The organism is Corynebacterium pollutisoli (assembly GCF_900177745.1).
GTDB classification, from domain to species: domain Bacteria; phylum Actinomycetota; class Actinomycetes; order Mycobacteriales; family Mycobacteriaceae; genus Corynebacterium; species Corynebacterium pollutisoli.
This window is the reverse complement of the sequence record NZ_FXAR01000011.1, coordinates 1-55,663: the sequence shown is the minus strand read 5'-3', so window position 1 is coordinate 55,663 and position 55,663 is coordinate 1. Positions and strand designations below refer to the sequence as shown.

Here is a 55,663-nt window from a genome sequence, read left to right as displayed (position 1 = left end):
TGCGGCCGAGGGACATCTCACCGTTGTGGGTGCCCGGACCGTCGGCGATGACCTGGCCGGCCTCGACGCGGTCGCCGATGTTGACCAGCGGGGTCTGGTTGTAGCAGGTGCCCTGGTTGGTGCGCTCGAACTTACGCAGCAGGAAGGTGTCGCGGATGCCCTCGTCGTCCATGATGGTGATGAGGTCGGCGGAGACGTTCTCGACGACGCCGGCCTTCGGCGCGATGACCATGTCACCGGCGTCGTAGGCGGCACGCTTCTCCATGCCGGTGCCCACGAAGGGGGCCTCGGCGCGGACCAGCGGCACGGCCTGACGCTGCATGTTCGCACCCATGAGGGCACGGTTGGCGTCGTCGTGCTCGAGGAACGGAATCATGGCCGTCGCCACGGAGACCATCTGACGTGCGGAGACGTCGATGAAGTCGACGCCCTTGGCGTCACGGACACCGATGTCGCCGTCCTTGAGGCGGACCTCGACGCGGTCGGTGGTGATGTTGCCGTCGGCGTCGCGCTCGGTGGAGGCCTGGCCGATGGCGTAGCGGTCCTCCTCGTCGGCGGTGAGGTAGTGGACCTCGTCGGTGACCTGGCCGTCGACGACGCGCAGGTACGGGGTCTCGATGAAACCGAACGCGTTGACGCGGGCGTAGGAGGAGAGGGAGCCGATCAGACCGATGTTCGGGCCCTCAGGGGTCTCGATCGGGCACATGCGTCCGTAGTGGGACGGGTGCACGTCGCGGACCTCGATGCCGGCGCGCTCACGGGACAGACCACCCGGGCCGAGGGCGGACAGACGACGCTTGTGTGTCAGGCCCGACAGCGAGTTGTTCTGGTCCATGAACTGGGACAGCTGGGAGGTGCCGAAGAACTCGCGGATCGCGGCCGAGACCGGGCGGACGTTGATCAGCGAGGTCGGGGTGATCGACTCGGCGTCCTGGGTGGTCATGCGCTCACGCACGACGCGCTCCATGCGGGACAGGCCGACGCGGACCTGGTTCTGGATGAGCTCGCCGACGGTGCGCAGACGACGGTTGCCGAAGTGGTCGATGTCGTCGGTGTTGACCGGGATGACCTCGCCGGTCGGGGAGGTCATGGTGCGCTCGCCGGTGTGCAGGCGGACCAGGTACTCGAGGGTGGTGGCGATGTCCTCTTCGGTAAGGGTCATGAGACCCTCGTGGTCGCCGCCGAGGCCGAGCTTGCGGTTGACCTTGTAGCGGCCGACCTTGGCCAGGTCGTAGCGCTTCGGGCGGAAGAAGGCGTTGTCGAGCAGGGAACGCGCAAGGTCGCGGGTCGGCTGCTCGCCGGGGCGCTGCTTGCGGTAGATCTCCAGCAGAGCCTCGTCGACGTTGGCCACGCCGTCGGACTCGAGGGTGGACATCATGATCTCGGAGAAGCCGAAGCGCTCCTGGATCTGCTCGGTGGTCCAGCCGAGGGCCTTGAGCAGGACGGTGACCGGCTGGCGGCGCTTACGGTCGATGCGGACGCCGACGGTGTCGCGCTTGTCGACGTCGAACTCCAGCCACGCACCGCGGGACGGGATGACCTTGACGGAGTGCAGCGGGCGCTCCGTGGACTTGTCGATGGTCTGGTCGAAGTAGACGCCCGGGGAGCGGACCAGCTGGGAGACCACGACACGCTCGGTGCCGTTGACGATGAACGTGCCCTTGTCGGTCATCATCGGGAAGTCGCCGATGAAGACGGTCTGGGACTTGATCTCCTGGGTTTCGTTGTTGATGAACTCCGCCGTCACGTAGAGCGGGGCGGAGTAGTTGATGTCCTTGTCCTTGCACTCATCGACGGTGTACTTGACATCCTCGAATCGGGGGGCGGACAGGGACAGCGACATGTTCTCGGAGTAGTCCTGAATCGGGCTGAGCTCGTCGAGAATGTCCTCAAGACCACTGGTGACGCGGGCCTCCGGCCCACGCTCCTCCTGCTGGCGGGCGCGCCACTCGGGCGTACCGATCAGCCATGCAAAGGATTCACGCTGCAGGTCAAGGAGACCCGGGACCTCGATCGGCTCCTCGTTCTTGGAGAACGAGTAGCGCTTCGGGGTTCCAGGGATATCGGCCACTGACTTGGTCTGGCGGGAGACTGCCAAGATGGGTCCTTCCAGCACCTCACGCGGTACGGTGGCACCTGAGCCACCGAATCCGCTGGTAGATTTAGCATTCGGTCTGCTGTGGAATGGCCGTCTCCAGATAGCGCAAAATCACCTTGTCAAGTCGACTTTTCCGAGTCGTTTAAACAAGGTTTCATGGCAGACCAGAGACGAATTCCAGCGCAACGAAGTAGCCTATATCAAGATCGTCCCTTTGGCAACCCCGGTGCTGGATGGGGTGAGCGCTGGATTCAGGCCGGGACTCTACCACGACTTCGCTTATCGACGCCGCCCGAACGCGCCGAACGCACCCGCCAGACCGAGGACGGCCAGCAGCCCGCCCAGGCCGACGACGACCCAGCGGATGGTGTCGGCCGTGCCGGGGTCGCGGATGTCGGCGGCGTCGGCGAGGTGGGCGTCGATCTGGTCCTGGGACATGCGTCCCTCGAAGAGAAGGATCTGCTCCCGCTTCTCCCCCTCCGGGGTGGCGTAGTATGAGTCGACGTCCTCGCGGATCTCCACGACGAGGCCGGAGAGCTCGTCGACGAGCAGGTCGCGGGTGGCGGAGTAGAACCAGTGGCCCGGCTCCCCCTCGGCGAACTCGATGGTGTGGAAGGGGGAGTCGTAGAGCTCGGCGAGGTTGGTGGGCTCGATCTCCTGACGGTAGCGGTGGACGGTACGGCCGTTCATCTCGAGTTCCTCGGCGAACTCGGCCGGCCGTGTCTCCCGCAGCTTCGGGTCGAACACCTCGTAGGTGCCCTGCTCCGCCCCGGTGGGGAACTTCAGCCAGTGCCCGTCGATCTCGACGGTGCTCACCGGGCTGGCCAGCTGGTCGGTGAGGGTGGCCGGGGTGGTGAACTCGCCGGTGCGGCGGTCGACGCCGAAGCTCCACACCTCCGCGGCGATGAGGCGGTCGAGGTCCTCCTGCTGACTGTCGCGCATGAGGGTCTCGCCGACGCGGAGGGTGGCGGTGTCCTCGTCCGCCGGGTTCTGGATCTCCATGTGCAGCTGGTGCGTCACGGGGGACGTGAGGATCCGGCCGCCCGGGTCGGTCATGAGGCGGGTCTCCGCCTCGGCGTCGACGAGCGAATAGGTGGTGGCCCCCAGATCGAGCGGGAGCCGGGCGTCCTCGGGGAGGAAACGGGGTGCGACCAGTCCCGCCACCAGCAGGGCGACCCCGACGCCGAGCAGGAGGAAGGAGAGCAGGCGGGACGTAGGCAGCATGAGGCAGAGTTTACCCGCCGCCCCCGGAAACGGGACAACCCCGCCCAGGTCCACACGGGACCCGGGCGGGGTTGTGAGCGTGAAGGCTCCTCTTACTTGAGGGAGACCTTGGCGCCGGCCTCCTCGAGCTTGGTCTTGGCAGCCTCGGCGTCCTCCTTGTTGGCACCCTCGAGGATGGCCTTCGGGGCACCCTCGACGAGCTCCTTGGCCTCCTTGAGGCCCAGGCCGGAGACGAGCTCGCGGACAGCCTTGATCACGCCGATCTTCTTGGCGCCGGCATCCTCGAGGACGACGTCGAACTCGTCCTTCTCCTCGGCAGCGGCAGCGCCGGCGTCGCCGGCGGCACCTGCAGCGGCAACGGCGACCGGAGCAGCAGCAGTGACCTCGAAGACCTCCTCGAACTCCTTGACGAACTCGGAGAGCTCGATCAGGGTCATCTCCTTGAAGGCCTCAATGAGCTCGTCCTTGGTGAGCTTAGCCATGGTGGCTTCCTTTCTTTGTGAGCCCGCAGGCTCGTAAGTGTTTGGGGGTGTGTGGTTGCGCCGTACGGCGACTTACGCGTCCTTCTTCTCCTGGAGCGCAGCAGCGAGGCGTGCGACCTGGGAAGCGGGGGCGTTGAACAGGCCTGCGGCCTTTGCCAGATTGCCCTTCATGGCACCGGCCAGCTTCGCGAGAGTGGTCTCGCGGTTGTCCAGCTCGGCGATGGCCTTGACCTGGTCGGCAGACAGAGCGTTGCCGTCCATGTAGCCACCCTTGACGATGAACGCCTTGTTGTCCTCGGCGAACTTCTTCATCGCCTTGGCGGCGTCGACTGCCTCGCCCTTGATGAAGGCGACGGCGGTCGGGCCGGTGAGGTGCTCGTCAAGACCCTCGATACCCTGTTCCTGGGCAGCGATCTTGATAAGGGTGTTCTTGGCGACGGAGTACTGGACATCGAAGCCGAGAGCGGTACGCAGCTCAGAGATCTGCGCAACGGTCAGGCCGCGGTACTCGGTGAGAACGACGGAGGATGCCTCCTTGAACTTTGCCTTGAGCTCTGCGAGCTCGGCGGTGTTCTTCGCGTTTGCCATTACTTCGCCTCCTTCCAATTACGTGTCGTGTTGATCCGCCGGAGCTCTGATCTGAAACGAAAAGAGCCCCGTGCAAGAGCACAGGGCGCACAACTCCTCGGAAGGAGTGGCTCGAAAGTGTCTCCTGCGTGGGCCGCCCCATTCATGGGGACCTTCGATCCTCGGGGGAGGATGACCGACGGTCTTCGGTGAAACTTGAGCACGGTTCCCCCAACAGGGAGCCGATTCAAACTTCGGTGGATGATGTTAGCGCGCACCCTCCCGCAACTCCAAATCCCGTGGGAGACTGGGCGCATGATGCGTGATGACCTCGCCTCGCTTGTCGACGATCTGCGCCGGCACGACGGCCCCTGGGAGGAACCGGCCGCCCGCGCCCGGGTCTTCCTGGAGGAGCACGGTCCCGGCCCCACCGACTGGCCCACCTGGGAGACCGGCGCAGAGCTCTACGCCGCGCTCACTCCCGAGCGGGTGTCCACCCTCGACCGGGAGACGACGCTCCTGCTGTTGTCGGGCCTGGCCCGCGAGGAGGAGCACCGGACGGGCGCCTGGGTGGCGATGTTCGAGTCCGGCCGGGGCACCTGGCTCTTCGAACGGTGGCTGGAACTGAGCCGCTAGGCGATCCCGAACTCGACGGTCACCGACTCACTCAGTTCCAGGAGCTGGGGTTCCATGGTCATGTCCAGGGAACGGGGCGGGCGTTGACCGTCGGCGGCCATCATGCGCGGCTCGTGCACTCCCCTGTGGTCCTGCCCGCTGTGGATCGCCCGGACCGGCCCGAGCGTGCCGCCCAGTGCGCCGATCATCACCTCCGCTTCCCGACGTGCGACGCGCACCGCCTCCGCCAGCAGACCCTCACGGGCGGCCTGCCGCGCGACCGCCGACAGGCGCCAGTCGGGGCCGGTGACCTCGACGGACGGGACGGCCGCGAGGCGGGACAGGATCTCCTGCAGCCCCGCGTAGGTACCGGTGGCCACGAGTTCGCACTCCCAGATGGCGTGGGTGACATCGTCCCACGTGTTCTCCCGGACGTGCTCCGCCCGAACCTCGACGGTGGTGTCCGCGATGACCCCGAGGGCCACGTCGCGGGCCTCCCGCCGGGTCCGGTAGGCCCGTCCGGGGTCGGCGTCGCGCCCGGAGGCCTGCACCCGCAGGACCGCGGTGTCGGCGGGGAACTCCCCGGCGGCGGTGCCGGTGCAGCGGATGCTCACGGGACCATCAGCCCCCGGGCCATGCGCTGCAGCATGCCGAGTACGCGGCCTCGGTCGACGCCGTCGCGGGTGATCATCTCGGCACCGCGGTGGACGGCGGCGTCGAGAAGCGGGACCGCATCCGAGGGCAGGTCGGCGATGGCGGCGCGCAGGGCGCCGGCCATCAGTTCGTGCGACTCCACGACGCGTTCGTCGGTGAAGGCCTCCGGGTGCTGCTGGGCGGCGGCCATGAGCGGGCCGTGGGTGCCGTCGACGAAGAAGTCGAGGGTGTGCTCGAGGTACGTGTCGACGCGGGCCCCCGGATCGGCGCCGGCGGCGTCGATCGCCTCAGAGACGCGGGCGGTCCACGCGGGGATGGTCTCCAGCAGCAGCTGGATGACCAGGTCGACGCGCGAGGAGGCGTAGGCGTAGACGCTGGAGCGGGCGAGGCCGACCTGTGCGGCGACCTCCCCGAGGGAGGGGACCTGGCCGCCGGACTCCTCGATGAGGCGGCCGGCGGCGTCGAGGACCGCGCGGTGCTGGGCGGCGCGGTGCTCCTCGACGGTGTCCCGGGTGATCTTCGGCATGCCTCTAGCCTAGGCGTCCGTCCACCATGTCCAGCACACGGTCGCAGTGTTCGAGAACCCCGAGTCCATGGGTGACCATGACGCCGGCAACGCCGTACTCGTGGCATACGCGGGCCAACAGGCTGACGATCTCCTGCGCGCGCTGCCGGTCGAGGGCGGCGGTCGGCTCGTCGACGAGCAGCAGCTGCGGGTCGCCGACCAGGGCGCGGGCGATGCCGATGCGCTGGCGCTCGCCACCGGACAGCGACGCGGGGCGGTGCCCGGCGCGGTGGGACATGCCGACGGCGTCGAGAAGCTGGGCGTTGGTGCGGCGGCCCTGGCGGCAGGTGATGCGGGCGGCGAACTCGAGCTGGTCGCGGGCCTTGAGGGCAGGAGTGTGGGTGACAGGCGTCGACACTTGCCGACACCATGTCAGGATGTTGCCGACACAGTGTCGGCCACACCCAATCCGCAGGCCTACCTGTCGTCGAAATCACTCAACGGGCCGCGCACCACCGCCACGCGCGCCGCGTTGAGCACCGCCAGGACGTCGATGACCTCCTGCGCGATGGCACCCATGAGCGGGGTGAGCAGACCGAACACCGCCAGGACCATGCCGAGGATGCTCAGCGTCATGCCGCCGATGACCGACTGCAGCGCGATCCGTCGCATGCGGGCGCCGATGTGGAGCAGGTCGTCGAGACGCTCGAGGGAGGAGTCAAGGATGACGGCGTCGGCCGCCTCGGAGGTGACGTCGGAGTCCGCGCCCATGGCGACACCCACGGTCGCCACCGCCATCGCGGGGGCGTCGTTGATGCCGTCGCCGAGGAACATGGTCGGGCCCCGCTGGTTGTGCTTCTCGACGATCGCCAGCTTCCCCTCCGGACTGACCCCCGCGTGCACCTCCTCGATGCCGACCTTGTCCGCCAGGTAGCGGACCTCGGACTCACGGTCACCGGAGATGATCATGAGCTTGTCGACGTCGTGGTGGTGCGGCAGGTGCGCGATGAACTCGTTCGCGGAGGCACGCGGCTCGTCACGCAGGCGGATCATGGCTGCGTAGGCGTCGTCGACGAGCACGATGGACTCCATGCCGGAACTGGTGAGCGGGATGAGCTCGCGGCTGGCGGGGTCGATCTCGTGGGCGGTGCGACGGTTGGTGATGCGGATGTGCCGGCCGCCGACCATGCCGGTCAGGCCCTGGCCGGGGCGTTCGGAGACCTCGGTGACGTCGGGAAGCTCCAGTCCGCGCTGCTCGGCGCCGGTGCGGATGGCCTCGGCGAGCGGGTGGCGCGAGTAGCGCTCGACGGAGGCCGCCAGGGCGAGGACCTCGTCCTCGGTGAAGCCGGGGCCGGTGTCGATGTCGGTGATGACGGGGCGGCCGTAGGTGAGCGTGCCGGTCTTGTCGAACATGACCGTCTTCACCTTCGACGCGTTCTCGAGCATGCCCGGGTTCTTCACGATGATGCCGCGGCGCGCCGCCAGCGAGATCGCGCCGATGATGGCCACCGGCACGCCGATGAGCAGCGGGCACGGGGTGGCCACGACGACGACGGCGAGGAAACGCACCGGGTCGCCCGAGATCGCCCAGCCCAGCGCGCCGAGGGTGAGCGCGATGACCGTGTACCAGGCACCGAGCCGGTCGGCGAGACGCCGGATGGCGGGCCGATTCTCCTCGGCTTCCCGCAGCACGCCGACGATCTGCGCGTAGCGCGAGTCCTGCGCCGGGCGGGTGGCGACGATAGTGAGTGGGTTGTCGCCGTTGACCGCACCCGACATGACCTGGGAGCCCTTCGACTTGCTCACCACGTAGGGCTCGCCGGTGAGGTAGGACTCGTCCATCGCGCCGTGCCCGTCGACCACCTCGCCGTCGACCGGACACAGCTCGTGCGGGAGCACCGCGATGAGATCCCCGGCCACGATGTCGGCGACGGCGACCTCGTCGGTGCCGTCGAGAATGTGTCCGCCCCGCAGGCGGTGCGCCGTGGTCGGCGCGCGACGGGCGAGGGCGTCGAGGGTGCCGGACGCGCGTTTCGACGCCGCCTCCTCCAGCGCCTCACCGCCGGAGAGCATGAGCACGATGATCGCGGCGACCAGCCACTCCCCCAGCAGCACGGCGGTGATGATGGACACGGCGGCGAGGGTGTCCGCACCACCGCGCGTCTTGATCGCCGACTTGAGCACCTCCCACATGAGCGGGATACCGCCGCCGACGACGATGGCCACCAACGGCCAGTCCCGCGCCCAGCCCTCCAGCCCGAATCCGAACCAGAGGATGAGATGGAGAACGATCGCCGCGACGGTGGCGACGGTGATGAGCCCGTCCCGGGAGCGGATGAACAGCGCCCAGGGTTTCGGTGTGACTGATGGCGCGACTGCGGTTGTCATAACATCATTATGACTGAAGAAAATGCCGCTGACCAGCAAGTACAGGCTACCCTCAACTCATCAAGGATGTGTCTGAAATCACAGTGGGCCTCTTTTGGCTACGTTGGGAGGCATGGACGGACGCACCGTGATCTATCAGATCTACCCCAAGTCGTTCCAGGACTCGACCGGGGACGGCGTCGGCGACATCCGCGGCATCATCAACCGCATCCCGTACCTCGCCGAACTCGGCCCCGACATGATCTGGTTCAGCCCCTTCTTCGTCTCACCCCAACGCGACAACGGTTACGACGTCGCCGACTACCGCGCCATCGACCCCGTCATGGGCACCATGGCGGAGGTCGAGGAGATGATCGCCGGCCTCGCCGAGCACGACATCGGCGTGATGTTCGACATGGTCTTCAACCACACCTCCACCGAACACGAGTGGTTCCGGCGGGCCCTCGCCGGTGACCCCAGCTACCGCGACTACTACATCATCCGCCCCTCCGCCCCCGACGGCGGACCGCCGACCAACTGGGAGTCGAAGTTCGGCGGCAGCGCCTGGGCGCCCTTCGGCGACACCGGCGACTGGTACCTCCACCTCTTCGACATCACCCAGGCCGACCTCAACTGGCGCAACCCCGCGGTGCGCCGGGAGATGGCCGACATCGTCAACTTCTGGCTGGACAAGGGCGTGCGGGGCTTCCGCTTCGACGTCATCAACCTCATCGGCAAGAAGGAGGAGCTGCTCAGCTCCGAGGAGGGTGTCGACCCCCGCGTCATGTACACCGACGGCGAGGACGTCCACCCCTACCTGCAGGAACTGCGCCGCGAGTCCTTCGGCCGGGTCCCCGGGACCGTGACCGTGGGCGAGATGTCCTCGACGAGCATCGAACGCTGCGTCGCCTACTCCAACCCCGCCAACGGCGAGCTCGACATGGTGTTCAACTTCCACCACCTCAAGGTCGACTACCCCACCGCCGGCGAGAAGTGGGCGCTGAAACCCTACGACTCCGCCGACCTCAAGCGCGTGCTCAACGACTGGGCCGAGGGCATGCAGGAGGGCGGCGGCTGGAACGCCCTGTTCCTCAACAACCACGACCAGCCGCGCGCCGTCGGCCGCTTCGGCGACGCCGGGGACCTCCGCGTCGAGGCCGCGACCATGCTCGCCACCCTCACCCACGGCCAACGCGGCACGCCGTTCATCTACCAGGGCGAGGAGATCGGCATGACCGATCCCGAGTACACCTCCATCGACGACTACGTCGATGTCGAGGCGCACAACGCCTACCACTCGCTTCTCGACGCCGGCCTCGCCCCCGCCGAGGCCTTCGACATCGTCCATGCCCGCGCCCGCGACAACGGGCGCACCCCCGTCCAGTGGGACGACTCCCCCACCGCCGGTTTCACCACCGGCGTGCCCTGGCTCGCACCGACGAACCAGGACCGCATCAACGTCGCCGACGAGCTGGCCACCGGACGCATCTTCCGCCACTACCAGGACCTCATCGCCCTGCGCCGCACCCATCCGGCGATCGCCGAGGGCACCTACGAGGCGTGGGAGCGGGAACACCCCGCGGTCCACGCCTTCCTGCGGACCCACGACGACGAGGAGCTGCTGGTGGTGTGCAACCTCACCGCCAACCCGCAGGAGATCCCCCTGCCGGAAGGTGTCGCCGACGGCACGATCCTCAGCGACAACTACCCCGGGACATCCCTCACCCCTGACCTTCCCCTCCAGCCCTACCAGGCGCTGGTCATAGCTAAAGGAGCGCAGTCATGACAGCTGACAGCCCCGACACGGTCGTCGCCCCGGTGGCCGGCCGGATCATCGACATCACCGAGATCCCCGATCCGGTCTTCGCCGGCAAGTCCATGGGCGAGGGTTTCGGCATCCTCGACACCCCCGGCGGCGACGTCGTCGCCCCGGTGAGCGGCAAGGTCATGATGGTCGCGAAAACCGGTCACGCCGTCGGCATCACCACCGCATCCGGGCTGCAGTACCTCGTCCACCTCGGCATCGACACCGTCGAACTCGAGGGACGACCCTTCACCATCACGGTGTCCAAGGGCGACGAGGTCACCGCCGGCGAGAAGATCGGCACGATGGACAACGCCGTCATCGAGGAGGCCGGCAAGTCCACCGCCACCGTCGTCATCGTCACCAACACCAAGAAGAAACTCGACAGCCTCGACGTCGACTACGGCGACGCCGACCTCGGCCAGGAGGTGGCGCGGGCACACCCGAAGGTGGCCGCCGCGCCGAAGCCGGCCGCGGAGAACGCGCCGGATGCGGTCGTCGCCCCGGTGGCCGGCCGGATCATCGACATCACCGAGATCCCCGATCCGGTCTTCGCCGGCAAGTCCATGGGCGAGGGCTTCGGCATCCTCGACACCCCCGGCGGCGACGTCGTCGCCCCGGTGAGCGGCAAGGTCATGATGGTCGCGAAAACCGGTCACGCCGTCGGCATCACCACCGCATCCGGGCTGCAGTACCTCGTCCACCTCGGCATCGACACCGTCGAACTCGAGGGACGACCCTTCACCATCACGGTGTCCAAGGGCGACGAGGTCACCGCCGGCGAGAAGATCGGCACGATGGACAACGCCGTCATCGAGGAGGCCGGCAAGTCCACCGCCACCGTCGTCATCGTCACCAACACCAAGAAGAAACTCGACAGCCTCGACGTCGACTACGGCGACGCCGACCTCGGCCAGGAGGTGGCCCGCGGCACCGCCAAAGTGAAGGACCCGGCCCCGGCCGCCGCGGAAGCGGAGCCGTCGTCTGAGCCGTCGTCTGAGGTGGCGACGGTGGGCGACGGGGGCGTCGCCAAGCAACGCCCGGCGGAGCTGACCGGATTCGACGCCCTGGCCTGGGACATCATCGACAACATCGGCGGGGCGGAGAACGTCCGCTCCGTCACCCACTGCATCACCCGCGTGCGCTTCTACCTCAAGGACGAGGGCAAGGCCGACGACGCCGTGGTCGCTGACCTCGACGGCGTCATTGACGTGGTCAAGGCCGGCGGCCAGTACCAGGTGGTCATCGGGCCCGAGGTGGAGAACGTCTACAACGCCATCGAGGCGCAGCTCGGACCCACCGACGACGCCCCCGAGGACGTCCGCGAGAAGCCCACCACCGCAGTCGGCTGGGTGAAGTACGGGTTCTCGGAGCTCATCGGCGTCATCACCGGCTCGATGATCCCCATCATCGGCCTGCTGGCGGCCTCGGGCATCATCAAGGGAATCCTGTCCCTGCTGCTCACGTTCGACGTCATCACCGACGACTCCAACACCTTCCAGATCATCAACGCGATGTCCGACGCGGTGTTCTTCTTTCTGCCGATCTTCGTCGGCTTCACCGCCGCGAGACGTCTCGGCGCGGATCCCATCATCGTCGCCATCATCGGTGGTGTGCTCACCTATCCGACGCTGGTGGAGATGTCGAACAGCGGCGCCGACAGCAACATCCTCGGCATGCCGCTCAACTCCGACTTCTTCGGCATCCCCTTCCACATGGCCAGCTACAGCTACTCGATCTTCCCGATCATCGTCGCCGCCTGGGTGGCCTCCATCGTGGAACCGTGGCTGAAGAAGGTCATCCCCGCCATCCTCCGCATGATCTTCGTGCCGCTGCTCGAGGTCATCATCGTCTCCGTGGTCATCCTCATGGTGCTCGGCCCGGTGGTCATGTTCATCTCCACCGGCATCGCCACCACCATCCAGGCGCTCTACGACCTCTCCCCGACCATCTCCGGTGCGGTCATCGGTGCCTTCTACCAGTCGCTCGTCATCTTCGGCCTCCACTGGGCGGTCATCCCGCTGGTGGCGCAGGACATCGCCGCGTCCGGCAACTCCTACCTCAACGCGATCATCTCCTCGACCATGGTCGCCCAGGGTGGCGCGGTGCTCGCGGTGTTCATCAAGACGAAGCTGGAGAAGATCAAGTCCCTCTCCGGCCCGGCCGCCATCTCCGCCTTCTGCGGCATCACCGAGCCCGCCATGTACGGTGTCAACCTCAAGTACGGCCGCGTGTTCATCATGGCCTCCATCGGCGGTTTCGTCGGCGGCCTGCTCACCGGCCTGTTCAACGTCAACATGTGGGGCTTCACCGGCTCGCTCATCGGCTTCACGTCCTTCGTCAACCCGGATGGCCTGGACTTCAGCTTCTGGGGCTTCCTCATCGCCTCTGCCGCAGCCCTGGGTACCGCCTTCGTGCTCACCTGGTTCTTCGGCTTCAAGGACTCCGACGTCGAGGCCGAGCGCACCGTGAAGAAGGTCCGCCTCGGCCGCCGCGACCCGGTGGCGAAGTAGGCGACCGGGAGGACTCTGCAGAATCTGACCCGGACGTCGCGACGGCCGCCGCGTCGTCGCAGGTCACAGCTTTAATCACATCATTGGGGTGTCAGATTCTGCATCCCGCTCCGGACAGACGAACGCCCCGGCGCTCCACGAGGGAGCAACGGGGCGTCGATAAGCGACGGGGTTTAGGCCTCGCCGTAGTTCTTCTGAACGTGGGAGTCGACGGGGACGCCCGGGCCGTTCGTGGAAGAGAGGGTGATCTTCTTCAGGTAGATACCCTTGGAGGAGGCCGGCTTGATGCGCAGCAGCTCGTCCAGGAGAGCGCCGTAGTTCTCGGCCAGGGCCTTCTCGTCGAAGGAGGCCTTGCCGATGGCGGCGTGGAGGTTGGAGGCCTTGTCCACGCGGAAGGAGATCTTGCCGCCCTTGACGTCGGTGACAGCCTTGGCGACGTCGGTGGTGACGGTACCGGTCTTCGGGTTCGGCATGAGACCACGCGGGCCCAGGACGCGGGCGACGCGGCCGACCTTGGCCATCTGATCCGGGGTGGCGATGGCGACGTCGAAGTCGATGGTGCCGGCGTTGATCTGCTCGATCAGCTCGTCGGTACCGACGATGTCGGCGCCAGCCTGCTCAGCCTCGGTGGCCTTCTCGCCGGCGGCGAAGACGGCGACGCGGACGGTCTTACCGGTGCCGTGCGGCAGGGAGACGGTGCCACGAACCAGCTGGTCGGCCTTACGCGGGTCGACGCCCAGGCGCAGGGCGACGTCCACGGTGGCGTCGTAGTTCTTGGAGGAGGTCTCCTTGACGAGCTTGGCGGCCTCGAGCGGGGAGTAGACGCGGGACTTGTCGATCTTCTCGGCGCCGGCCTTGTAGGCCTTGGAGTTCTTGCTCATTGATGCAATTCCTTACGGGATTGTGTGGTCAGCGGGCCGGAGCTGGCCCTGCCACGGAAGTGATGTGTGGAAGGTGAGGGATTAACCCTCGACCTCGATGCCCATGGAGCGGGCGGTACCGGCGATGATCTTGGCGGCGGCCTCGATGTCGCGGGCGTTGAGGTCCTTCTGCTTGGTCTCGGCGATCTCCTTGACCTGGGCCATGGTGACCTTGCCCACCTTCTGGGTGTGCGGGACGCCGGAGCCCTTCTGCAGACCAGCGGCCTTGAGCAGCAGCTTGGCGGCCGGCGGGGTCTTCAGGATGAAGTCGAAGCTGCGGTCCTCGTAGACGGTGATCTCAACCGGGATCACGTTGCCACGCTGGGACTCGGTGGCGGCGTTGTAGGCCTTGCAGAACTCCATGATGTTGACACCATGGGCACCGAGGGCCGGGCCGACCGGGGGAGCCGGGTTAGCGGCGCCAGCCTCGATCTGCAGCTTGATCAGACCGGTGACCTTCTTCTTCTTCTTGGGAGCCATCGAATTACCTCGTTCCTGGGTACCGGTGGGCCGCCACGATGATGACGGCCACCGTCCGGATGCCGGGCCCCGCTACCAGCCGCAACTGGGTCTCCGCGTATCCCGGCCACCGGGGATGAATGCTTGAATGCGCACGTGGGTACACGCGCGAGGGTCAAGCCTACGGCACGAGGTGGGCCGTACCCAAATCCCGGGTGACTAGCTGATCTTCTCGATCTGATCGGCGGTCAGCTCCACCGGGGTCTCGCGGCCGAAGATGGACACGAGCGCCTGGATCTTGCCGGTGACCGGGTCGATCTCGGAGATGGTCGCGGACACGGACGCCAGCGCACCGGTGAGGATGGTGACGGCCTCGCCGACCTCGAAGTCGATCGCGACGGTCGGCTTCGCCTGCTCCTCCGGCATGGCGACGACCTTCTCGCCATCCGGGGTCACTGCGGCGGCCTCGCCCTCGACGGAGGCCTCCTTCGGCATGAGGAACTTCGCGACGTCGCGGTGCTTGACCACCGTGGCATTGCCCTCGTTGCCGACGAAGCTGGTGACACCCGGGGTGTCACGGACCACGGACCACGCCTTGTCGTTCATCTCCATGCGGACCAGGACGTAACCCGGCAGCAGCTTGCGCTTGACCAGCTTGCGCTTGCCGTCCTTGATCTCGATGACCTGCTCGATCGGCACCACGACGTCGTAGATGTACTCCTCGACCTCGAGGGTCTGGGCACGCATGTCGAGGTTGGTCTTCACCTTGTTCTCGTAACCCGAGTAGCACTGGATGATGTACCAGTCGCCCGGCAGCTTCTTCAGCTCCGAGACGTAACGACGCAGGCGGCGACGGTACTCCGCCTCCGAGTCCTCCTCCGAGGTGTCACCGAGAGCGGCGGCCGCGGCAGCCAGCTCGTCGCGCTCCTCCGGCTCCTCGGCCGGCTCGTCGTCGACCTGCGCCTCGGACTCCTCTGCCGGCTCAACGATGTCCTCGTCGGTGGTCGGGGCGACGGCCGGCTCGGTGGCGAGGGTCTCGTCGACGTTGGAGGCGTCGTCGCCGAGGATCTGCTCGGCGGCGCTGACGTCGGTGTCCTCGTTCTCGAAGGTCTCGAGGTTGGTGTTCTCGTCGTTCATGGTGATGCTCCAGACGTGTGGGTTACGTGGTGGGCCTTTCCGGCCAGCTTACCGTCCGGTGCCCAATGAATAATCCCGCCGACCCTGGGCGGGTCCGGCGGGAAAAGAAGCTGATGGGAAAGACTGTACCTAAGGAGTGAGAACCTTCTCAACTCCGAGGCCCACGATGAAGTCCACTCCCGACACCAGAGCGGTGACGATGATGAGGAACGCGAAGACCACCAGCGTGTAGATGACCATCTGGCGGGCGGTCGGCCAGATGACCTTGCGCATCTCGGACACGACCTCCGGGATGAAGCTGGCGACGCCGCCGCCCGGCTTCTCATCCTCCGGGGCGGTCTTGGCGACGCGCTTCGCCTCGTACGAGGAGGTCGACGTGGTGCCGACACCGGTCAGCTGACGCTTACCCGTCGGACGGGCCACACCGGGCTGGTTGGGCTGTTGATCGGTCACAGCTCTCCTCGCGAAAAGATCAGTCGTGGATGGAACTTCGATGAGCCTACCAGAGCCCCACCCCGACAAGCAGAACGGGCCGGACCCGAGGAGATTTCCTCAGGCACCGGCCCGCATTGGCAGGGGCGACAGGACTCGAACCTGCAACCTACGGTTTTGGAGACCGTTGCTCTACCAATTGAACTACGCCCCTTGGTGTGCTGATCCAACAGCACGGTTCACCCTACCAGACCGGAAACCTCATCTGAAACTTCCCGCCGGCCGGATAACCGGTAGCGATGGCGGGAATTGAACCCGCGACACAGCGATTATGAGTCGCTTGCTCTACCACTGAGCTACACCGCCTGGTGGCTGTTTCACACTCTCCCAGCCACCGACGGTGAAACCGAGGGAGAAAAGAAACAGAGCCCCCTATCAGAATCGAACTGATGACCTTTTCCTTACCATGGAAACGCTCTGCCGACTGAGCTAAGGGGGCACAGCCTCTAGTAGCTTTGGCCTTGATTTCTCTTGGCCGCTCCGTTGAAGCCTTGTAAAGATTAACCCGATGCATTGCACTTACACAAATCGCCAGGTCATCATGCATTTTCGACGTGTTTATGGCGCGCTTTAAAGCCCGTGTGGAACGCGTTTTAAGTGGGATTGGGGAAGCATGCTTGAGGGGTTCGGCGGGCACCTGCCGACAGGTAGATCATCGTGCAGTAGTGACATTCTGCAGGCCCGGAAACGGCACTGCTGCACGATGATCTACCCGTCCCCCGCCCGGACCCGGAAACGACGAAACCCACCCGGGGATCCGGGTGGGTTTCTCTGTGGTGCCAGGTAGAAGATTCGAACTTCTGAAGGCTATGCCGGCGGATTTACAGTCCGCTCCCTTTGGCCGCTCGGGCAACCTGGCGAGCACCGTGGTGCGCTACACACTTTACTATGACGTACCGACCAACTGGCAAATCGGCTGGTCAAGACATAAAAACTAGCCGACGCGACGGATGGTGTACCCGGCGAGCAGACGCAGCGCATCGGTCGCGGGAGACGCCGGGAGGCGGTCGATCTGGGTCTCCACCTCCGCGAGGTAGCGGTGGACGTCGGCCAGCGCCTTCTCCCGGCCCTGGGAGCGTCCCAGAAGCTCGAGGGCACGCTCGACGTCCTCGTCCTCGGTGAGGGGGCCGGTGAGCAACCCACGGAGCTCCTCGCCGACCTCGGTGTCCTCCCGCATGGCGTGGAGCACGGGGAGGGTGAACACGCCTTCCCGGAGGTCGGTGCCCGGGGTCTTGCCGGACTGTTCGTGGGCGGAGAAGATGTCGATGATGTCGTCGACGATCTGGAAGATCATGCCTACGGCCATGCCGATCTTGTGCAGCGCATCGGCGTGCTCCTCGGACGCGCCGGCGTGGTAGGCACCGAGGTATCCGGAGGAGGCGATGAGCACGCCGGTCTTCTCGGCGATGACGTCGAGGTAGTGCTCGATGGGGTCGCGGTCACCGGCGCCGATTGTCTCGCGCATCTGCCCGGTCACCAGGTCCTGGAAGGTGGTGGCGAAGTGGGCGACGGTGTGGGTGTCCAGCTCGCTCATGAGCCGGGAGGCGTGGGCGAAGAGGATGTCGCCGGCGAGGATGGCCACCGCGTTGTCCCAGCGGGCGTTGGCGGAGTCGACGCCGCGGCGCAGCTCGGCCTCGTCCATGACGTCGTCGTGGTAGAGGGTGGCCAGGTGGACGGTCTCCAGCGCGGCGGCCACCTTGACCACCTCGCGGGAGCCGGAACGGGGGCCGTACTCGGAGGCCAGCAGCCCCATCATGGGACGGAATCGCTTGCCGCCGGCGGTGAGCAGGTGGGTCACCTTGTCGACGAGGAAGTCCTCGCCCTTCGCCAGTTCCTCGCGCAGCAGGACCTCGACCTCGGCCATTCCGGTCGCGATGCGCTCATTGAGCTCGGCGTCTCCCAGGTCCACGTGCCCTGCCGGGCTGGGCTGGTAGGTAGTGCCGTGGGTCATGTCGGAATGTCCTTGCAACGGAGTATGAGGATGATGGTGATCGGGTTCAACCGTAGTCCACAATTGCCGCTCACCGTAGTCAGGGTGCCACAATAGGGCGCATGAGTGTGGTGGATGTCCTTGTTGTCGGTGCCGGTCCCGCGGGCGCGGCCGCCGCGATTCATGCGGCGGATACGGGCCTCGAGGTCCTGCTTGTCGACGCCGCCACCTTCCCCCGCGACAAGACCTGCGGCGACGGCCTCACCCCGCGCGCCATCCACAGCCTGGCGCGCCTGGGCCTCGCCGATGAGGTGACCAGGGATTACCGCAACAAGGGCCTGAAGCTGCGGGGCTTCGGCGGCTCGGTGACCGCCCCCTGGCCGGAGGGCCACTACGGCACGGTGGGCTCCGCGATGCCGCGCACCGAGTTCGACCACCTGGTGGTGCGCGCCGCCGTCGCCCGCGGGGCCACCCTGTGGGAGGACGCCACGGCGACCGCGGTGACCCGTGAGGGTCGCTCCATCGGGGAGGTGACGGTGCGTCACGGGGGCGTCGATAAGCAGGTCCGGGCGCGGTGGATCCTCGTCGCCGACGGCGTGCGCTCGACGTTCGGCAAGCTGCTCGGCCGCGAGTGGCACCGCGGCGAGGTGTACGGCATCGCCGCGCGCTCGTACTGCACGTCGCCTATGTCGACGGAGCCGTGGATCCACTCCGATGTCGAGCTTCTCGACGACACCGGCACCGTCCAGCCCGGCTACGGCTGGATCTTCCCCCTCGGCGACGGCCGCGTGAACCTCGGCGCGGGAGCCCTGTCCACCGACGCGCGCCCCGCGAAGGTGAACACCAAGAAGCTGCTCGCCCACTATGCCGCCCGGAAGCGGCAGGAGTGGCAGCTCGGCCCCGAGCAGGACGTCGCCTCCGCCCTGCTGCCGATGGGTGGCGCGGTGTCCAATGTCGCCGGCCCCAACTGGATGCTCATCGGCGACGCCGCCGCCCTGGTCAACCCCCTCAACGGCGAGGGCATCGACTACGGCCTCGAGTCCGCCGAGATGGCCGTCGGTCTGCTGCAGGAGGGCCGGGACCTCACGCTCGTGTGGCCGCACCTGCTGCGCGAGACCTACGGTGAGGCGTTCCTCCTCGCTCGCACCGCGGCCCGCCTGCTGACGTACCCGACGTTCCTCCCCCTGGTCGGGCCGCTGGGCCTGCGCGGGCCGGTCGGCGCGGTCATCATGCCGGCCGCCGCCCGCCTCATGGGCAACCTCATCACCGACGAGGACCGGGACCTCATCGCCCGCGCCTGGCGACTGTCCGGCGCGGCGGTGTCCCGCGCGCGCCGCGACACCCCCCTGTGGTCTACAACGGCTTAGTCGCCGAGTGCAGGGCCACAATGCCGAGGGTGAGATTCTGCCAGCCGGCGTTCTCCCACCCGTTGGCGTTGATCACCCGCGCCAGGCCCTCCTGCCCCGGCCACGCGCGGATGGAGTCCGCGAGGTACTCGTAGGCGTCCGGGTTGGAGGAAAATACGCGCGCCACACGCGGCAGCAGGCGGGTGAGGTACTCCTTGTACACCGTGCCGAAGACCGGCACCACGGGAGTGGAGAACTCCGCGATCGCCAGCCTGCCCCCCGGCCTGGTCACGCGCGCCATCTCCCGCAGGGCAGCCTCATGGTCGTGGATGTTGCGCAGGCCGTAGGAGATGGTGACGGCGTCGAAGGTGTCGTCCGCGAAGGGCAGCTGCATACCGTCGCCGCACACCTTCGGCACGTCACGCTCCCGGCCGGCGGCGAGCATCCCCTGGGAGAAGTCGCAGGCCACGCACCACGCGCCGGACTTCGCCAACTCGACCGTGGACACGGCGGTGCCGGCGGCCAGATCGAGGACCTTCTCCCCCGGCTTGAGGCCCAGGCGCTCGCGGGTCCGCCGCCGCCACCGTGTGTCCTGCCCGAAGGACAGGATGGTGTTGGTCAGGTCGTACTTCTCGCCGACGGCGTCGAACATCGACGCCACGTCGAAGGGTTTCTTGTCCAGGTCTGCCTTAGCCACCCGTTCAGTCTAGGTGAGCGCAGTGTCAGGCGACGCGGGCGCCCAGCGCGCGGGCGGCCCACAGCGGCAGTTCCGGGCGCGGGCCGAAGAAGGTGAGCGGCACGCGGCGGGTCTGGTCGATGACCTCGTCGTAGTAGCCGAGGAGCTGCTCGCACAGCGCCTCCCACGTCTTGTTCTGCACCGAGGTGCGGGCGTTGTGGCACAGCGCGGCGTGGCGATCCGGGTGGAGCAGCCACTCGGCGGCGGTGGGCAGGTCCCGGGTGAACGTGTCGACGTCGAGGAGCAGGCCGTTGTAACGCTCCTGGATGAGGTCGACCGGTCCGCCGGCCCGCGGGCCGATGGTGGGCACACCGGAGGCCTGCGCCTCCTGGATGGCCTGGCAGAAGGTCTCGAACTCACCGGCGTGGACGAACAGGTCGAGGGAGGCGTAGGCGCGGGCCAGGTCCTCGCCGCCGAGAGCGCCGGTGAACACGGCGTTCGGCATGAGCGACTCCAGCTCCGGACGGGAGGGGCCGTCACCGACGATGACCAGCTGGATGTCCCGGCGTCCGTGCAGGGAGACCAGACGGTGCACGCCCTTCTCCGCGGCGAGGCGGCCGACGAAGCCAACGATCTTCTTCCGGCCCGAACGGTCCCACTCGCGGCGCAGGGCCGGGTCGCGCTTCTCCGGGTGGAAACGGACGGCGTCGACGCCGCGACCCCAGTGGCGGACGTTGTTGATGCCGTGGGCCTCCAGCTCGGAGATGGTGAGTGAGGAGGGGGCCAGGGTCATCTGGCAGATGTTGTGGATGTGGCGGGTCCACTCCCAGGCGGCGGCGGCCAGCGGCGCGAGGTGGTACTTGGTGGCGAAGCCGGCGACGTCGGTCTGGTACAGCGCCACCGCCGGGATGCGCAGCTGGCGGGCGGCGAAGGCGCCGGCGGCCCCGAGGACGAAGGGGCTGGCCAGGTGGATGATGTCCGGGTTGAACGCGCGGAGGGCGTCGGTGACGGTGGCGTTGGGGACACCGATCGGCAGCGAGTCGATGAGCGGCATGCGCACGGTGGGGACGCGGACGATCTCGAAACCGAGGTACTCGTGGATCTCCTCCTGGAAATCCCGGGCACCGGGGGCGACGACCATCGCCTCATGCCCCTCCCGGTGGAGGTGCTCGAGCACTCTGAGCACGGAGTTCGTCACACCGTTGACGTTGGGGAGGAAGGATTCGGCGACGATGGCAACACGCATGGGTGACATGATCTCCTACCTAGGCAACATCGGCCTGAGCGTCAGCTCAATTCCGGGCTAACTTTCGGTGAACTGGACCGGGGGCGCGTCGCGCGCCCCACTGCCCACCACAATACGGCAGCGATAACCGTTGTCACTAGTGCGACGCTGAGTGCCGGGATGATCGAGAGGGTCCATTCACGCCCCTCCACCTTGACCAGATCGGGGTCCGACTTCGCGTACGTCACCCACACGCGCTGCCCCTCCCCCAGGCCGGTCGGGTAGAGCAGCCCCGTGGGCGGGGAGTGGTAGATGCCCTCCTCGTCGCGGTAGTCGATGGTGGTGCGCAGCCAGCTCGTGCCGGTGACGGTCGCCAGGGCGCGGCCCGGGTCCTCGTTGATGGTGCGGTCGTTGAGCGCGGGGCCGACGACCATCGACACCGCGCCGAGCAGCGCCGCCACGTAGAGCAGCAGCACCAGCTGGCGGCCCCGGCGACCGATGCTCTCCCTCACCTGCGCAGGGCCTCGTGCATGGCGCGGCGGGTGGCGCGGGTCGTGCGAGCCTCGATGACGGTGAGGCCGTCCTGCGGTTCGCTCAGGGCGTCGAGAAGCTCGCGCAGCTCCGTGACCTCCCGGTGGGCGACACCGAAGCCGGCGCACAGATCGCCGAGCGACGCCCCGTGCGGCGTCCCGAAGACCCGCTCGAAGCTGGCGCGCAGCTCGGGCGCGCCGATCTCGAGGGTCTCGAAGATGCCGCCGCCGTCGTCGTTGGCCACGACGATGGTGAGGTTCTCCGGGTGGGTGTCGGCGGGGCCGATGAGCAGGCCGCCGATGTCGTGGAGGAAGGTGACGTCGCCGAGGAGGGCGACGGTGCGCGGCGCGCGTGGTTCATCCGGGTGGGCGGCCTGGGTGGCCAGGGCGATGCCGACGGCCTGGGAGACGGTGCCGTCGATACCCGCGGCCCCGCGGGGGGAGTACGTGTCGACGCCGTCGTAGGGCAGGCCGACGAAGCTGGCGTCGCGCACCGGGTTGGAGGCCCCGAGCACGAGCGTGTCCCCGGTGCCGAGGGTGTCGGAGATCGCCGCCGCGACGTGCAGTCCGGTGAAGCCGTGGGCGGGGTCGGCGATGACGAGGCGCACAGTGTCGGCGGCCAGGTCGGAGGCGGCCTCGCAGATCTGCAGCCACTGCTTTGTCGGCGCGCCGGTGACCTTGACGGTGCTGCCGCGACGGGAGTCGGGGCGCGGGTCGGTGAAGTCGGCGGTGCGGCTGAGGGTGATCAGCTCGATGTCCGGGTCGTTGATGAGCCCCAGCACGTCCCGGTGCAGCGTGGGATGTCCGACGACGATGACCTGCTCCGGCTTCGTGTCCACGACGTAGTCGTTGGCGCTGATCTGCGGCTTGCGGAAAATCGCGGCCGCCAGCGGGTGCACCGGATGATACGGAGCGGGTGCGGTCGGCTCGGCGATGGTCGGCACGTCCTCGAGTCCCTCGACGGCCCAGGCCTCGTCGCCGGCGATGACGAGGGTGTTGCGGCTGAGATCCACCGCGACCTCCCCGTGGTCCTGCGGGCGCGGCCCGGGCGCGCGGCGCAGGGTCCGGTTGGACGGTGTCTCCGGCAGCTGCTTACCGACGAGCGGGGCATCCAGCTCCACATTGATGTGCACCTGCAGCCGCGTGGTGAACGCCTCCGCCATCTGCGGGATGTCCCCGCCGGCGACGATGTTGGTGGTCTGGGCGTAGCGGCCGAAGATCCCCAGCTGGTCGATGGTCTGGCTGGCCCCGGTGTCCTGCATGCGACGGGGCCGGTCGGCACTGATCACCGCGAGTGGGGCATGCGAATAATGGGCCTCCACCATGGCGGGGAGGCAGTTGGCGACGGCCGTCCCCGACGTCATCACCACGCCGACGCGCCGCTTCTGCACGCGGGCGATACCGAGGGCGAGGAAAGCGGCGCTGCGCTCGTCGTGACGCACGTGCACCCGGATGTCCGGGCGGGCCAGGAGCGCCAGGCTCAGCGGGGAGTTCCGCGAACCGGGGCACACCACCACATCGCTGACGTGGCGGGAGAGCTGCTCCACGACGGCCCGGGCCAACTGCATCGACTCATTGTCCATGCGGACGAGTCTACTGAGCGGGCTGCGAGCCGAGAAGATCGTTGAGCCAGCCCTCGATGTCGACCTCCGGCAGGTTCTCCGGAACCTCCGGTAGGTTCTCGGGCAGTTCGGTGGGGATCTCCGTGGGCAGGGCGCGCTCAGTGGTGGTCTCGGTGACGGTGAGCGACGTCGTCTCCGTGACGGTCACCGGCTCCACCGGCCTGTCCGCCTCCGCCGCCGCGCCGCGCCACAGGAAGAAGAACAGCCCCGCCGCCAGGAGGGTGAGTCCGAAGAGGATGCCCAGCAGCATGGGCAACGCCCCGCCGCTTTTCGACGCCCGCGGCGGCTCCTGGTACTGCGGCTGCTGGTAGGAGGGCTGCTCGTACCCGTACTGCGGCTCCTGGTACTGCGGCGGCCGGTAGCCCGGGTCATTCTCCCCGGGGAAGTACTGCCGGGGCCGGTCCCCGCCGGTGGGGCCGAGGTAGCGGGTGTCGTCATCGTTCATGGGGCTTAAACCTACACGTGGGGCAGTGCCTCGCGAACCCGGGAGAACCACCAGTCACGCCGATCCACAGGTGCCGCCAAGGCGCTGAGGCGGTCGGGGTCAGGCACCACAGGATCCACGGACATGTGGCCGTCGACGATCTCCCGCGGGGCGGCGACGTCCTCGACGAACAGCGACCCGGTGGCCAGGCCCGCGGCGGCCGGCGGGACGTCGAGGCCGTCGTCGTCCTCCAGTACGGGCAGGGCGGCCAGCGCGGCCAGCCCGGCGTTCATGCCGACGGCCGTGTCCAGTGCCGACGCCACCGTGACGTCCATGTGGTGGGCGCGGAGGTGCTCCGTGAGGTCGAGGACCCGCTGCACGCCGCCGAGCGGGGCGACCTTGACCACCGCGACGTCCGCCGCCCGCAGCTCGGCGACGCGGTAGGGGTCGGACTCCCGGCGGATCGACTCGTCCGCCGCGACCCGCACGAACATGCCGGCGCGCATGAGCTCGCCCCGCAGCTGCGCCAGCTCCTCCACCGAGTGGCAGGGCTGCTCCAGGTAGTCCAGGGGGCCCAGCGCCCGGGCCGCCTCGAGGGCCTCGGGGACGGTCCACCCGCGGTTGGCGTCGACCCGCACGACCGCTCCGGGCAGTACCTCGCGGACGGCCTGCACGCGGGCGACGTCATCAGCCAGGGTCTGGCCCTGCTCCGCGACCTTCACCTTCACCACCCGGCACCCCGGGTAACGGGCCAGCACCGACTCGACCTCCCCGGGTGCCACGGCCGGGACGGTGGCGTTGACCTCGACGAGGGAACGTCGATAAGCGGGGAAACCGGTGAACGCCGCCTCCAGCCCGGCGCGCAGCCACGCGGCGGACTCGACAGCGTCGTACTCGAGGAAGGGGGCGAACTCTCCCCACCCGGCGGGTCCGTCGATGAGGAGTGCCTCCCGCGTATCGACGCCCCGGAAACGCACCGCCATCGGCAGCGCGACGACGTGGGCGCGGTCGAGGATGTCGTCGATGTGCATGTGCCCAGCGTAGGCCAGGCACGGTGGCGCAGCTCCGCCCATCCCCTCACAATGGCCACCATGACCGACACGAAGCAGATCCTCACCCCCGACCAGATCGCCGACGCCGACCTCACCGGATGGAAGGACAAGGGCGACCACATCGTCGCCTCCTTCGACACCGGTGACTTCGCCACCGGCCTCAAGCTGGTCAACCTCATCGGTGCATCCGCCGAGGAGGCGAACCACCACCCGGACATCACCCTCACCTACGGGCAGGTCGACGTGGCCCTGTCCAGCCACGATGTCGGCGGTCTCACCGTCCGCGACGTCCGCCTCGCCCGGGTGATCAACGACCACGTGCAGGGCCTCAACCTAAGCTGAAGGGCATGACCCGCAGTTACAGCACATCCAACCCCTTCGACTCCTCCCAGTGGAAGACCGTCGAGGGTTTCGAGGACCTCACCGACATCACCTACCACCGCCACGTGGGCACGCAGCGTCAGGACGGCATCGTCCGCATCGCGTTCGACCGCCCCGAGGTGCGTAACGCGTTCCGCCCGCACACCGTCGACGAGCTTTACCGCACGCTCGACCACGCGCGCCGTTCGCCGGACGTCGGCGTCGTTCTCATCACCGGCAACGGGCCTTCCGAGAAGGACGGCGGCTGGGCGTTCTGCTCCGGCGGCGACCAGCGCATCCGCGGCCGCTCCGGCTACCAGTACGCCCGCGAGCACGATTCGGACGACGCCGCGGCCGACGTCTCCACCGTCGACGAGGCCCGCACGAAGGCCGAGGGCGGCCGCCTGCACATCCTCGAGGTGCAGCGCCTCATCCGCACCATGCCCAAGGTGGTCATCGCCGTGGTCAACGGCTGGGCGGCCGGCGGCGGCCACTCCCTCCACGTCATCTGCGACATGACCATCGCCTCCCGCCAGGAGGCCCGCTTCAAGCAGACCGACGCCGACGTCGGTTCCTTCGACGCCGGCTACGGCTCCGCCTACCTGGCCAAGCAGGTGGGCCAGAAGTTCGCCCGCGAGATCTTCTTCCTCGGTCGCTCCTACTCCGCCGAGGATATGCAGCGCATGGGTGCCGTCAACATCGTCGCCGACCACGGCCAGCTCGAGGAGGAGGCCATCCAGGTGGCGCGGGAGATCAACGGCAAGTCCCCCACCGCGCAGCGCATGCTCAAGTTCGCGTTCAACCTCACCGACGACGGCCTCATGGGCCAGCAGGTCTTCGCCGGCGAGGCCACCCGCCTGGCGTACATGACCGACGAGGCCGTCGAGGGCCGGGACTCCTTCCTGGAGAAGCGCGACCCCGACTGGGATCAGTTCCCCTTCTATTACTGATGCTCTCCCGCCTGCGACTCCCGCCCCGCGCCGTGCTGGCCATCGACGGCCACGGCGCCAGCGGCAAGACCACGCTCGCCCGGCGTCTCGCCGCCGAGCACGGCGCGGCGTGCGTGGTGGGCACCGATGATCTCGCCTGGCACCACTCCTTCTTCGACTGGGCGGACCTGCTTATCGACGCCGTCCTCCTCCCCTACCGCTCCGGACATGCGGTGTCCTACCGCCCGCCGGGGTGGGTGAAGATGGAGCGCGCCGGGTCGATCGAGGTCCCGGCGGAGACGGACCTGCTCATCGTCGAGGGCACCGGCGCGGGCCGCCTCGAGGCCGCACCGCACATCGACGCGCTCATCTGGGTGGATGTCGACCTCGACGTGGCCCGCGAACGCGGCCTGGCCCGCGACGTCGCCAGCGGCGTCAACGGCACCCGCGAGGAGGCCGAGCGCTTCTGGGACGAGTGGATGGCCGAGGAGATCCCGTTCCTCAACCGGCACCGGCCGTGGGAACGCGCGGACCTCATCGTGGGGTGATCATTGCTCCGGCAGTCGGTGTCAGCGCCCGTCGGCGGGCCAGTCCTCGGGGGGATCATCGAAACCGGCTGGCGGCCAGAGTGGCAGATCCCGGCGGGCGACGGAGAACGGGGTACGCGACTCCCAGTGATCCGCCCATGACACACCGTGCACCTCCCGGACGGTCTCCCTGGTCGCAGTGCCGCCGGCCCCGAACGACGTCTCCGTCCACCGCATGCCGTCCTTCCGGATGATGCGGAAGGAACCGTCGACCACGGAGAAGATGTCCTGGTCCAGGCTATCGATGAATGCCGCCGAACCCCAGTCGCAGGCGTCACACGCGCAGTCCGGGTGGACACCCACCCTGGAGCGGATTTCACCCACCAGCACCTCCACCATCGGGGCCCGGCCGTCGGGGAAGATCCAGGCCGCCCCCTGCAGGCGCAGTGCCAGCGCTCCCTCGCGCCGCGGCCGCAGGGTGATGAGCCAGTCCTCCTCGCCCATCCTCCCGCGGGTGACATCGGCCCAGCCGCGCTCCTCGAGCACCCGGGCCCAGGCCCGGCAGCGGTCGATGATCATCCGGAACCTCCCCGGGTCCGCGCACACGCCGTAGTCCTCGTCGCGGGGATCATCGTCCGGGGCGGGCCAGGACGGCGGATCCTGGGCGCGGTGGGCGGCCTCGACGTCGTCGAGAAGCATCGCGGCCTCAGCGGACAGCGGAACGTGGAGGTCCTCCCACCAGGTGGTCATGGGGCCCACGCTAGCGGAATGATCCGGCGGTGAGTCGTGATAGTTCCGTGACAGAAACCAACTGCATGCGTTCCTGTTGATATGTAGCGTGAAACACACACCTACATGACAAGGAGAACCATGATGAAGAAGACCCGCATCGGCATCGCGATCCTCGCCTCCGCCTCCCTCGCTCTGGCGGCCTGCACCACCACCGACGAGGAGGTCGTCGACCCGGCCGACGGTGCCGCCGCCACCGCGACCGCCGCCGAGGACACGACCGCCGACACCACCACCGAGGACACGACGGACGAGGACGTCGCGGCCGACCCGGCCGGCAACAACGAGGACGACGTCGAGTTCGCGCAGATGATGATCCCCCATCATGAGCAGGGCGTCGAGCTCTCCGACATCATCCTGGCCAAGGACGGCGTCGATCCGCGCGTGCAGGACCTCGCGCAGCGCATCCGTGACGCACAGTTCCAGGAGGCCGAGCAGATGCGCTCCTGGCTCGACGCATGGGGTGCCCCGCAGCCGGAGGACACCGACATGGACCACTCGGACATGGACGGCATGCTCGATCCCGAGGAGGTCGCCGAGGTCGAGGCCGCCGACACCCCCGAGGCACAGGAACTGTTCCTCGACCACATGATCAGCCACCACGAGGGCGCCGTCGACATGGCCGAGACGCACCGCGACAACGGTCAGAACGAGGACGCCCTGGCCCTGTCCGAGCAGATCGTCCGGACCCAGGAGGCCGAGATTGCGGAGATGGAGGAGGTCCGGGACTCGCTGTAACCCCTTCCGACGCGGGGAGAGGGCCGGGGCCGTGAACAGGCTACGATCTTCTCCTTGTGACCCGCCTGCTGGAACCCCTCGTCGTCGACCCGCGAGATCCCGTCGCCATCCTGCCCTCACTGGAGGCGGCCATCGCCGGGCAGCGGACCCTGCTGCCGGTACCCGCCGATGACCCCACCCGGGCCGCGCTGCTGCGGGATTCCCAGCGCGCCGGCCACCCCGTCTCCGCGGACATCGCGCTGGTGGTGGCCACCTCCGGGTCCACCGGCACCCCGAAGGGCGCGCAGCTCACCCCGGCCAACCTGGTCTCCAGCGCGGACGCCACCCACCGCCACCTCGGCGGGGAGGGGCAGTGGCTGCTGGCCATGCCCGCCCACCACATCGCCGGGCTGCAGGTACTCATCCGCTCGCTCATCGCGGGGGTTGACCCCCTCGCCCTCGACCTGAGCAGCGGTTTCCACACCGCCGACTTCGCGCGCGCCGCCACCGAACTGCACGCCACCGGTGACCGCTGCTACACCTCCCTCACCCCGATGCAGCTGGCCAAGCTCATGGACACTCTCCAGGGCATCGACGCGCTGCGCCTGTTCGACGCCGTCCTCGTCGGCGGTGCCGCCCTCAACCCGCAGCTGGCCCGCGCGGCCGCGGACATGCAGATCACCCTGGTGACCACCTACGGGTCCTCGGAGACCTCCGGCGGCTGCGTCTACGACGGGCATCCGCTGCCCGGCGCGCGCGTCCGCGTCGAGGGCGGGCGCATCCACCTCGGCGGGCCGATGATCGCCCACGGGTACCGCAACGCCCCCGACCACGCGGCCTTCGCGGAGCCGGGCTGGTTCGCCACCTCGGACGCCGGGCGTATCGACGCCGGCTCCCTCACCGTCACCGGCCGCCTCGACGCCGTCATCGACTCCGGTGGCCTCAAGCTGCAGCCGGAGGTCCTCGAGCAGGCGATGCTCGGCGTACGCGGGGTGACCGGCGCGTGCGTCGTCGGTGTCCCCCACCCGCGGCTCGGCCAGGCGATCGTCGCCGCCTACACCGGGCCCGCCTCCCCGGGAGAGGTCATCGCGGGCCTCGACCACCTCCCCCGCTGGCAGCTGCCCAAGGAACTCAGGCGCCTGGACGAGCTGCCGGTGACGGGGCCGGGGAAGGTGGACCGGCGGGGCGTCGAGAAGCTCTTCTAGTCCTCGGAGCGGCTCGCCGCGACGAGCTTCGCCACGTCCTCGGCGCTGTAGACGCGCTGGATCTGCTCGTCGTTGCCGCCCATGAGCGTGTTGCCGATGACCAGCGCCCCCGACTGCGTCGACGGCACGACCGCGAAGTTGCGGGGGTGCGAGTACACCTGGCGCACGCGGTGCCCGGAGCGCAGGGCGCAGGCGTGGAGCCACACGTCGTCGGCACGCGGGGTGAGCTCCTGGAACACATCCCCCTGCCCGACGACGTAATCGATGAACGAGGCCGGGTAGAGCACGCCGGACACACCGGTGGCGAAGTGCAGGTAGCTGGCGCGGCAGGTGTCGGCGGCGGTCCACTTGACGTAGGGCAACAGCTTGTCGTCGCGCAGTTCGATGCGGTGCGCGCGGTAGGCGATGACGACGTCGCTGCGCAGATCGCCGATGAACAGCAGGCGCTCGAGGAACCACTCGGGGTAGATCATGTCGTCGTCGATGGTGGCGACGCGCTTCCCCGTGCCCGCCAGCTCGCGGAACTGCCCCCAGTACTTGGTGTGCGGGCCGTAGAGCCCGTCGGAGCAACGCACCTGCAGTCCGCGGCCGACCAGGCGGCGCAGGGTCTTCGGCCACTCGGCGTCGTAGTCCTTCCGGTCGAGCCACAGGACGACGGGGGCCTTGATGTTGCCGCGCACGATGGATTCGAGGGTGTAGTGGACACGGGTGAGGCGCTCGCCGTGCGAGGTCAGGGAGATGACCACGTCGCCCTCCTGCGGGAAGCGGGTCCGCGAGACGCGGTTGTTCCACGCCAGCGGAATCATCCGGAAGAGGGTGAAGAAGAAGCTGACCACCTGGCCGAGCACGTAACTGATCCACATAACCCGATTGATCTTACGTTCGCGGGCTGCGGGCTGCCTGCCAGCTCCTTTAAGGTATGGTGTGGCCGACATGGATGCTTATCGACGCCCCGCCCACCACCTCACCGTCAGCCCCGACCACGCGGGCCGCAGGCTCGACAAGTTCCTCCGCTCCCGCCTCAAGGGAGTGCCCGCGGGCCTCATCTTCCGGCTGCTGCGCAAGGGCGCGGTGCGTGTCGACGACCGCCGTGCCAGACCCGATCACCGCCTCGAGGCCGGCGAGATCATCTTCATCCCCGCCATGGACCTGCCGCCACCGACGACGGTGGATGTGCCGGCCCCGGTGCGGAAGGCGGTCGTGGGGGCGATCGTCCACGAATCCCCGGATCTGCTGGTGATCGACAAACCCGCCGACCTGGCCGTCCACGTCGGCACCGGCGTGAAGGCCGGCGTCATCGAGGCACTGCGCGAGCTCCGCCCGGGGGAGGAACTCGAACTGGCCCACCGCATCGACCGCGAGACCTCCGGCCTGCTCATGGTGGCGAAGAAGCCCGCGATGCTCCGCCACCTCCAGTCCGCACTCCGCGACGGAGCCGTCGAACGCGGCTACCTCGCCCTCGTCCGGGGCAGCGTCCCCCACCCGATGCGTATCGACGCCCCCGTCCCCACCGAGGACGGCCCCCGCGACGCCCTCACCATAGTGGAGCCCGTGCGGCGCTTCGGCCGCCGGGCCACCCTCATCCGAGCGCAGCTCATCACCGGCCGCAAGCACCAGATCCGCGTGCACACCGCCCACGCCGGACACCCCATCGCCGGCGACACCCGCCACGGCGACCACCGCTTCACCTCCTTCATCCGTGGACGCGGCGGGCACGGCGGGCACCGCATGTTCCTCCACGCCCACTCCCTGCGCATCCCCCTGCCGGACGGCGGGCACCTCGACCTCACCGCCCCGACCCCTCCCGCCTGGGACCGCACCCTCGCCCGCCTGGAGACCCCGGATGAGCGCCGCCGACGTCGATGACGGACAATAGGCCCCATGTCCGTTGATCATCACACCTACCCGGCCACGGCCCGGGACTGGTGGCAGGCCGCCCGCCCGCACACCTGGCCCAACGCCTTCGCCCCCGTCATCGCCGGAACCGGTGCCGCCGCCTACGCCGGCGGCTTCTCCTGGTGGCGGGCACTGCTGGCCCTGATGGTTGCGTGGGCCCTGATCATCGGAGTGAACTACGCCAACGACTACTCCGACGGCATCCGCGGCACCGATGAGGACCGCACCGGCCCGGCGCGACTCACCGGCGGCGGCCTGGCGAAGCCCGCGCACGTCAAGCGCGCCGCCTTCCTCGCCTTCGGGGTGGCGGCGGCGGCCGGTATCGCTTTGTCCCTGGCCAGCGCCTGGTGGTTCATCCTGGTTGGCGCGGTGGCGATCCTCGGTGCCTGGTTCTACACCGGCGGCAAGAACCCCTACGGCTACCGGGGTCTCGGCGAGGTGGCGGTGTTCATCTTCTTCGGCCTCGTCGCGGTGCTCGGCACCGAGTACACGCAGGCCGGTGCGGTCTCGTGGATCGGCGTCGGCGGGGCCGTGGCCATCGGCGCGATCTCGTCGTCGGTGAACCTGGCCAACAACCTGCGCGACATCCCCTCGGACACCGCCGCCGGCAAGGTCACCCTCGCGGTGCGCCTCGGCGACCGCACCACCCGTTACGCCTACACCGCCCTGGCGCTGACCCCCTTCGTCGTCTCGCTCATCCTGGCGACGCAGCTACTGCCGCTGCTGCTCGGGCTTCTCGCCCTGCCCCTGGCGATCGGCGGCATCATGGTCGCGCTGCGCGGGGCCGAGGGCCCGGCGCTCATCCCGCTCATCAAGTCCACCGGACAGGCGATGCTGCTGTGGGCGGTCATCACCGCGGTGGTGCTCTTCCTCAACGCCCCGGGGGTCTAGATGACCGGCGTCATCACCGGCTTCGCCATCATCCTGGCGGTCATCGCCGTCGGCGCGATCCTCGCCCGCACCGGGGTGATCAAGGAGGACCGCGAACGCCTCGTGCTCAACCGCGTCGCGTTCTACGCCGCCTCCCCGGCGCTGCTGTTCACCTCGGTGGCCAACTCCGATGCGCAGACGCTGTTTTCCCCGGTCATCGTGGTCATCTTCTTTGCGACGCTCGCGACCGCCGCCGTCTACATCCTCGCCTCCGCACTGTTCTTCCGGCAGGACATCCCCACCACGACGATGGGTGCGGCCTCGGCCTGCTACTTCAACTCCGTCAACATCGGCCTGCCGGTGAGCGTCTACGTCCTCGGCGAGGCCACCTACGTCGTGCCCGTCCTCGTCCTGCAGATGGTGGTGTTCACGCCCTTCATCCTCGCGGGACTGGTCGCCGATGACGCCGGCGGCCGCTCCCGCCTGGCGCGGATCTGGGAGCCGGTGCGCACGGCGGTGTTCTCCCCCGTCGTCATCGGCTCCGTGCTGGGCCTCGTCGTGGCGCTGGTGGGACTGCAGATCCCGGACCCCGTCATGCGCCCCCTGGAGATCCTCGGCGGCGCGTCCATCCCGATGATCCTCATCAGCTTCGGTGCCTCGCTGCGCAACACTGCGCCGCTGGCCACCCCGGAGGACCGCCCCGGCACCATCACCGCGACGGCACTCAAGCTGGTGGGCATGCCCGCCATCGCGTGGGGCATCGCCCTGGCCCTGGGACTGGAGGGCAACGAGCTCTACGCCTCCGTCATCCTCGCCGCCCTCCCCGCGGCACAGAACGTGTACAACTTCGCCGCCTCGTACCAGCGCGGCATGATCATCGCGCGCGACACGGTCTTCCTCACCACGTTCGGCTCGCTGCCGGTGATGCTGGTGATCGCGCTGCTCTTCGGGCGCTGATCGGGCCCCGCCCTTCGGCTCGGGGCTCGGGGTTCGCGGTCCTACCGTCGCGATCACCCCGATCAAGGCCCGAAAGGCCCTTCCAGCCGCCCCTCCCGAGGGGACGACACCGAACCCCGAGCCCCGAGCCCCGAGCCCACGCGGAAGGGCCGCCCTTAGCGGGACTCCAGCTCCCGCTTCACCCACTCCTTGCGGGCCCTGCGCTGCGCGTTCCACGCCCCCACGGAACGGTTCGCCTCCACGCGCATGCCCTTGAAGATGAGCATGGACAGCGGGAACGCCACGAGCAGCGCCAGCAGGGCGGACATGACGAGGGGGACGGGGGCGTCGATGAGCACCGCGAACAGCTGGATGACGATGGTGAGGACGACGAACAACCCGAGGCGGGCGCCGCCGTACTTGAGCAGCGCCATGTTGGCCTGGCGGCGGACCTGCGGATCAAGCTCCGGGGGTGCGTCGGAAGGGTGCTGAGGATTGTCTGGTGCAGTCACACCTGCAGTCTACTTCGGCCCGTAGAATGGGCTGCATGGGACGCCTGTTACTTGTACTGCTGATCGTCGTCGCCATTGTGCTCGTGTGGAAGGCCTTCGGGCCGAAGACCTGGAAGCGCAACCAGGCGACCCCGGAACCCCGCGCGATCAAGGGGCCGGACGACGACGAGGAGTTCCTGTGGAAGATCGAGAAGGACCGCTTCAAGGAGCGCCGCGCCCGGGAGGCCGCGCAGCGCGAGGAAGAGGAACGCCGCAAGCGAGCCGAGGAACGCTACCGTGACCCCGACACCCCCGACGACGATCAGCCGGTGGACTGACGCCGACCGCACCGGCGACCTCGCCGGGATGCGCGCCTGCCTCGCGGCGGACGCGCGCCTCAACTCCCCGCTCACGGACGGTTTCTCGTTCCACGGGGCGGAGGAGGTCATGGCCGTCTTCGCGGCGGCGTTCGAGCTTCTCGACGACATCGTCATCCACCGCCTCACCGGCTCCGACGACGACTGGGTTCTCTGCGGCACCAACCGCCTGGGCGCGCAGAACCTCGAGGAGATCCAGTGGCTGCGCCTCGACGAGGAGGGTCTCATCGCGGAGATCACCCTGTTCATCCGGCCCATGCCTGCGGCCGGCGGCGCGCGTGGCGTCGGGGGCGGCGCGGCCGTTGGGGTGGACCGTGCGGGGCGTCGAGAAGTTCCTCATGCCGCGGCTGCGCTGATCCCATAAGGTGGGCGGCATGACTGATCCCGCCGAGATCTCCGCCGTCGTCGCCGCCGCCCGCTCCATCCCGCCGGAGAACTTCGAGGGCTTCGCGGGGGTGTGGCCCGGCGAGATCTCCACCGCCCTCGTCGACGCCGTCTACTCCGGCGGCCGCGACTCCAACCCGCAGGTCGACGAGTTCCGGGAGCAGCACCCCGACGTCCGCGACGACCTCCGCGCGCTCGTCGAGCTGGGGGACACGCCCCTCCTGGAGCTGCTGGGCACCAACCGCACCGTCCAGGGTCGCCGCCCCAAGGCCGAGGCCATCATCGAGGTCGCGGGGAAGCTTGTCGACGCCGGGATCGTCCACGCCGCCGACATCGCGGACGTCCGCACCGCGCAGCTGCGCGACCTCTACGTCCCCGTCGAGGGCCTCGGCAAGACGACCTTCGAGTACTTCTGCCTCAACCTGGGCCGCACCGGCCGCAAGGCGGACCGCCTGCTCACCGCGTTCCTCAGCGACGCCCTCAACCGGAAGGTCTCCCGCGCCGAGACGCACGACCTGGTGACCGCCGCCTACGGCCTGCTCAGTGCCGACCCCGAGCACCGCTACGGCGAGACCGCCGAGGACTTCGAGAACGGGCTGCGGCGGATGAGCCTGGAGATCCTCAAGCAGCCCTACTGAGCCCCGGTCGGCGACCTACTCGGCGGCCTCGAAGTTCATCGTCATGCCCAGCGCATGGGCGACGGCCGCGACCTTCTCCCAGCGGACCCCCGTGCCGCCGTGCTCGATGGTGTGGAGAGTGGACCGGGAGACCCCGGCCTTCTCCGCGATGTCGGCCTGTAGCGCGCCGATGTCACGGCGGCGCTGAGCCAGCTGGGCACCCAATTCAAGCAGGACCGGATCGTCGCCTGCCGGCTTGCCCGTCTTCTTCCTGGGGGCAGAGGTTCCTGTCACTGCTCTCACTCCTCACGCAGAAGCTGTTAGGGCCACAGTTTAGCGCGAATTGTCTAGCGAGGGCCGGGTGGCCGCTGACGCGGCAGCGAAATCACCCCGTCGAGAGGAGCGCTCCGGGACGGATCCCGGGGTCCTTTCGACGGGGTGAATTCGACGTGGTCGGCGACCCTAGTTGAGGCCGGCGTAGGAGTGCAGGCCGGAGACCACCATGTTGATGAAGAACAGGTTGAAGATGGTGGTGGCCAGGGCCGCGATGTTGATCCAGGCGGCCTTCCAGTTGCGCCAGCCGGCGGTGGCGCGGGCGTGGAGGTACGCGGCGTAGAGGATCCAGGAGATGAGGGAGACGGACTCCTTGGGGTCCCAGCCCCAGAAGCGGCCCCACGCGGCCTCCGCCCAGATGGCGCCGAGGACGATGCCCAGGCCGAAGACGGGCAGGGTGAGGATGGCGGTGCGGTAGGCCATGCCGTCGAGCTTCTTGGCGCTCGGCAGCGGCTTGGCGATGGCCCCGAAGACGCCCCGCTCCTGGCCCTGCGGCTGCCAGATGCGCAGCAGGTAGAGCAGGGAGGCGATGCCGGAGAGCATGCCGATGGAGGCGCCGGAGGACACGACGGAGACGTGGATGGGCAGCCAGTTGGACTGCAGCGCCGGGACGACCGGGGCGGAATCGGCGTAGAGCTTCGTGCCGCCGAAGAAGAGCAGCGCGAGGATGGGGACGAGCAGCCACGGCCAGACGACGCGCCACTCCTTGCGCTGGATGACGATCGCCGCGCCGATCATGATGAACGCCGTGGTCACGAGCACGTACTCGTAGAGGTTGCCGAAGGGGAAGCGGTCCGTCGCCAGGCCGCGGAGCACCACGGACACGGAGTGGACGATGACGCCGAGCCACACCAGCGACTGGGTCATGCCGCCGAACTTGTTGGCGCGGTCCTCGAGGCGTTCGACCTCCTCCACCGGGGGCACGTCGTCGACGACCGTCGAACCGCCGTCGCCGACCGCGACGAGCTCCTTCTTCTCCGCGCGGGCCAGGGCGCGGCGGGCGTCGATGACGCCCTGCATGCGTCCGTAGTAGATGAGCGAGAGCACCAGCGCCAGCGTGTAGATGACGAAGGCGGACTGGAACGCCACATCCGAGAAGTTGGAGAGAGTCTGATTGACAGGCATGAAGGGACACCCTCGAGAAGTAGGCCGATGGATTTTCCCCAGTGACGCTACCCCACCTCAGCGGGCGAATCCAACTTTAGTTGGTGGCATTGCGGGCGTCCTCGGGGACGAGGAGATCCTCGTCGACCTCGTCCGGATCGGGCAGGCCGAGCAGCTGGCGGTGGATGCGGTCGAACTCCTCGCCCCAGCCCGCGCGGTCGGTGCGTGCCAGGCCGCCGAGCTCGACGTGGGTGGTGCCGTCGGCAAGCGGGGTGAGGCGGATCCAGATGCGGCGGCGCTTGATGAGCAGCGATCCGACGAGCGCGGCCAGCATGATCATCGTGGTCACCAGGACCCACGGCTGGAAGGGGTCGCGGGAGATCTGGAAGTTGGCGAACTCGCTGGCGCCGTCGAAGGTGACCTCGGTGCCGTCGTCGAGGGTGACGGACTCGCCGCGGGTGAGGTTGACGCGCTCGATCTTCTGCAGCTGGCCGGAGTGCAGCAGCGTCGGGTCGAGGTCGAAGATCGACTGGGCGCGGCCGGTGTCGAGGCCGGCGTCGCCGCGGTAGATGTCGATGGCCACGGCCGGGTCGGTCATCGCCGGGAAGCGGGAGGTGAGCAGCTCGTTGTTCTCTCCGTCCCACTGGGCGGTCGGGGCGAACAGGCCCTGGATGGCCAGCTGGTTCTGGCGGCGGTCGAACAGCTCGGGGTACATGCCGGCGGGCGGGTCGAAGCGCATGACGCCGGAGGAGAGGAAGAAGGTGAGGTCGTCCGGGCGCCACTGAATGGTCTGGGTGCGGGTCTCGCCGTTGGGCCAGGTGACGGTGAACGTCGGGGCGAAGCCGTGGCCCTGCAGGTAGACGCGGTCGCCCTCGATGCGCAGCGGGTGGTTGACCTTGAGTTCGTAGTCCTCCCACTCGGACTTCGGTGCCATGATGTCGTCGCCGACGGCGTAGGAGACGTTCGAGGTGAACATCTCGGCCTGGCCGTTGGGCAGGTAGTCGGCGGAGAAGTCGTGGGCGTCGAAGCAGAAGGTGGTCAGCCCGGTGCCGTCGAAGAGCGGGCCGGCGCGGAATGAGTCGAAGTTGGCGGTCGAGGTGTTGCAGAACTCGGTGGACTGCTCGATGGGCGGGGTCTCGTAATTGCCGGACTCGGTGACGACGATGACCTGGCCCTCGTAGTAGACCATCCGGCCCAGCGCCACGGTGACGATCATGCCCACCAGGCCCAGGTGGAACAGCAGGTTGGCCAGCTCGCGGGCGTACCCGCGCTCGGCGGCCAGGGAGAACTTCCCGGCGCGGTCCTCCTCCGGGGAGTACTCGGCGACCTTCCACCGCTTGAGCAGTCCGCGCGCGTCGGCGGCGACCTCCTCCAGCGGCTTATCGACGCCCCCTTCCGCCCGCAGCGGCAGCCGGGCCAGGTTCTTCGGTGCCCGGGTGGGCGGCGTCTTCCACGCGACGTAGTGGTCCCACGAGCGCGGCAGGATGCAGCCGATGAGCGACAGCGTCAGCAGGACGAGGATGGCGAGGAACCAGGTGGACTCGAAGACGTCGAAAAGCTGCAGTCGGTCGTAGATCTCGGCGAGTCGGCCGTTGTTCTCGATGTACTCGATGACGTTGGTCTCGTTGAGGGAGCGCTGCGGCAGCAGGGCACCCGGGATGGCGGCGACGGCCAGCAGGAACAGCAGCGCGAGGGCGGTGCGCATGCTGGTCAGCCAGTGCCAGGCCTTCTTGAGGTACGTCACGACGACTCTTCCTAGATGATGGTGGCGCCGTACTCGACGGTCCACTGACGAACAAAGTTGATGAAGTGCGCCCACACGCCGGTGAGCAGGGCCAGTCCCACGAGGATCATGAGGACGCCGCCGACGATCTGCACCTTCCGGGAGTGCTTCCGCAGCCAGCCGATGGTGCGCATGGCGCGGGCGGAACCCAGGGCGATGAGCAGGAAGGGCAGACCGAGGCCCAGGCAGTAGGCGATGATGAGGAACACGCCGCGGGCGGCGGTCATGCCCTCGGTGCCGGCGGAGACGGAGATGATCGCCGCCAGGGTCGGTCCCAGGCAGGGGGTCCAGCCGAGGGCGAAGACACCGCCGAGCAGGGGCGCGCCCACCCAGGTGGTGAGCCGCTTCGGGGCCATACGGGTGTCGCGCTGCAGCGCCGGGATCATGCCCATGAACACCACGCCCATGAGGATGGTGATGACACCGCCGACCCGCATGAGCGTCTCCGCGTTGAGGGTGAGCATGCTGATCGCCCCGAACACGGTGACGGTGGCCAGCACGAACACCACGGTGAACCCGAGGATGAACAGGAGCGCGGCACCGGCGACGGCCCACTGCCGCTTCTTCGTCACGACGGCGCCGTGCTCGGCGTCGTGCCGCACCTCACCGCCGACGATGCCCGCCAGGTACGACATGTAGCCGGGGACCAGCGGCACCACACACGGGGAGGCGAAACTGACCAGACCGGCGGCCGCCGCGGCCAGCAGCCCCAGGATCAGGGGGCCGGAGGCGGCGGCGTCGGCGAAGAGCTGCCCGAGTTCGGTCACGCAGCGTCCTCGCCGGATCCGGTGATGAGGGGCAGGGCGACGTCGAGAAGCTCCTGGTCGGTGACCTCCTTGAGGAACACCGCGGCGGGGCGGTGCTCACGGTCGAGGATGATCGTCGTCGGGATGACCGACGACGGCACGCCGCCGAGGTGGGCGGCGGAGCGGAACGGCGGATCGTAGATCGACGGGTAGGTCAGGCCGTTGTCGGTGACGAAGTCCTGCGCGATCTCGCGCGAGTAGTCCTTGACGTTGATGCCCAGCACGGTGCCGCCGAGAGGGGCGATCTCCTCCTGCACACGCTGCAGGTCATCCGCCTCGGAGCGGCACGGGGCGCACCACTGGCCCCAGGCGTTGAGGATGACGACCTCCCCCTCGAAGTCGGAGAGGGAGATCTGCTCGCCCTCCTCCATGAGAGAGTCGCCGGCGATGTCCGGCAGCGGGGCGCGTTCGGATTCGTCGTAGAAGATCTCGGTCTGCCCGCCGGGCGAGTGGAACTGGAAGGTGCCGCCGACGGCGACGGCGTTCTTCGCGGCGTCCGACTCCTGGCCGCAGGCAGTCAGCGTGAGGGCGGTGGCGGTGGTGGCGAGCAGGGCTGCGACGGTGCGCAGGCGCATGTCAGATGTCCTTCGCGGGGGTGGTGTAGAAGATGTCGGTGATCTCCTCGCCGTCGAAGACGAGGGAGGTCACGGAGGCCAGTTCGCACTGGCGGCTGGCGTGCGCCAGGGGCAGGCCCATGACGTGGCGCTGCACCATGACGATCGGCAGCTGGTGGCTGACGAGGATCGCCTCATGCCCCTCGGCCCTGCGGCGGGTGGCGTGGACGGCGTCCATCATGCGCTCGGCGATGTCGACGTAGGCCTCACCCCAGCTCGGCTCGAGCGGGTTGACCATGAGCGGCCAGCGGACCGGGTTCCACAGCTGGGAACGCCAGCCCTTGGTGCGCAACCCCTCGAAGCGGTTGCCCGCCTCGACGACGCCCTCGACGGTGTCGACCTCCAGGCCCGTGACCTCGGCGAACGGCTCGGAGGTCTCCTGGGCGCGCTGCAGCGGGGAGGCACCGAGGTAGGTGACGTCGTGGTCCTCGAAGGAGCGGGCCACGCGGGCGGCCTGGGAACGTCCCCGGGACGACAGGTGGTAGCCGGGGATGGTGCCGTAGAGGATGCGCCCCGGGTTGTGGACCTCACCGTGGCGGATGAGGTGGACGATCGTGTGCGACATGGCGGGATCCTTTACGCGGTGGCGGAGGCGGCGGCTGCGGCACGGGCCGCCGGGACGAGTGCTTCCTCGATACGGGAGAAATCATCGTCGGTCAGGGCCGTCGACACAAACCAGGTCTCGAACACGCTCGGCGGGGCGTAGACGCCGTTGTCCAGCAGGGCGTGGAAGAAGGGCGGGAAGCGGAAGGTGTCCGCTGCCTTCATGTCGGCGAAGTTGTGGCCCTCGCCCTCGGCGAAGCGCACGGAGAACATCGTCGCGGCGCGCTGGATGTGGTGGGCCACCCCCTCGCGGGTGAGCGCCTCGGAGATGAGGCCGGAGAGGCGGTCGGCATGGGCGTGCAGCGTCGGGTAGATGTCCTCCGACGCCAGGCGCAGGGAGGCCTGGCCCGCGGCCATGGCCACCGGGTTACCGGACAGGGTGCCCGCCTGGTAGACGGGGCCGGAGGGGGCGAGGTGCTCCATGATGTCGGCGCGGCCACCGAACGCGGCGGCCGGCAGACCACCGGAGACGACCTTGCCGAAGGTGGTGAGGTCACCGGCCACGCCGTCGACGCCGTACCAGCCGGAGTAGGAGGTGCGGAAACCGGTCATGACCTCGTCGAGGATGAGCAGCGCGCCGTCGGCGTGCGCGATCTCCTTGAGTGCGGCGTTGAATCCCTCGCGCGGGGCGACGGTGCCCATGTTGCCGGCGGCGGCCTCGGTGATGATCGCGGCGATCTCCCCCGGGTGGTCCGCGAAGGCCTGCTTCACGGCGTCGAGGTCGTTGTAGGGCACGACGATGGTGTCGGCTGCCGACGCCCCGGTGACTCCGGGCGAGTCCGGCAGGGCGAAGGTGGCCACACCGGAACCCGCGGCGGCCAGCAGCGCGTCGACGTGACCGTGGTAGCAGCCGTCGAACTTGATGATCCTGGAACGGCCGGTGAGGCCGCGGGCCAGGCGCACGGCGGACATGGTGGCCTCGGTGCCGGAGTTGACCAGGCGGACCTCCTCGACGGAGGTGCGGTCGATGATCATCTGGGCGAGGTCGATCTCCGCCTCGGTGGGCGCCCCGAAGGACAGCCCCTTGGCGGTGGCGTCAACGACCGCCTGCGTGATCTCCGGGTGCGCGTTGCCGTTGATCATCGGACCCCAGGAGCAGACGAGGTCGACGTACTCGTTGCCGTCGACGTCGATGAGCTTCGAGCCGTGGGCGGAGTCGATGAACCGGGCCTGACCCCCCACGGAACCGAACGCACGGACCGGGGAGTTCACCCCGCCGGGGATGACGGCGCGGGCCCGATCGTGCAGCTGCGCGGACTTCTGGGTGCGGGCGGAGGTCGGGGAGGTCACAGTCATGGGGACCATCATACGACCGGGGTCAACCGGGGTTAAACTTTCCCCCCGTTCAGTTGACCACCTTCAGGCCGATGATGCCGCCGACGATCATCACCAGGAAGAACACCTTCGCCAGGGACAGCACCTCCTGGCCGGTGGCGAAGGACCAGATGATCGCCAGGGACGCGCCGACCCCCACCCACACCGCGTAGGCGGTGCCCAGGGGCAGCTGCTTGAGGGCGACGGCCAGCCCACCCATGGAGACGACGAGCGCGGCGAAGAACACCACGGACGGCCCCAGGCGGGTGAATCCGGCGGAGCGGTCGAGCGCGATGGCCCACACCGCCTCGAAGGCGCCGGAGAGGATGAGGATGATCCAGGACATGGTGACGGACACAGGGAACCCTTCTCTGGCCGTCTTGTCGCAGCACCGGGTACGGCTCCCTCGTCCGGGCCCGGTTCATCCGGGCTGGTTACGCCGGTCAGCCTACCTGAATGAGCCGGGCGACGGCGGCGCGGGCGTCGTCGATGACGGCGGGCACGCCCACTCCTCCGGCCCACGCGCCGGAGACCTCGAGGCCCGGTACCCCGGCGACACCCTCCCGGACGGCGGCGACGGTGGCCAGGTGGGTCTCGTCGTAACGCGGCAGGCCGCCGAACCAGCGCTGCACGTAGATCTCGGACAGGCCGGCGGCGCGGCCGTCGAAACCGGTGATGTGCTGAAGGTCGTCGAGGGCGGCGTCGACGAGCAGGTCCTCCTCGGCGCGGACCAGGGCGTCATCGCCGAAGCGGCCGAAGCTGGCGCGGACGAGCGCACCGCCGCGCTCGCCGACGTGCGGCCACTTCTTCGACGAGAAGGTGAAGGCCTTGGCCTGCACGCCCGGTTCGCCGATGGCGACGAGCACGCCGGAGTTGTCCGGCAGCCCGGTATCGGAGTCGAACTTCATGCCGACGACCACCGAGGAGGCCAGCTTGACCGACTTCAGGGCGGCGGAGGCCGCGGGGGCGACATCCTTGAGCAGCACGGCGGTGGTCGGCGCGGGTGCGGTGACCAGGAGGCGGTCGTAGGGGGCGTCGGTGACGACACCCGGCCCCTTGAGGTGGTAGCCGCGCAGGTCCCGGGTGACGCCGGCGACGAAGGCGTCGAGGTGGATGTCCGCCCCGGACGTCTCCGCCAGGGTCTCGTAGACCTGGGCGTAGCCGTGGCGGAAGGTGGCGAACACCGGCGTCGGCGTGGAGCCGGGGTCGCGCGGGGTGCGCCGCGACTCGCACAGGCGCACGGCGGCGGACAGGGTGACCTTCTCCCCCGCCGTGGCGAGCTCGTCGAGGGCCTCGGCCAGCTGCGGGATCGTCGCCCGGATGCCCAGATCCTCGGCCGCACACGAGTACACGCCGCCGAGCAGCGCGGAGACGATGCGGTCGGTGACCTCCGCGCCGTAGCGCTCCGACACGAGCTTGCCGACGCTCGCGTCACCCCCCACGACCCAGTCGATGTCGGGGGCGTCGCCCTCGGCGTCGATACGCGCAGCCGTCCCGGCGGAGACGATGTCGGCGACCGGGGCGGAGGAGGACGGGATGCCCATGACGCCGCCCGCGGGCAGGCCGTGCAGCTCACCCTCGGAGTAGACGAGGGAGCGGGCACCGGAGGGGCTGACGAGGTCGTCACCGAGGCCGAGCTCGGTGAAGAAGTCGGTGGCGTCGGAACGCAGGGCCAGGTACGCCTCGGCGCCCATGTCCGTCGGACCGGAGTCGAAGGGCACGGTGTGCAGCTTGCCGCCGATGCGGTCTTCCGCCTCGAAGACGTGGATGACCGCCTCGGGGTCGGCCTTCCGGATCTCGTGGGCGCTGACCAGTCCGGCCAGGCCCGCGCCGATGATGGCATACCGGGTCACGCTCAGTTCTCCTCGTGGTCGGCGTGAATGATGGCGACGGCCTCGGTGATGTCCTCCGCCTTCGTGTTCGGCAGGACACCGTGGCCCAGGTTGAAGATGTGGCCCGTGGCGTGACCGGCCTCGATGGCGCGGGCGGCCTCGCCCTTGATGCGGGCGACCTCGGAGACGACGGCGTCGCGGCCGGCGAAGAGGATCGCCGGGTCCAGGTTGCCCTGCAGGACCTTCGGCCCGGAGGCGGCGTGGATGCGCTCGGCGGCGGCGTCGAGAGGCACGCGCCAGTCGACGCCCATGACCTCGGAACCGGCCTCGGACATGGCGCCGAGGATCTCACCGGTGCCCACCCCGAAGTGGATGCGCGGGATCTCGCCCTCGATCTCCCGGAGGATCTCCACCGAGTACGGCAGGACGTGCTCGCGGTAGTCACGCTCGGTGAGGAAGCCGGCCCAGGAGTCGAAGAGCTGCATCGCGTCGATGCCGGCGTCGATCTGCTGGCGCAGGAACGCGGTGACCGTCGGGGTGAGGCGCTGCATGAGGGCGTGCCAGGTGTCCGGGTCACCGTGGATCATGGCCTTGGTCTTCTCGTGGTTCTTGCTCGGCCCGCCCTCGACGAGGTAGCTGGCCAGGGTGAACGGCGCGCCGACGAAACCGATGAGGGTCTGGGTGTCGGTGAGCTCGTCGAGGATGATGCGGATGCCGTCCTGCACCTCCGTGACCTCCTCCTCGAGGATCGGGAGGGCGTCGATGTCCGCGCGGGTGGTGATGGCCTTGTCCATCACCGGGCCGCGGCCGGCGACGATCTCCACGCCCACACCCGCCGCGCGCAGCGGCACGACGATGTCGGAGAAGAGGATGGCGGCGTCGACGTCGTGTCGGCGCACCGGCTGCATGGTGATCTCCGCCAGCAGCTCCGGCATGAAGCAGGAGTCGAGCATCGAGATGCCCTCGCGCACCTTGAGGTACTCGGGCAGCGAACGGCCGGCCTGGCGCATGAACCACACCGGGGTGCGGGACGGGGTGCGGCCGGCGGCGGCGGCGAGGAGCGGGGCATCGGGAATGTCACGACGAGTCATGCCCACCATTGTGGTCCAAAAGTTGGACCCGGGGGTAATTACGGGGCCACCGCGCGTCGGAAGGAACGGACACTGTTGGACCGCGCCTCGATGAATAGTGAGGAACCGAGCATGAGCACCGTCGCCGCCATGGGGTGCAGCACCCCGGCGACCGACGCAGCCAGGGCGACGCCGTTGTAGGTCCAGGCGAAGACGATGTTCGTGTCGATGATCCGGCACACCCGGCGCGACTGCGCGATGAGCTGCGGGATCGCCGACACATCCCGCCGCAGGACGATGATGTCCACGTCCGGGTGGCCCGAGTGGGTGAGGTGGTCGACGTCGTCGCTGGTGTCGCTGTCGCCCATGAGGATGCCCACGTCCGCCACCCGCAGTGAGGACAGCACGGAGACGTCGCCGACCATGCCGACCGTCGCGCCCTGGGTGTGCACCGAGCGCACCGTGTGGGGCTTGCGGCCCGGGGCGATGCCCGCCAGCACCTGGGAGATGCCGATCCGGTCCGCGTACCGGCGCGCCACCGGGTATGTGTCCCGCGACAGCATCACCGTCTCGATGCCCTGCTGCTCCAGCTGCTCGACGGCCTCCTCGGCGTCGGCCTTGACGTTGTCGTGCAGGCTGATGACGCCGCGGTCCTTCCCCTTCCAGCGCACCACGATGGGGGTGCCGCCGGAGACGACCGCCGCGGCCAGCCGTCCGTGCAGCTCCGACATGGTGCGGGGGCGCCACAGGACGGCCTCCACCTGGGTGACGGTCACCGTGCCGTCGCGCGCCCTGAGCGGCAGGTCGACGAGCCCGCGGAAGCTGCCCTGCCCGTCGTCCTCGGCGTGGGAGACCTCGATCCAGTGCGGGACGTCCTCGCCGCCGGCGCCGGTGTCGCGGGCCTCGCGGGCGGCCTTCACCAGGGCCCGGGACACCGGGTGATCGGATTCCAGGGCCAGGGCACCGGCGACGCGCAGCACCAGCTCCGGGTTCTCCCCGTGGGCGGCGGTGACGGACTCGACGTGCATGTCGTTCTCCGCCAGGGTGCCCACGCGGTTGAAGATGACCGTGTCGATCATCTCCGCGCGGCGCACCGTCGCTCCATCGCGGAAGAGGATGCCGTTGCGGGCGGCCGCCTCGATGCCGTGGCGGATGGCCAGGGCCGGGGACAGCGCCAGGGCGACCGGCGCCACCGAGGCGAGCACCGCCAGCGCCGTGGCGAAGGCCGCGTTGAAGTTGCCTGCGATGAGCACCCACAGGAGGAAGTCCAGCGCCGCCAGACCGAGGGCCGCCGGGATGAGCATGGCGGCGGTGCGGGTGGACAGCAGCGTCGACTGGTGCTGCTGGATGTTGGCGTCGGTCACCCACCGGTGGATCGCCGCCGAGCGGGTGCGGTGACCGGTGTGGACCACGCGCACCTTGATGCGGCCGTCGAGGTTGCGGGAGCCCGCGTACACGTAGGAGTTGACCTTCACCTGCTCCTTCTCCCGCTCACCGGTGCTGATGAGCCCGCGGTGGACGGTGCAGGAACCGCCCACGACGGTGCCGTCCACCGGGATGGTCTCCCCCGCCTGGACGATGATGTCGTCGCCGACGTTGACCTCCTGCAGGGGAATGCGCAGCTCGTCGCGGGCCGGGGTGCCGGGAGCCCGGGTCTTCGGGGCCAGGTGCACGATGTGCTGCGGGTCCGGGCGGCGGGCGTCCATCTCCTCCAGCAGACTCACCCGCGTCCGCATGGTGATGAGGCGGCCGGCCAGCAGCAGGACCGTCATGCCGCAGGCGACGTCGAGGAAGAGCTCCCCGTCGACGATGCGCTGCTGCTGGAAGGCGAACCAGTGCGGGGTGGACTGCCAGCCGGCCTGCCCCGCCGGGGTGAACAGGAGCATGACGATCGACCACACCGTGGCCGCGATGATCGCCACCGAACTGGCCGCGTCGAGGGCCGTGAGTCCCCGGCGTGCGCCACCGACCATCGCCCGGTGGAAGGGCCACGCGCCCCACGTCACCACCGGCAGGGCCAGCACGAGGGTGAGCCACTGCCACCCGTCGATCTGCAGCTCATGAATGTAGGACATGAGCATGATCGGCACCGCCAGGATGAGGCAGACGATGAGCCGCGTCGGGGTGAGCAGGTCGCGCGCGGTGAACAGCAGGTCCTTCGGCTGCGCGTTCTCCGCCAGGCGGACCCGGTCCTCCGGGTTGCCCAGGAAGCCCGAGCGACGGGCGCGTTCGAGGTTGCGTTCCTCGTCCTCCAGGTGGCGGCGGTACTTCCACGGCAGGCGGCGGGCCCGGACGGCGGGGCGGGTGCGCTCCGCCGGGTCGGGGCGCATGATGCGGCGGCGCAGCGAGGAGTCGGTGAGGGTGGCGCGGACGCCGAAGACCCCGATGATCTCGGCCAGGTCATCCGGGTCGAGGGTGTCGGGGGCGGTGATCCAGGCGGTGGCGGGCGCGTCGGCGGGGACGACGATGCGGGCGCGGACCCCGGGGATCTCCTCCAGGGCCTCCTCCATCGCGGCGGCGTCGGGGGCGTCGAAGTCCCCCTCCAGCTCGAAGGCGTAGGAGACCTTGGGGCGGTCGTCGTCGACCTGCAGCGGCCCGGTGTCGACGTCGATGCCGACCGCCCGGGCAGCCGCCCGGGCCTCCTCCAGTGCGGAGGTCACCTGATCAGTGCGGGGGTCCATGCCCCACAGGTTAGTCGTCGCGGCTGCTCTTCTGCCGCATGTAGTCGTTGGAATCCGGGCGGAACACGAGGACGGCCGCCACACCGAGCAGGACACAGATGGCGACCATCGCCAGGCCGCCGACCTGGATGGCGAAGGCGGCGATGTTGAAGAAGATCGACAGGGCGATGACGCCCGCCAGCACGCGGCGGGAGATCCGGCCGCCGGACTTCAGCTGGGCGCCCAGCGCGGCGATGAACAGGCCGGCGATGATGTTGTACACGCCGATGAAGCGGACGTTGCGGTGGTAGGCGTCGATGACCTCGCGGGAGGCGTCGGGATCCCCGCCGAAGTCCTGGGCGAGGCCCACCATGCCGGTGAGCACCATGAGGATCGCCGCGGCCACCGTGAGGTAGTAGCCCCACCGGAGGGTCGCGGGCCACGTGTCCGACTCCACACCCGGGGTGCGGCGCGGCCCGCGGTTCGGGTCATTGGGGTCGGCGTACATCCCGGGGAACATGCTGGGCACGGTTACTCACTTCCTTCGCGGATCGATCCGGTTGCCGGAGGAGTCGATCTCCCCGGTCCACTTGAGGACCTCCTCCCGGAAGGAGAAGATCAGGCCCAGGACTGCGGCCACGCCGACGATGATCTGGACGGCACCGTCCACGAGATACATTGCCACGGGGACGTCGTTCCCGCCCGGGGTGGCCATGAACAGCATGAGGATGCGGAACCCGAAGTAGAAGCCGAAGACGAGCAGCATACGGCGCGCCAGTCCGGCGAACTTCGAGCGGCGGTGGATGAGCACCAGCATGAACGCCAGGAGCCCCATGACGGCGATGCCGATGCCGCCGGTCACCAGGATGGAGGCGATGACCGTCGCCCGCAGCGCACCGTCGGAGATCTCCGCCGCCTGCTCCGCGCTCATGGTCTCCTTGGCCGCCGCGTACAGGGCGGAGGGGTCCATGAGCCCGATGGTGATGTTGAGGATCTGGTGGAGGATTTCGCCGCCCACGGCCACCGCGAACAGCAGCAGCATGAGGCGGACGACCTCCGGCTTCTTCTCCGTCATCGGCGGCCCAACACCCGCGCGGCGTCGGTGGCGAAGTAGGTGAGGATCTGGTCGGCGCCGGCCCGCTTGATGGAGGTGAGGGACTCCATCATGACGGCCTCGAGGTCCAGCCAGCCGTTCTGCGCGGCGGCCTGCAGCATCGCGTACTCGCCGGAGACCTGGTACGCGGCGACCGGGACCGAGGAGAGCTGGGCGACGGCGGCGAGCACGTCGAGGTAGGGCATGGCGGGCTTCACCATGATGAAGTCCGCGCCCTCGTCGATGTCGAGCTCCGCCTCGAGCAGGGACTCGCGGAGGTTCGCGGGGTCCTGCTGGTAGGTGCGGCGGTCGCCCTGCAGGGAGGAGCCGACGGCCTCGCGGAACGGGCCGTAGAAGGCGGAGGCGTACTTCGCGGAGTACGCCATGATGGACACGTCCTGGTGGCCCGCGGCGTCGAGCGCCTCGCGGATGGCCAGGATCTGGCCGTCCATCATGCCGGAGGGGCTGATGATGTGGGCGCCGGCGTCAGCCTGTGCGACGGCCATCTTCTGGTAGAGGTCCAGGGTCGCATCATTATCGACGACCGCGCGTCCCCACCGGTCCTCCCGCACGACACCGCAGTGCCCGTGGTCGGTGAACTCGTCGAGGCAGGTGTCGGCCATGAGCAGCAGGTCGTCGCCGAACTCCTCGCGCATCGCGGCCAGCGCGCGGTTGAGCACGCCGTCCCCGTCGCAGGAGGCGGTGCCATCGGCGTCCTTGTCCTCGTCGCGCGGCACGCCGAACAGGTCGACGCAGCGCACCCCGGCCTCGAGGGCCTCGTGGGCGGCGCGCTTGAGGGAGTCCAGGGTGTGCTGGTGCACGCCCGGCATGGAGGTGATCTCCCGCGGGGTGTCGATGCCGTCGGCGATGAACATCGGCAGGATGAGGTCCGCCGGGCGCAGCGTCGTCTCCGCGACGAGCTCGCGCATCGCCGGGCTGGTGCGCAGGCGGCGCGGGCGACGGGTGGGCACGGACAGGAACGGGGTGGACTGGTCAGTCACAGCGGGCGCTGGTCCTTCCGGGAAAAAGGGGTCTGTCGGTCTTCCCCGCCATCATAGGCGGTTGCCCGCACCCCACCGTCTCAGGCGTCCTCGCCCGCCTTGCGACGGGTGCGGCGCTTCTTGCGCGGCGGCGGGAGCTGACCGGCCGCACGCAGGCCGGCGACGTGGTCGGCGAGGGCGTCGACAAGCTCGGGAACCTCGGCGATCTCGGGGACGACGTCGACACGCAGGCCCATCTCCTTGGCGGTGGCCTCCGTCATGGGGCCGATGCAGGCGATGATGGTGCGCGGGTGCGGCTTGCCGGCGATGCCGACCAGGTTCTTCACCGTCGAGGAGGAGGTGAAGCACACGGCGTCGAAACCACCGGACTTGATCATCTCGCGGATCTCGGCGGACGGCGGGGCGGCGCGGACGGTGCGGTAGGCGACGACATCGTCGACCTCCCAGCCGAGGTCGATGAGACCGTCGACGAGCACGTCGGTGGCGATGTCCGCGCGGGGCAGCAGGACCCGGCCGACGGGGTCGAGGTCCTCAACGTACTCGGGGAAGACCTCCACGAGCCCGGCGGCGTTCTGCTTGGTCACGGCCGGCAGCAGCTCGGGCGTCATGCCGAGGTCGCTGATGGCCTGCGCAGTCTTCGTGCCGACGGCGGCGAGGCGGACACCGGCGAAGGAGCGGGCGTCGAGACCGAACTCGACGATCTTCTCCCACACGGCCGCCACGGCGTTGACGGAGGTGAACACGACCCACTGGTAGCGGCCCTCGACGATGCCCTTGATGGCACGCTCCATCTGCGCGGGGTTGCGCGGCGGCTCCACCGAGATCGTCGGCACGGCCTGCGGGATCGCGCCGTAACCGGACAGGCGGGCGCTCATCGACGCGGCCTGCTCCTTCGTGCGGGGGACCAGCACGCGCCAGCCGTACAGCGGGCGGTTCTCCCACCAGGAGTACTTGGTGCGGTCGTCGACGCCCTTGCCCAGGGTGACCACCAGCTGGCCCGGCAGCTCCGCGTCGAGGCGGCCGAGGGTGCCCAGAGTGACGTCGTGGGTGCGCTGCAGGCGGGTGGTGCCGTTGACGGTGACGGAGACCGGGGTGTCCGGGGCCATGCCCCGCTCAGCCAGCTCGGTGGCGATGGTCTCCAGGTCGGCCTCCGTGGCCTGCAGCACGAGCGGCTGCGGGGCGGAGGCGAGCTGCTCCCAGTCGACGTTGTTCTCGGTGACGTCGGTCTCCGTGTACGTCGAACCGAGGGCGATACCCGCGAACGACGGTACCGTCGACGGCAGGGACATGCCCGGCACAACCTGGAACTCCAGTCCCGCGGCGGCGACGGCGGCGATCTCCGCCATCGTCTGATCACGGGTGAGCGGGTTGCCCGTCACCAGGCGGATGACGTCCCCGCCCTCGGCGAGCGCCTCGGACAGCTGCTTCACGACGTCCGCCGCATCACCCTCCACGACCTCGCGGATGTCCGCGGCGGTCGGCGCCGGCGGACGCGGGGGACGACGGCGGGCACCGGCGGCCTTGGCCTCGGCGCAGATGCGCTCGTACTCGGCCTCGGCGGCGTCGATACGCTCCTGCGGGACGGGCAGTCCGGAGGCGACGACCTCGCGTACCCCGGTGAGCACGCCCGGATCGGTCACCGCGACGGAGGTCGCGGCGAGTACCTCGCGGGCACGCACGGTCAGCAGATCGGGGTTACCGGGGCCTGCACCGACGAAGACGACCTTTCCCGGCTGGGAGGTCTGAGGGGCCATGCTCATACGGATCTTTTCTAGTGTGGGGGATGCTCACAACAGGTCGAGACACACATCGACACCCGTGACCCGGCTAAGGGGGGCCATACGATCACGGGAAAATGATGGTGTGGTATTCACACCTTAATTTAGGAAGCCCGGAATACGAAAACACTTCCCCCGGCACAACCGTCTCAGCCGGCCTCAGCCGACGATGCGGGCCAGTTCCTCCGCGTACTCCCCCGCCCGCGGCGTGGAGATGATGATGCGGTTGACGGTGGCCGACTTCAGGTCGATGAGGATGCCGGGGCCCTTGCCGTGACACACGGCGAAGGTCTGGACCCCGGTGCCGTCATTGGCGGTGAAGGTGCCTGTGCTGGTCACACCGCGGATGCGGGTGCCGGGGGCGCGTCTGTGGGCGGGGACGGCGCTGGCCAGGCTGCAGGCGTCGTCGACGACGCGGACGTCGGTGATCACCCGGGTGGGGATGGTGAGGTGGGACCGCCGGGCGGCGATCTTCTCCCACCAGTCGAGGGTGACGGTGACCTGACGGTCGGTGATGTTGAGAACAGCCATGGTCAGGCCAGTCTACCCCGGTCCCGCCTAGCGGTCGATGAGGTCGGCGGCACCGCGGCCCAGGAGATCGGCGGCGGCGGCCTCACCGAGGGTGACCGGATCGGTGCCGGTGCCCTGGTAGAGCAGCTGCCGGGAGCCGTCGAGGGCGAAGACACCGGCGGTGAGGTGGATGGTGCCGTCGGCGTCGAGGGTGGCGTGGGAGGCGACCGGGGCGGTGCAGCCGGCCTCGAGGCGGTTGAGCACGATGCGCTCGGTGTGGGCGCAGGTGGTGGCGGCGACGTCGGCCAGCTTATCGACGGCGGCGACCGCCTCCGCGTCATCGGCCCGGCACTCGATGGCCAGCGCACCCTGCGCCGGGGCCGGGAGGACGAGCTCGGGGCCGAAGACCTGGGTGGCGCGGTCACCCATGTCGACGCGCGAGAGGCCGGCGTAGGCGAGGACGACGGCGTCGAGCTCACCGTCGGTGACGTACCCCATGCGGGTTTCGATGTTGCCGCGCAGCGGGCGGATGTCCAGGTCCGGACGGTGCGCCTTGAGCTGGGAGATGCGGCGCGGGGCGGAGGTACCCACCCGCGCCCCCTCCGGAAGGGTGTCGAGGGTGAGCCCGTCGCGGGCGATGAGCGCCTCGCGGGCGTCGGCACGCACGGGGACGACGAGGTGGAACCGCTCGTCGGGGGCGGTGGGCAGGTCCTTGAAGGAGTGGACGGCGATGTCGCACTCGCCGGCGGCCATCGCCTCGCGCAGCTTCTGGGTGAACACGCCGACGCCGATGCGCTCGACCGGGGCCATGTTGACGTCGCCCTCGGTGGTGACCAGGTGCAGCTCGGCGTCGTGGCCCTCGGCGATGAGGGCGTCGCGCATGTGGCCGGCCTGGGTGGTGGCGAGCTTCGAGCGGCGGGTGCCGATCTTCAGGGTCGTACGGGTCAAGAGTCAGTCTCCTTAGGTGGTGGTGAGCTTGCCCTCGGGCAGGTCGGCGACGTCGACCGCGACGGGCGGCGCGTCGGTGACCAGGCCGAACAGCTCCTGGAGTGCGGATTCATAGGACACGACGCCGGATTCGGCGGCGAGCTTCTTCACGCGCACCGTCGGCTCGTGGAGGAGCTTGTCGACGACCCGGCGCACCGTCCGCGACACCTCCTCGAAATCGGGATCGTCGATCGCGGGAGTACGCCCGCGCAGGCGGTCGAGCTCCCCCTCGATGAGCTCCGCGGCGTGGCGACGCAGCGCCGACACCGCCGGGACGACATCCCGGACGCGCTGCTCGGAGCTGTACTCCTGCAGCTGCTCGGCGACGATCGCCAGGGCGTCCTTGTGGCCGGCGGAGTGATCGCCCCGGCCGGAGATGGTCTGGTGGAGGCGCTCGATGTTCACCAGGTGGACGCCGTCGAACTGCACGACGGCGTCGTCTATGTCGCGGGGCATCGACAGGTCGATGAGCATGAGGTCGCGGCGCCGTTCGGCGGGGATGTCCGCCGGGGCGATGGTGAACTCGTCCGCGCCGGTCGCCGACACCGCCAGATCGACGTGCCCCAGGGTGGTGTGGCGGTCGTCGAAGTCGACGACCTCGGCGGGCACCCCCGCCTCCCGGGAGTGCTCGGCGAGGCGCTCCGCGCGGCTGCGGGTGCGGTTACCGATGATGAGCTTCTCGACGCCCAGTCGTCCCAGATGAGTCGCCGCCAGCGAGGCCATCGCCCCGGCGCCGAGAACCAGGGCGGTCTTGCCCTGCAGGGTGTCCGTGTGGAGGTGCTCGAGGGCCTCGTCGACGGCGACGGTGACCATGTTGGCGCCGGCGTCGTCGATGTCGGTCTCGGAGTGGACGCGCTTGCCGGTGTGCAGGGCGGTCTGCGCCAGCTGGTGCAGCGCCGGGCCGACGGTGCCCTTGTCCGTGGCCTCCTGGTACGCGGTGCGCACCTGGCCGATGATCTGCTGCTCGCCGACGACCATGGAGTCCAGCCCCGAGGCCACGACCATCATGTGCTCGGCCGCCGCATCGGCGTAGCGGACGTAGAGGTAGCCGCGGAGGGTGTCGATGTCCACGTCGGAGATCTCGTGCAGCACCTCGACGACGTCCTGCACACCGGAGTGGAAGGAATTGGTCACCGAGTAGATCTCCAGCCGGTTACATGTGGAGACAATCATGGCCTCGCTCAGCGAGGGGCGTCCGACGAGGCGGGAGGTGGTGTCGTTGCGGACGGTCTCGTCCATGCTCAGCCGCTCGAGCAGCGCCACCGGCGCCGACCGGTGCGACATTCCGACGACGAGCACACTCACGTTTTCCTTCACCGCTTTCGGTTGCACGGACATCTAACTACGCGACCCCGGGGCACGTCGTGCACGCACCCTCGGGGTGGATCATACAAAAGGATACCCCCGGCACACAGGAAATCCACACCTGCCCCGCCCGATCACGCCAGAGCGGCCTCCAGTTCAGCATCGTCGACCTCCCAGCAGGCGAACTCATCGCCGTCGATGACCACCACAGGGACCCGGTCCCCGAACTCCACGGCCAGGGCGCGGTCATGGTCGACGTTACGGACATCGAGGGTGAGACCGGCGGCCTCCACCACGGGGGTGATCTGCTTCTCGACGCGCGCGCACGACCCACACGTCGTGCGGATCATCAGCTCCACCGTCTCCGCCATGGTCCACAGTCTCCTTCTTCGACGCCTACCATGGACACGATACCGCCCCACCCGTTCCCCGATGCACACAGGAAGGCTCGGACCGCGACGTGAGCCCCTCCCACCACGACTCCCTCTTCCCCGGCACGCCCGGTGAGTTCCTCGCCAGCTGGAGTGCGACGCGGGGCAACCTCCGCCGCTTCCTGGAGGACCGGGCGCTGCCGCCCATCGACGAGGAGTCCCAGCGCACCGCCGGTGAGGCCGCCGCCGCGGCCGCCGTCCAGGAGACCTTCGGCATCGAGCTGGACGCCTTCTCCTCCGGGGTGGACTCGGTCTCCGGGTCCATCGAGGCGGCCGGTGGCTTCCACATCTCCCTACCGGACCCGGACATCCCGCAGGACGTCGGCGCGGCGGCCTTCTTCGACGTGGACAACACCCTCATCCAGGGCTCCTCCCTCGTCGTGTTCGCGATGGGCCTGGCCCGCAAGAAGTACTTCCGGCTCTCCGAGATCCTCCCCATCGCCTGGAAGCAGATCAAGTTCCGCATCACCGGCTCGGAGAACGCCACCGACGTCGCCGAGGGGCGCACCCAGGCCCTGGAGTTCATCAAGGGCAAGCGTGTCGATGAGCTGGTGGACCTGTGCGAGGACATCGTGGACTCCTCGATGATCGACAAGGCCTGGCCCGCCACCCGCGAGCTGGCCCGCATGCACCTCGCCGCCGGCCACCAGGTGTGGCTGGTGTCCGCCACGCCGGTGCAGCTGGCGCACATCCTGGCGAAGCGCTTCGGCTTCACCGGTGCCCTGGGCACTGTCGCGGAGGTCGAGGACGGGGTGTTCACCGGTCGTCTCGTCGGCGACATCCTCCACGGCCCCGGAAAGAAGCACGCGGTCGCCGCGCTGGCCGCCATCGAGCAGCTCGATCTGCAGCGCTGCACCGCCTACTCGGACTCCATCAACGACATCCCCATGCTCTCGATGGTGGGCACCGCCGTGGCCATCAACCCGGACACGAAGCTGCGCAAGGAGGCGGAGGCGCGCGGCTGGCAGATCCGCGACTACCGTTCCGTCCGCCGCGCCATCCGCACCTTCGGCCTGCCCGCCCTGTTCACCGCCGCCGCCAGCCTCGGCTCGTGGCGCGTATTCCGGAAAGGAAAGCCCCCGATGGAGGATCTGTCAACCGGTAGCTAGGCAGAAATGCCGGTTTCTGTGGATAGACGGTGGTTATCCACAGACCGGGTTGGTTGCTTATCGACGCCTGCGTGATTCCGGTTTAGTGTCCGGGGCATGACCACCGTTGCTGCGTTGCAGGCCCTGCGCGCCATGACCGTCCTGGAGGAGATCTCCTCCGGGACGGTCACACGCGACGTACTCGACCGTCTGGGTGTACGCGATGCCCGGCTGTGGGAGAAACTCGCGGTCACGTACTACGGTCCCACCCGGTATCGCAGGCTGCAGGCGGCGGCCCGGGAAGCGGCGGTGCCGCTGTCCCTGGACGCGGTCGCGGTGATCGAAAAACACCTGCGGTCGCTGCTGCGTGGTGCGTCGGTGACGGTGGAGGAACTCCGGGTCGAGTTGTGTTCGTTGCGCGGGACGGTGGGTGAGATTGATCGGGCGGCCGCCGCCCGGGTCCGTGAACACAACCGCACGGTCAAGGATGCGGCGGCGAAGGCCTACGGCAAACGAGCCCTACGCGGGGGTAAGAACACCGACGCCCTCGGCATGCGCACCCTGACACTCACTCTGCCGGAACGCCAGATCTCCCACATCATCGCCACCCT

Annotated in this window: 56 protein-coding genes, 4 tRNA genes, 2 pseudogenes and 1 riboswitch (1 of these 63 cut by a window edge); of the genes and pseudogenes, 17 read left to right on the top strand and 45 right to left on the bottom strand. The window is 68.9% G+C overall.

Annotated features, from left to right (window positions below):
- The 4 genes from rpoB to rplJ form a co-directional block, all read right to left on the bottom strand.
- Positions 1-2,116: the 5' portion of a DNA-directed RNA polymerase subunit beta gene (gene rpoB / locus B9Y70_RS12170; protein WP_205410452.1), read on the bottom strand. The gene continues 1,385 nt to the left of window position 1, outside the view; the window shows 2,116 of its 3,501 coding nt (coding positions 1-2,116); the start codon lies at positions 2,114-2,116; its stop codon lies off the left edge, out of view.
- 261 nt (positions 2,117-2,377) lie between these two features.
- On the bottom strand, positions 2,378-3,322 hold the full coding sequence (gene pgfA / locus B9Y70_RS12165; RefSeq protein WP_085550525.1) for a cell envelope lipid trafficking protein PgfA: 945 nt from the start codon (positions 3,320-3,322) through the stop codon (positions 2,378-2,380).
- Positions 3,323-3,414: 92 nt separating this feature from the next.
- Positions 3,415-3,804, bottom strand: a complete 390-nt coding sequence (gene rplL / locus B9Y70_RS12160) for a 50S ribosomal protein L7/L12 (protein ID WP_085550524.1) — start codon at positions 3,802-3,804, stop codon at positions 3,415-3,417.
- Positions 3,805-3,876: 72 nt separating this feature from the next.
- Positions 3,877-4,392, bottom strand: coding sequence for a 50S ribosomal protein L10 (gene rplJ / locus B9Y70_RS12155; RefSeq protein ID WP_085550523.1), 516 nt, complete (start codon positions 4,390-4,392; stop codon positions 3,877-3,879).
- 294 nt (positions 4,393-4,686) lie between these two features.
- On the opposite strand from rplJ, the gene B9Y70_RS12150 reads away from it, so the two are divergent.
- Entirely contained in the window at positions 4,687-5,007 is a 321-nt protein-coding gene (locus B9Y70_RS12150; protein ID WP_085550522.1) for a DUF6508 domain-containing protein, read from the top strand.
- On the opposite strand, the gene B9Y70_RS12145 is transcribed toward B9Y70_RS12150, so the two are convergent.
- The 4 genes and pseudogenes from B9Y70_RS12145 to B9Y70_RS12130 all read right to left on the bottom strand — a co-directional run bounded on the left by B9Y70_RS12145 (position 5,004) and on the right by B9Y70_RS12130 (position 8,572).
- Positions 5,004-5,600, bottom strand: a complete 597-nt coding sequence (locus B9Y70_RS12145; RefSeq protein WP_085550521.1) for an SIMPL domain-containing protein — start codon at positions 5,598-5,600, stop codon at positions 5,004-5,006. The genes B9Y70_RS12150 and B9Y70_RS12145 overlap by 4 nt on opposite strands.
- Positions 5,597-6,166: a TetR/AcrR family transcriptional regulator gene (locus tag B9Y70_RS12140; RefSeq protein WP_143337644.1), complete on the bottom strand. Its 570-nt coding sequence runs from the start codon at positions 6,164-6,166 to the stop codon at positions 5,597-5,599. The genes B9Y70_RS12145 and B9Y70_RS12140 overlap by 4 nt, the downstream gene beginning before the upstream one ends.
- Positions 6,167-6,170: 4 nt before the next feature.
- Positions 6,171-6,536 (bottom strand): annotated as a pseudogene (locus tag B9Y70_RS12135) (ATP-binding cassette domain-containing protein); the annotation flags it as partial.
- A gap of 86 nt (positions 6,537-6,622) precedes the next feature.
- Positions 6,623-8,572: a heavy metal translocating P-type ATPase gene (locus B9Y70_RS12130; protein WP_085550519.1), complete on the bottom strand. Its 1,950-nt coding sequence runs from the start codon at positions 8,570-8,572 to the stop codon at positions 6,623-6,625.
- Between the two features lie 73 nt (positions 8,573-8,645).
- Between B9Y70_RS12130 and B9Y70_RS12125 the strand changes: the two genes are divergently transcribed.
- Positions 8,646-10,298: an alpha,alpha-phosphotrehalase gene (locus B9Y70_RS12125; protein WP_085550518.1), complete on the top strand. Its 1,653-nt coding sequence runs from the start codon at positions 8,646-8,648 to the stop codon at positions 10,296-10,298.
- Positions 10,295-12,829 carry a PTS sugar transporter subunit IIABC gene (locus B9Y70_RS12120; protein WP_240309258.1) on the top strand — a complete coding sequence of 845 codons (2,535 nt, stop codon included), beginning with the start codon at positions 10,295-10,297 and terminating at the stop codon, positions 12,827-12,829. The genes B9Y70_RS12125 and B9Y70_RS12120 overlap by 4 nt, the downstream gene beginning before the upstream one ends.
- Positions 12,830-13,002: 173 nt before the next feature.
- On the opposite strand, the gene rplA is transcribed toward B9Y70_RS12120, so the two are convergent.
- The 9 genes from rplA to B9Y70_RS12075 all read right to left on the bottom strand — a co-directional run bounded on the left by rplA (position 13,003) and on the right by B9Y70_RS12075 (position 17,788).
- Entirely contained in the window at positions 13,003-13,710 is a 708-nt protein-coding gene (gene rplA, locus B9Y70_RS12115; protein ID WP_085550517.1) for a 50S ribosomal protein L1, read from the bottom strand.
- A gap of 81 nt (positions 13,711-13,791) precedes the next feature.
- Positions 13,792-14,229: a 50S ribosomal protein L11 gene (gene rplK, locus B9Y70_RS12110; RefSeq protein ID WP_085550516.1), complete on the bottom strand. Its 438-nt coding sequence runs from the start codon at positions 14,227-14,229 to the stop codon at positions 13,792-13,794.
- A gap of 198 nt (positions 14,230-14,427) precedes the next feature.
- Positions 14,428-15,345 carry a transcription termination/antitermination protein NusG gene (gene nusG, locus B9Y70_RS12105; RefSeq protein WP_085550515.1) on the bottom strand — a complete coding sequence of 306 codons (918 nt, stop codon included), beginning with the start codon at positions 15,343-15,345 and terminating at the stop codon, positions 14,428-14,430.
- A 129-nt stretch (positions 15,346-15,474) separates the two neighbouring features.
- Complete coding sequence (gene secE / locus B9Y70_RS12100) at positions 15,475-15,798, bottom strand: preprotein translocase subunit SecE (protein ID WP_085550514.1); 324 nt, start codon at positions 15,796-15,798, stop codon at positions 15,475-15,477.
- Positions 15,799-15,915: 117 nt separating this feature from the next.
- Positions 15,916-15,991: transfer RNA gene (locus B9Y70_RS12095), tRNA-Trp, on the bottom strand.
- An 80-nt stretch (positions 15,992-16,071) separates the two neighbouring features.
- Positions 16,072-16,143: transfer RNA gene (locus B9Y70_RS12090), tRNA-Met, on the bottom strand.
- A 60-nt stretch (positions 16,144-16,203) separates the two neighbouring features.
- Positions 16,204-16,276: transfer RNA gene (locus B9Y70_RS12085), tRNA-Thr, on the bottom strand.
- A gap of 335 nt (positions 16,277-16,611) precedes the next feature.
- Positions 16,612-16,696, bottom strand: a tRNA-Tyr gene (locus B9Y70_RS12080).
- Positions 16,697-16,771: 75 nt separating this feature from the next.
- Positions 16,772-17,788 carry a polyprenyl synthetase family protein gene (locus B9Y70_RS12075; RefSeq protein ID WP_085550513.1) on the bottom strand — a complete coding sequence of 339 codons (1,017 nt, stop codon included), beginning with the start codon at positions 17,786-17,788 and terminating at the stop codon, positions 16,772-16,774.
- A gap of 101 nt (positions 17,789-17,889) precedes the next feature.
- On the opposite strand from B9Y70_RS12075, the gene B9Y70_RS12070 reads away from it, so the two are divergent.
- A complete protein-coding gene (locus tag B9Y70_RS12070) occupies positions 17,890-19,134 on the top strand; it encodes a geranylgeranyl reductase family protein (protein WP_143337641.1) in 1,245 nt (414 codons plus the stop codon).
- Here the strand turns inward: B9Y70_RS12070 and B9Y70_RS12065 are convergent.
- Genes B9Y70_RS12065 through B9Y70_RS12040 form a run of 6 tightly spaced genes read right to left on the bottom strand, consistent with a single transcriptional unit; the run spans position 19,121 to position 24,621 of the window.
- A complete protein-coding gene (locus B9Y70_RS12065; protein WP_085550511.1) occupies positions 19,121-19,810 on the bottom strand; it encodes a demethylmenaquinone methyltransferase in 690 nt (229 codons plus the stop codon). The genes B9Y70_RS12070 and B9Y70_RS12065 overlap by 14 nt on opposite strands.
- Before the next feature lie 25 nt (positions 19,811-19,835).
- Positions 19,836-21,035, bottom strand: a complete 1,200-nt coding sequence (locus B9Y70_RS12060) for a glycosyltransferase family 4 protein (protein WP_085550510.1) — start codon at positions 21,033-21,035, stop codon at positions 19,836-19,838.
- A gap of 41 nt (positions 21,036-21,076) precedes the next feature.
- Positions 21,077-21,526, bottom strand: coding sequence for a DUF3592 domain-containing protein (locus B9Y70_RS12055; protein WP_085550509.1), 450 nt, complete (start codon positions 21,524-21,526; stop codon positions 21,077-21,079).
- The gene (gene menD, locus B9Y70_RS12050) at positions 21,523-23,127 is read right to left on the bottom strand and encodes a 2-succinyl-5-enolpyruvyl-6-hydroxy-3-cyclohexene-1-carboxylic-acid synthase (protein WP_085550508.1); all 1,605 of its coding nucleotides are present in this window, start codon (positions 23,125-23,127) and stop codon (positions 21,523-21,525) included. The genes B9Y70_RS12055 and menD overlap by 4 nt, the downstream gene beginning before the upstream one ends.
- Before the next feature lie 10 nt (positions 23,128-23,137).
- A complete protein-coding gene (locus B9Y70_RS12045) occupies positions 23,138-23,611 on the bottom strand; it encodes a hypothetical protein (protein WP_085550507.1) in 474 nt (157 codons plus the stop codon).
- 11 nt (positions 23,612-23,622) lie between these two features.
- Entirely contained in the window at positions 23,623-24,621 is a 999-nt protein-coding gene (locus B9Y70_RS12040) for an o-succinylbenzoate synthase (RefSeq protein ID WP_085550506.1), read from the bottom strand.
- A gap of 60 nt (positions 24,622-24,681) precedes the next feature.
- Here B9Y70_RS12040 and B9Y70_RS12035 point away from each other — a divergent pair, with 60 nt between their 5' ends.
- From B9Y70_RS12035 to B9Y70_RS12025, 3 genes are read left to right on the top strand one after another with little or no spacing between them, the layout of a single operon-like run.
- On the top strand, positions 24,682-24,984 hold the full coding sequence (locus tag B9Y70_RS12035; RefSeq protein WP_085550535.1) for a 4a-hydroxytetrahydrobiopterin dehydratase: 303 nt from the start codon (positions 24,682-24,684) through the stop codon (positions 24,982-24,984).
- A 5-nt stretch (positions 24,985-24,989) separates the two neighbouring features.
- Positions 24,990-25,952, top strand: a complete 963-nt coding sequence (locus B9Y70_RS12030) for a 1,4-dihydroxy-2-naphthoyl-CoA synthase (RefSeq protein WP_085550505.1) — start codon at positions 24,990-24,992, stop codon at positions 25,950-25,952.
- Positions 25,952-26,479: a uridine kinase family protein gene (locus tag B9Y70_RS12025; protein WP_085550504.1), complete on the top strand. Its 528-nt coding sequence runs from the start codon at positions 25,952-25,954 to the stop codon at positions 26,477-26,479. The genes B9Y70_RS12030 and B9Y70_RS12025 overlap by 1 nt, the downstream gene beginning before the upstream one ends.
- A gap of 21 nt (positions 26,480-26,500) precedes the next feature.
- Here B9Y70_RS12025 and B9Y70_RS12020 read toward each other — a convergent pair whose 3' ends face one another.
- Positions 26,501-27,208 carry a DUF6226 family protein gene (locus B9Y70_RS12020; protein ID WP_085550503.1) on the bottom strand — a complete coding sequence of 236 codons (708 nt, stop codon included), beginning with the start codon at positions 27,206-27,208 and terminating at the stop codon, positions 26,501-26,503.
- Positions 27,209-27,328: 120 nt separating this feature from the next.
- On the opposite strand from B9Y70_RS12020, the gene B9Y70_RS12015 reads away from it, so the two are divergent.
- Positions 27,329-27,985: a DUF305 domain-containing protein gene (locus tag B9Y70_RS12015; protein ID WP_143337640.1), complete on the top strand. Its 657-nt coding sequence runs from the start codon at positions 27,329-27,331 to the stop codon at positions 27,983-27,985.
- 56 nt (positions 27,986-28,041) lie between these two features.
- The gene (menE, locus tag B9Y70_RS12010; RefSeq protein ID WP_085550502.1) at positions 28,042-29,169 is read left to right on the top strand and encodes an o-succinylbenzoate--CoA ligase; all 1,128 of its coding nucleotides are present in this window, start codon (positions 28,042-28,044) and stop codon (positions 29,167-29,169) included.
- On the opposite strand, the gene B9Y70_RS12005 is transcribed toward menE, so the two are convergent.
- Positions 29,166-30,032 (bottom strand): glycosyltransferase, encoded by an 867-nt coding sequence (locus B9Y70_RS12005; RefSeq protein WP_085550501.1) that lies wholly within the window; start codon positions 30,030-30,032, stop codon positions 29,166-29,168. The genes menE and B9Y70_RS12005 overlap by 4 nt on opposite strands.
- Positions 30,033-30,102: 70 nt before the next feature.
- Here B9Y70_RS12005 and B9Y70_RS12000 point away from each other — a divergent pair, with 70 nt between their 5' ends.
- The 3 genes from B9Y70_RS12000 to B9Y70_RS11990 are packed head-to-tail and all read left to right on the top strand — an operon-like array spanning position 30,103 to position 32,892.
- Complete coding sequence (locus B9Y70_RS12000; protein ID WP_085550533.1) at positions 30,103-31,035, top strand: pseudouridine synthase; 933 nt, start codon at positions 30,103-30,105, stop codon at positions 31,033-31,035.
- A 15-nt stretch (positions 31,036-31,050) separates the two neighbouring features.
- Positions 31,051-31,956, top strand: coding sequence for a 1,4-dihydroxy-2-naphthoate polyprenyltransferase (locus tag B9Y70_RS11995; protein ID WP_085550500.1), 906 nt, complete (start codon positions 31,051-31,053; stop codon positions 31,954-31,956).
- Entirely contained in the window at positions 31,957-32,892 is a 936-nt protein-coding gene (locus B9Y70_RS11990; RefSeq protein ID WP_085550499.1) for an AEC family transporter, read from the top strand.
- Between the two features lie 155 nt (positions 32,893-33,047).
- On the opposite strand, the gene B9Y70_RS11985 is transcribed toward B9Y70_RS11990, so the two are convergent.
- Positions 33,048-33,383 (bottom strand): DUF4229 domain-containing protein, encoded by a 336-nt coding sequence (locus B9Y70_RS11985; protein WP_240309257.1) that lies wholly within the window; start codon positions 33,381-33,383, stop codon positions 33,048-33,050.
- 35 nt (positions 33,384-33,418) lie between these two features.
- Here B9Y70_RS11985 and B9Y70_RS11980 point away from each other — a divergent pair, with 35 nt between their 5' ends.
- The 3 genes from B9Y70_RS11980 to B9Y70_RS11970 are packed head-to-tail and all read left to right on the top strand — an operon-like array spanning position 33,419 to position 34,761.
- Positions 33,419-33,700, top strand: a complete 282-nt coding sequence (locus B9Y70_RS11980) for a hypothetical protein (protein ID WP_085550497.1) — start codon at positions 33,419-33,421, stop codon at positions 33,698-33,700.
- Positions 33,660-34,103: a nuclear transport factor 2 family protein gene (locus tag B9Y70_RS11975; RefSeq protein ID WP_085550496.1), complete on the top strand. Its 444-nt coding sequence runs from the start codon at positions 33,660-33,662 to the stop codon at positions 34,101-34,103. Before B9Y70_RS11980 ends, B9Y70_RS11975 begins: the two co-directional genes overlap by 41 nt.
- A gap of 10 nt (positions 34,104-34,113) precedes the next feature.
- Complete coding sequence (locus tag B9Y70_RS11970; RefSeq protein ID WP_085550495.1) at positions 34,114-34,761, top strand: hypothetical protein; 648 nt, start codon at positions 34,114-34,116, stop codon at positions 34,759-34,761.
- A 15-nt stretch (positions 34,762-34,776) separates the two neighbouring features.
- Here the strand turns inward: B9Y70_RS11970 and B9Y70_RS11965 are convergent, their stop codons facing one another.
- The 19 genes from B9Y70_RS11965 to B9Y70_RS11875 all read right to left on the bottom strand — a co-directional run bounded on the left by B9Y70_RS11965 (position 34,777) and on the right by B9Y70_RS11875 (position 53,904).
- A complete protein-coding gene (locus B9Y70_RS11965) occupies positions 34,777-35,034 on the bottom strand; it encodes a helix-turn-helix domain-containing protein (protein ID WP_085550494.1) in 258 nt (85 codons plus the stop codon).
- A 168-nt stretch (positions 35,035-35,202) separates the two neighbouring features.
- Entirely contained in the window at positions 35,203-36,198 is a 996-nt protein-coding gene (gene ccsB / locus B9Y70_RS11960) for a c-type cytochrome biogenesis protein CcsB (RefSeq protein ID WP_085550493.1), read from the bottom strand.
- Between the two features lie 76 nt (positions 36,199-36,274).
- On the bottom strand, positions 36,275-37,882 hold the full coding sequence (locus B9Y70_RS11955; RefSeq protein ID WP_085550532.1) for a cytochrome c biogenesis protein ResB: 1,608 nt from the start codon (positions 37,880-37,882) through the stop codon (positions 36,275-36,277).
- Between the two features lie 50 nt (positions 37,883-37,932).
- Positions 37,933-38,727 carry a cytochrome c biogenesis CcdA family protein gene (locus B9Y70_RS11950; RefSeq protein ID WP_085550492.1) on the bottom strand — a complete coding sequence of 265 codons (795 nt, stop codon included), beginning with the start codon at positions 38,725-38,727 and terminating at the stop codon, positions 37,933-37,935.
- On the bottom strand, positions 38,724-39,341 hold the full coding sequence (locus B9Y70_RS11945) for a TlpA disulfide reductase family protein (RefSeq protein WP_085550491.1): 618 nt from the start codon (positions 39,339-39,341) through the stop codon (positions 38,724-38,726). Before B9Y70_RS11945 ends, B9Y70_RS11950 begins: the two co-directional genes overlap by 4 nt.
- 1 nt (position 39,342) lies before the next feature.
- A complete protein-coding gene (locus tag B9Y70_RS11940) occupies positions 39,343-39,945 on the bottom strand; it encodes a histidine phosphatase family protein (protein ID WP_085550490.1) in 603 nt (200 codons plus the stop codon).
- Between the two features lie 11 nt (positions 39,946-39,956).
- On the bottom strand, positions 39,957-41,288 hold the full coding sequence (gene hemL, locus B9Y70_RS11935) for a glutamate-1-semialdehyde 2,1-aminomutase (RefSeq protein WP_085550531.1): 1,332 nt from the start codon (positions 41,286-41,288) through the stop codon (positions 39,957-39,959).
- Positions 41,289-41,328: 40 nt separating this feature from the next.
- Entirely contained in the window at positions 41,329-41,643 is a 315-nt protein-coding gene (locus tag B9Y70_RS11930; RefSeq protein WP_085550530.1) for a DMT family transporter, read from the bottom strand.
- 24 nt (positions 41,644-41,667) lie between these two features.
- Positions 41,668-41,732, bottom strand: a riboswitch (guanidine-III (ykkC-III) riboswitch).
- An 8-nt stretch (positions 41,733-41,740) separates the two neighbouring features.
- The gene (locus B9Y70_RS11925; protein WP_085550489.1) at positions 41,741-43,150 is read right to left on the bottom strand and encodes a protoporphyrinogen oxidase; all 1,410 of its coding nucleotides are present in this window, start codon (positions 43,148-43,150) and stop codon (positions 41,741-41,743) included.
- A gap of 2 nt (positions 43,151-43,152) precedes the next feature.
- Positions 43,153-44,220 carry a uroporphyrinogen decarboxylase gene (gene hemE / locus B9Y70_RS11920; RefSeq protein WP_143337639.1) on the bottom strand — a complete coding sequence of 356 codons (1,068 nt, stop codon included), beginning with the start codon at positions 44,218-44,220 and terminating at the stop codon, positions 43,153-43,155.
- Positions 44,221-44,258: 38 nt separating this feature from the next.
- A complete protein-coding gene (locus B9Y70_RS11915) occupies positions 44,259-46,880 on the bottom strand; it encodes a heavy metal translocating P-type ATPase (protein WP_085550487.1) in 2,622 nt (873 codons plus the stop codon).
- A gap of 10 nt (positions 46,881-46,890) precedes the next feature.
- Positions 46,891-47,388 carry a hypothetical protein gene (locus tag B9Y70_RS11910; protein WP_143337638.1) on the bottom strand — a complete coding sequence of 166 codons (498 nt, stop codon included), beginning with the start codon at positions 47,386-47,388 and terminating at the stop codon, positions 46,891-46,893.
- 6 nt (positions 47,389-47,394) lie between these two features.
- On the bottom strand, positions 47,395-47,934 hold the full coding sequence (locus B9Y70_RS11905; RefSeq protein ID WP_085550485.1) for a hypothetical protein: 540 nt from the start codon (positions 47,932-47,934) through the stop codon (positions 47,395-47,397).
- A complete protein-coding gene (gene hemB, locus B9Y70_RS11900; protein WP_085550529.1) occupies positions 47,931-48,929 on the bottom strand; it encodes a porphobilinogen synthase in 999 nt (332 codons plus the stop codon). Before hemB ends, B9Y70_RS11905 begins: the two co-directional genes overlap by 4 nt.
- Before the next feature lie 104 nt (positions 48,930-49,033).
- On the bottom strand, positions 49,034-50,713 hold the full coding sequence (locus B9Y70_RS11895) for a uroporphyrinogen-III synthase (RefSeq protein ID WP_085550484.1): 1,680 nt from the start codon (positions 50,711-50,713) through the stop codon (positions 49,034-49,036).
- Positions 50,714-50,890: 177 nt separating this feature from the next.
- Positions 50,891-51,262 carry a hypothetical protein gene (locus B9Y70_RS11890; protein ID WP_085550483.1) on the bottom strand — a complete coding sequence of 124 codons (372 nt, stop codon included), beginning with the start codon at positions 51,260-51,262 and terminating at the stop codon, positions 50,891-50,893.
- Positions 51,263-51,289: 27 nt separating this feature from the next.
- Complete coding sequence (gene hemC / locus B9Y70_RS11885; RefSeq protein WP_085550482.1) at positions 51,290-52,189, bottom strand: hydroxymethylbilane synthase; 900 nt, start codon at positions 52,187-52,189, stop codon at positions 51,290-51,292.
- Between the two features lie 12 nt (positions 52,190-52,201).
- Positions 52,202-53,533 (bottom strand): glutamyl-tRNA reductase, encoded by a 1,332-nt coding sequence (locus B9Y70_RS11880; protein ID WP_085550481.1) that lies wholly within the window; start codon positions 53,531-53,533, stop codon positions 52,202-52,204.
- Positions 53,534-53,667: 134 nt separating this feature from the next.
- Positions 53,668-53,904, bottom strand: coding sequence for a glutaredoxin family protein (locus tag B9Y70_RS11875; RefSeq protein WP_085550480.1), 237 nt, complete (start codon positions 53,902-53,904; stop codon positions 53,668-53,670).
- A gap of 89 nt (positions 53,905-53,993) precedes the next feature.
- Between B9Y70_RS11875 and B9Y70_RS11870 the strand changes: the two genes are divergently transcribed.
- Together B9Y70_RS11870 and B9Y70_RS11865 are read left to right on the top strand one after the other, a co-directional pair.
- A complete protein-coding gene (locus B9Y70_RS11870) occupies positions 53,994-55,073 on the top strand; it encodes an HAD-IB family hydrolase (protein ID WP_085550479.1) in 1,080 nt (359 codons plus the stop codon).
- A 96-nt stretch (positions 55,074-55,169) separates the two neighbouring features.
- A pseudogene (locus B9Y70_RS11865) lies at positions 55,170-55,663 on the top strand (hypothetical protein); the annotation flags it as partial.

Bases quoted from the DNA above. Each gene is read 5' to 3' on its own strand.
- pgfA (WP_085550525.1), bottom strand. From the start codon at position 3,322: ATGCTGCCTACGTCCCGCCTGCTCTCCTTCCTCCTGCTCGGCGTCGGG.
- rplL (WP_085550524.1), bottom strand. From the start codon at position 3,804: ATGGCTAAGCTCACCAAGGACGAGCTCATTGAGGCCTTCAAGGAGATG.
- rplJ (WP_085550523.1), bottom strand. From the start codon at position 4,392: ATGGCAAACGCGAAGAACACCGCCGAGCTCGCAGAGCTCAAGGCAAAG.
- B9Y70_RS12150 (WP_085550522.1), top strand. From the start codon at position 4,687: ATGATGCGTGATGACCTCGCCTCGCTTGTCGACGATCTGCGCCGGCAC.
- B9Y70_RS12140 (WP_143337644.1), bottom strand. From the start codon at position 6,166: ATGCCGAAGATCACCCGGGACACCGTCGAGGAGCACCGCGCCGCCCAG.
- B9Y70_RS12125 (WP_085550518.1), top strand. From the start codon at position 8,646: ATGGACGGACGCACCGTGATCTATCAGATCTACCCCAAGTCGTTCCAG.
- B9Y70_RS12120 (WP_240309258.1), top strand. From the start codon at position 10,295: ATGACAGCTGACAGCCCCGACACGGTCGTCGCCCCGGTGGCCGGCCGG.
- rplA (WP_085550517.1), bottom strand. From the start codon at position 13,710: ATGAGCAAGAACTCCAAGGCCTACAAGGCCGGCGCCGAGAAGATCGAC.
- rplK (WP_085550516.1), bottom strand. From the start codon at position 14,229: ATGGCTCCCAAGAAGAAGAAGAAGGTCACCGGTCTGATCAAGCTGCAG.
- nusG (WP_085550515.1), bottom strand. From the start codon at position 15,345: ATGAACGACGAGAACACCAACCTCGAGACCTTCGAGAACGAGGACACC.
- B9Y70_RS12075 (WP_085550513.1), bottom strand. From the start codon at position 17,788: ATGACCCACGGCACTACCTACCAGCCCAGCCCGGCAGGGCACGTGGAC.
- B9Y70_RS12070 (WP_143337641.1), top strand. From the start codon at position 17,890: ATGAGTGTGGTGGATGTCCTTGTTGTCGGTGCCGGTCCCGCGGGCGCG.
- B9Y70_RS12060 (WP_085550510.1), bottom strand. From the start codon at position 21,035: ATGCGTGTTGCCATCGTCGCCGAATCCTTCCTCCCCAACGTCAACGGT.
- menD (WP_085550508.1), bottom strand. From the start codon at position 23,127: ATGGACAATGAGTCGATGCAGTTGGCCCGGGCCGTCGTGGAGCAGCTC.
- B9Y70_RS12045 (WP_085550507.1), bottom strand. From the start codon at position 23,611: ATGAACGATGACGACACCCGCTACCTCGGCCCCACCGGCGGGGACCGG.
- B9Y70_RS12040 (WP_085550506.1), bottom strand. From the start codon at position 24,621: ATGCACATCGACGACATCCTCGACCGCGCCCACGTCGTCGCGCTGCCG.
- B9Y70_RS12035 (WP_085550535.1), top strand. From the start codon at position 24,682: ATGACCGACACGAAGCAGATCCTCACCCCCGACCAGATCGCCGACGCC.
- B9Y70_RS12030 (WP_085550505.1), top strand. From the start codon at position 24,990: ATGACCCGCAGTTACAGCACATCCAACCCCTTCGACTCCTCCCAGTGG.
- B9Y70_RS12025 (WP_085550504.1), top strand. From the start codon at position 25,952: ATGCTCTCCCGCCTGCGACTCCCGCCCCGCGCCGTGCTGGCCATCGAC.
- B9Y70_RS12020 (WP_085550503.1), bottom strand. From the start codon at position 27,208: ATGACCACCTGGTGGGAGGACCTCCACGTTCCGCTGTCCGCTGAGGCC.
- B9Y70_RS12015 (WP_143337640.1), top strand. From the start codon at position 27,329: ATGATGAAGAAGACCCGCATCGGCATCGCGATCCTCGCCTCCGCCTCC.
- B9Y70_RS12005 (WP_085550501.1), bottom strand. From the start codon at position 30,032: ATGTGGATCAGTTACGTGCTCGGCCAGGTGGTCAGCTTCTTCTTCACC.
- B9Y70_RS12000 (WP_085550533.1), top strand. From the start codon at position 30,103: ATGGATGCTTATCGACGCCCCGCCCACCACCTCACCGTCAGCCCCGAC.
- B9Y70_RS11995 (WP_085550500.1), top strand. From the start codon at position 31,051: ATGTCCGTTGATCATCACACCTACCCGGCCACGGCCCGGGACTGGTGG.
- B9Y70_RS11990 (WP_085550499.1), top strand. From the start codon at position 31,957: ATGACCGGCGTCATCACCGGCTTCGCCATCATCCTGGCGGTCATCGCC.
- B9Y70_RS11980 (WP_085550497.1), top strand. From the start codon at position 33,419: ATGGGACGCCTGTTACTTGTACTGCTGATCGTCGTCGCCATTGTGCTC.
- B9Y70_RS11970 (WP_085550495.1), top strand. From the start codon at position 34,114: ATGACTGATCCCGCCGAGATCTCCGCCGTCGTCGCCGCCGCCCGCTCC.
- ccsB (WP_085550493.1), bottom strand. From the start codon at position 36,198: ATGCCTGTCAATCAGACTCTCTCCAACTTCTCGGATGTGGCGTTCCAG.
- B9Y70_RS11955 (WP_085550532.1), bottom strand. From the start codon at position 37,882: ATGCGCACCGCCCTCGCGCTGCTGTTCCTGCTGGCCGTCGCCGCCATC.
- B9Y70_RS11945 (WP_085550491.1), bottom strand. From the start codon at position 39,341: ATGCGCCTGCGCACCGTCGCAGCCCTGCTCGCCACCACCGCCACCGCC.
- B9Y70_RS11940 (WP_085550490.1), bottom strand. From the start codon at position 39,945: ATGTCGCACACGATCGTCCACCTCATCCGCCACGGTGAGGTCCACAAC.
- hemL (WP_085550531.1), bottom strand. From the start codon at position 41,288: ATGGTCCCCATGACTGTGACCTCCCCGACCTCCGCCCGCACCCAGAAG.
- B9Y70_RS11930 (WP_085550530.1), bottom strand. From the start codon at position 41,643: ATGTCCTGGATCATCCTCATCCTCTCCGGCGCCTTCGAGGCGGTGTGG.
- hemE (WP_143337639.1), bottom strand. From the start codon at position 44,220: ATGACTCGTCGTGACATTCCCGATGCCCCGCTCCTCGCCGCCGCCGCC.
- B9Y70_RS11915 (WP_085550487.1), bottom strand. From the start codon at position 46,880: ATGGACCCCCGCACTGATCAGGTGACCTCCGCACTGGAGGAGGCCCGG.
- B9Y70_RS11905 (WP_085550485.1), bottom strand. From the start codon at position 47,934: ATGACGGAGAAGAAGCCGGAGGTCGTCCGCCTCATGCTGCTGCTGTTC.
- B9Y70_RS11895 (WP_085550484.1), bottom strand. From the start codon at position 50,713: ATGAGCATGGCCCCTCAGACCTCCCAGCCGGGAAAGGTCGTCTTCGTC.
- B9Y70_RS11890 (WP_085550483.1), bottom strand. From the start codon at position 51,262: ATGGCTGTTCTCAACATCACCGACCGTCAGGTCACCGTCACCCTCGAC.
- B9Y70_RS11875 (WP_085550480.1), bottom strand. From the start codon at position 53,904: ATGGCGGAGACGGTGGAGCTGATGATCCGCACGACGTGTGGGTCGTGC.